This is a genomic window from Shewanella atlantica, assembly GCF_003966265.1.
GTDB classification, from domain to species: Bacteria; Pseudomonadota; Gammaproteobacteria; order Enterobacterales; family Shewanellaceae; genus Shewanella; species Shewanella atlantica.
Genome location: NZ_RXNV01000003.1, coordinates 519,042 through 576,712, shown reverse-complemented (window position 1 = coordinate 576,712; position 57,671 = coordinate 519,042). Strand labels below are relative to the sequence as shown.

Sequence of the window (57,671 nt, the reverse complement as noted above, 5' to 3'; positions counted from 1 at the left end):
ACTCGTCAACTTATTCATGGTTTTTATGCCGATACTGCGAATTTGGTGTTACTTGATGTGAACAAACGCACTGAGCGTGAAATTACCACGGACTGGGATCGCTCTGTTACTCGGTTCAATTGGACTCCAGATAGCAAAGGCTTCTACGCTGCTATAGATGATGCTGCAACCCGCCGCATTTATCATATCGATGCCAGAAGTAGCAAAATCAAGCCAATCACCAAACAAACCAACTTCGGTAAGCCTTCTATTGCACAAGATGGCACCTTAGTGGCGGCAAACGATAGCTTTTTATATCCGGCTCGCGTAGTCAAAATTAATCCAGCTAACGGTAAAACAACTCGTTTAGATAGTTTCAATGACGATATTCTTGCCGATGTCGATATGGGAACCTATGAGTCGGTAACCTATAAAGGTTATAACGATGAAGATGTACAGATGTGGGTGCATTACCCACCTGGGTTCGATAGCAACAAAAAGTACCCTTTAATGATGCTGATCCACGGTGGTCCCCACGGCGCGATATCTGACGGTTTCCATTACCGCTGGAATGCTCAGACATTTGCCTCCTGGGGTTATGTGACTGCGTGGCCTAATTTCCACGGCTCAAACAGCTTCGGTCAAGACTATACCGACAGTATTAATCCCGATTGGAAAAACAAGTCACTGGAAGATGTGTTTAAAGCCACCGATTGGTTTAAACAAAAAGAATGGATTGATAACGATCGTTTAGTGGCTGGTGGCGCAAGTTATGGGGGGTACCTAACCTCAATAATCTTAGGTCAGGAGCATCCGTTTAATGCCCTGTTTATTCATGCCGCGGTATATAACATGTACTCGCAGATGGCGGCGGATTTCTCGGTGCATAGCACTCGATTTGGCAGCTACTGGGAAAAGCCTGAAATTTATAAAGCTATCTCACCTCACTATGGTGCTAAGAACTTCAATACGCCAACCTTAGTGGTGCATGGACAGTTAGATTACCGTGTCCCAGTGGGTCAGGGCTTCGAGTTATTCCGCACCCTGCAAACCCGCGGTATTGAATCTCGCATGATCTACTTCCCCGATGAAAACCATTGGATCATGAAGCCGAATAACTCTATTTATTGGTATAACCAGGTGGAAGGCTGGATGAACAAATATGCCGAGCCTGGCGGGAAATAGCCTAAGCTGAGGTACATTGAGCACGGATCCATGATTGATGTTTGATAAATGCCGCACTAACCAGAGTGCGGCATTTTTATATTTGAAGCTAGAAGCTAGTGTGATTTAAAACTTGTTATCCGGCGAGTTGATCCACTTGTGGTGAAATTTACCAAGCCTTGGCGCAACTCGCTATCAAGTCTGATAACTTCCATAAATCTAACCCATTCAATTTAATTAATTCATTGAAATACAAGTGAAAAGCAAGTTTGGCTTGGCTTTTGCTTTATCTGTGTATATTCCAAGGGAATTCAATGACAGGATGGCACTAATGAACAAGTTAATAAAAAAATGTCTTACAGCGACCGTGAGTAGTTTATTGGTGATCTCAGCGGCTTTTTCTACATTAGCTATCACCGCAGTTCAGGCCGATACCGATAGAACATTAAGCCAACTATATAGCTATAACGGTCAGGAAGTGGTACTCGATATCGATGTCGGCTCGGCTGAGGTATTTGCGACCGATGAGCAGGAGATTAGAGTCGAAGTGGTGGTGAGCCCGACAGAGAGCAGCTGGTTTACATTCTGGGGGAGTGCCGATATCAGTGGTGTCGAATTGGATGTCGATCAGGGCGGTAAAAGGATCACCCTCAAACTGAACGAGCAGGATGATATTAAACAGGAATGGAAAATCTATCTTCCTCGCCAGGCGGCAGTGAACCTGAATGTCGGCGTAGGTAGCATTGAGGTGTCTAACATGGAAAACGACATCGATATCGATTTAGGTGTAGGTCATGCAGAAGTTAGACATGAAATCTTATATCACTCAGTATCATTAGAATCAGGCGTTGGAGAGGTTTCAGTTGATCTGCAGGGACAAGCTGTTGAAGTTAGCAGACACTTTGTAAGGCAGGCTTATCACAAAGAAGAGCAAACGGGGTTTGGCGAATTGAATGTTAATGTCGGTGTCGGTCAGATAGAGGTACATCATCAGCTATAGCTATTAACCAGAACTAAATCAGACAAAGTAAAAAGCCCACACAATGTGGGCTTTTTACTGTGGAAAGCTCGGTGCTTGCTTATATGGATTCACCTGAGGTGCGGACTTTACTGCGCAGCTTATTCAGGTGGGGCAGTAATTGCTGCAGGGCAAGCGCCGTTAAGATTAGGGTGAGTCCTATATAGGTCGACTTTGCTATCTCCTCTTGTAATATCCAGGCGATAAAGCCGATAGACATGACAGGAGACATAAACACCATAGTGCTGATGCTGGCGGTGCGATCGGCCTTTTTCAGAGCCACTAACCAGAGCACGAAGGTGACGCCCATTTCGAACAGACCCACATAGATGCCGGCGGCAAAGGCCTGAGCGTTCCAACTTGGCAGCTCTTGAGTGAATAACAAGGCGCACAAGATGAACGGGAAGCCCACGAGGAAGCTGAGAAGTAGACTGACCACGGGGTCGCCCTTGTCCTTAGTGTTGATTATCCAATAGAGCGACCAGAGTAAGGTACTGGTCAGTGCCAGCATGACTCCGGTACCACTCTCAAATGAAAACCCTGTCAGCTCACCATTGGTGGCAATGACGAATACACCTAAATACGCTATGACTGCAGCAGTCATATCACTTTTTCTCAGCTTCTGAGCTAATAAAGGCACCGAAAGCAGTGGCAATAAGATGGCCCAGGTGTAATTGAGCGAGAGTGCTTGTTGAGCAGGAAGAAGATCATAGGCTTTAAACAGTACAAGATAGTAAAGAAACGGGTTGAGTAATCCAGTCTGCAGATAAAACAGAGGGCGTTGAGAAAACTGTGTCTTTATCAGACTTAGTTTACGTTGGGCCGTAAGAATAATACCTAAGGCAAATATTGAGGTTAACACGGCGATAAACACCAACTGCAGTGGTGTTAAGTGGGCTAATGCCAGCTTAAAGGCGGTGGCGACAGTGGACCAAAGGCAGATAGCGCCGATGCCGTAGAGGTAAGCCTGATTGGATTGTTTCATTTTTTACTCTTACAAAAGCGAACATATAGAGACAACTCGGTGACGACTTTATGACTAGTTTTAAGCTAGCAAAATCGTCACTCTTCATTATTGTATCCATTATACGGTATCCCCTTTGCCAATTGTGAGTTAGCGATCAAATAATTTATCTATGTCACTATTTTTACTAATTCCCCCTTGTATTCGATATCAACGACCCAATATAGGGTGTTAAGGAAAGATATCGGGAAACGCAGGACACTCACTTTAAGCTAAAATTAAGGCTTGAAAATGGTTTGGCCCGTCCCCATATCTCCAATCAGATAACAAATTTAGCTTTTATATAGAAAAGATTTCAGGAGCACCACATGGGTAAAATTATTGGTATCGATTTAGGCACAACTAACTCTTGCGTAGCCGTATTAGATGGCGACACACCGCGCGTATTGGAGAATGCCGAAGGCGATCGTACTACCCCTTCCATCATTGCCTACACTGGTGAAGAGATCTTAGTAGGTCAACCTGCAAAGCGTCAGGCTGTTACAAACCCAACAAATACCTTCTTCGCAATTAAGCGTCTTATTGGTCGTCGTTTTAAAGATGACGAAGTTCAGCGTGATGTAGACATCATGCCGTTCAAGATCATCGGTGCCGACAATGGCGATGCATGGGTTGAAGCTCATGGTAAGAAGATGGCTCCGCCACAGGTTTCTGCTGAAACTCTGAAGAAGATGAAGAAAACTGCCGAAGATTTCTTAGGCGAAGAAGTAACTGAAGCCGTTATTACTGTTCCTGCATACTTCAACGATTCACAGCGTCAAGCAACTAAAGATGCTGGTCGCATCGCCGGTCTTGAAGTTAAGCGTATTATCAACGAGCCGACAGCGGCTGCACTTGCTTACGGTATCGACAAGAAGCAAGGTGACAACATCGTTGCTGTATACGACTTAGGTGGTGGTACTTTCGATATCTCTATCATCGAAATCGACAGCGTTGACGGCGAGCAGACTTTTGAAGTTCTAGCGACTAACGGTGACACTCACTTAGGTGGTGAAGATTTTGATAACCGTCTAATCAACTACCTGGCTGATGAGTTCAAGAAAGAGCAATCTCTTGACCTGCGTAACGATCCGCTAGCGATGCAGCGTCTGAAAGAAGCTGCAGAGAAAGCAAAAATTGAGCTTTCAAGCGCATCACAGACTGAAGTTAACCTGCCTTACATCACTGCCGATGCAACAGGTCCTAAGCACTTAGTGGTTAAGATCACTCGTGCTAAATTAGAGTCTTTAGTTGAAGACCTGATTACTCGTACTCTTGAGCCACTAAAAGTTGCTCTAGCCGATGCAGACCTTAGCGTTTCTGATGTCAACGAAGTGATTCTTGTTGGTGGTCAGACTCGTATGCCTAAGGTTCGCACCGAGGTTTCTGAGTTCTTCGGTAAAGAGCTACGTCAAGACGTTAACCCTGATGAAGCGGTTGCAATCGGTGCTGCGGTTCAAGCCGGTGTACTTTCTGGCGATGTTAAAGACGTACTGCTACTGGACGTTACTCCACTATCTCTTGGTATTGAGACTATGGGTAGCGTAATGACTAAGCTTATCGAGAAGAACACCACTATCCCGACTAAAGCTAGCCAGACATTCTCGACTGCTGACGATAACCAGAGTGCGGTAACGATTCACGTACTTCAAGGTGAGCGTAAGCAATCAAGCGGTAACAAGTCTCTGGGTCAATTTAACCTGGAAGGTATCGAAGCTGCTCCACGTGGCATGCCACAGATTGAAGTTGCTTTCGACATCGATGCCGATGGTATCTTGCATGTATCGGCTACAGACAAGAAAACCGGTAAAGCACAGAACATCACCATTAAAGCCTCTTCTGGTCTGAGTGACGAAGAAGTAGAAGCTATGGTTCGTGACGCTGAAGCACACGCTGACGAAGATGCTAAGTTCGAAGAGTTAGTAACGGCTCGTAACCAAGCCGACGGCATGGTTCACGCGACTAAGAAGCAGATTGAAGAAGCCGGTGAAGCATTACCAGCTGATGAAAAAGAGAAGATTGAAGCTGCGATGGCTGCGGTAGAAACTGCTGTTAAAGGTAGTGACAAAGAAGCTATCGAAAAATCAACTCAAGAGCTGATGGAAGCGTCTTCGAAGTTGATGGAAATTGCCCAAGCTAAAGCACAAGCTGAGCAGGGACAACAGGCTCCAGAAGGTGAAGCACAAGCGGCTAAGCCAGATGAAGATGTTGTTGATGCTGAGTTTGAAGAAGTGAAAGATGACAAGAAATAATATAGGCTAACCCCTAAATTATTTTATGCGGGCGTTATGAGTTTTACTCTAACGCCCGTTGTTTCAAGTTTAGTTGCAACTTTAGCTGGTACTTCAGCTACAACTTCAACACAGAAAGCGTGAGATTATGTCAAAGCGAGATTATTACGAAGTATTAAGCGTCAGCCGTGACGCCAGCGAACGTGAAATTAAAAAGGCTTACAAACGTTTAGCCATGAAATTTCACCCTGATCGTAACCCGGGAGATAAGCAGGCGGAAGCCAGTTTTAAAGAGGTGAAAGAAGCCTACGAGATCCTGACGGACGCGGATAAGAAAGCGGCCTATGATCAGTTTGGTCATGCTGGTGTCGATCCTAACCGCGGTGGCGGTGGCTTTGGTGGCAATGCCGATTTCGGTGATGTCTTTGGCGATGTCTTCGGTGATATCTTCGGTGGTGGACGCCGTGGCGGTGGTCAGCGTCAAGCTGCCCGTGGTAGCGACTTGCGTTATAACCTTGAGCTGTCTCTCGAAGAGGCGGTAAAAGGCTTAACTAAAGAGCTGCGTATTCCAACATTGGCTGCTTGTGATACATGTGATGGTAGTGGTGCTAAGAAAGGCACATCGCCAACGACATGTGGAACTTGTCATGGTCAAGGCCAGGTTCAGATGCGTCAGGGCTTCTTTGCTGTTCAGCAAGCCTGTCCTACCTGTCATGGTCGCGGTAAGATCATTAAAGATCCGTGTAACAAGTGTCATGGTGAAGGTCGAGTCGAGAAGAGTAAAACCTTATCGGTTAAGATCCCGGCCGGTGTCGACAATGGCGATCGTATTCGTCTTTCTGGTGAAGGTGAAGCGGGCGAGTTCGGTGCACCTGCTGGCGACCTTTATGTACAGGTCAGTGTGCGCGAGCATGCTATCTTCGTACGTGATGGTAATAACCTTTATTGCGAAGTGCCTATTTCGTTCGGTAAAGCTGCCCTTGGTGGTGAGATTGAAGTGCCTACCTTAGATGGTAAGGTTAACCTTAAGATCCCTGCCGAGACACAAACGGGTCGTATGTTCCGTATGCGTGGTAAGGGCGTTAAGTCTGTGCGTAGCCATGCGGTTGGTGACTTGCTGTGTAAGGTTGTGATGGAGACGCCTGTTAAGCTTAACGAGCGTCAAAAAGAGTTACTTCGCGAGTTCGATGAGACCCTAAGCGGTTCATCGTCTAAGAAACACAGCCCTAAGGCTGAAGGTTTCTTCGACGGCGTGAAGAAGTTCTTTCAGGACTTGAATAGCTAAAACTCACTTTGCTATTAAAAGAGGCCTCGCTAACGCGGGGCTTTTTTGTACATGGATGTACTTATCCCTGATCGCAGGGACAGCGATGGAAGGGATTTGTGTATGGATCTTTCAGATGTACTTATCCCTGATCGCAGGGACAGCGATGGAAGGGATTTGTGTATGGATCTTTCAGATATACTTATCCCTGATCGCAGGGTGCCAGATGTTCCCTACATCTGTTGCACATTTCCACAGTCCTTTGCGGTCAGAGCGATGGAAGGGATTTGTGTATGGTTTTAGTCAGATGTGCTTATCCCCGAACGCCATGGATGGCGTAAGAGGGGATTTGTATTTAATGCGGAGCTAGGAGCTAGGAGCTAGGAACTCGGGCATTCTCTATGTAGGAGCGGCTTGAGCCGCGAATGTTTAGCTGAAACGCTATCTTTTTTCTTGCATTTATCGTCTAATTTATATCTTAAGCTCGTAACTCGTTACTTTCTCTGCCTGGTCTTTAGCTACAAACTCTTATCTCATATAAAGGATTATTTTTCATGAAAACCTTAGTTATCCTATTCACTACTTTTCTGTTTTTGAGTGGCTGTGCTACACATCAATCGCCTACGGGACGAAGTCAGGTATTACTCTTCTCATCACAAGAGATCGACCAGATGGGCAGCAGCTCATTTGATCAAATAAAGAAACAGGAAAAAATAAGTCAGGATGCAGCGGTAAATCGCTATGTAGCCTGTGTAGCTAACCGAGTTACCGCTGTACTGCCAAATTCCGCAACACCTTGGGATGTTGTCGTGTTTGAGTCTGAGCAGGTTAATGCATTTGCTCTGCCCGGAGGACACATCGGCGTTTATACCGGCTTATTGAATGTTGCAGAGAATGAACATCAATTAGCGACTGTGATTGGTCATGAAGTGGCACATGTGCTGGCTAAGCACAGTAATGAACAGGTTTCCCGTGCACAGCTTTCCGGGATAGGAATGCAAATTGCCGATGCGGCCCTTGGGGCTGGTGGGATCAGCAACAAAGAGTTGTATATGGCAGCTTTAGGCTTAGGGGCGCAAGTTGGATTTATTTTGCCTTATGGAAGAGAGCAGGAGAGTGAAGCGGATATCATGGGGGTGGAATTAATGGCACGCGCTGGCTTCGATCCTGGTCAAAGTATTGCATTATGGTTAAATATGGCGAAACAAGGCGGAGAGCAGGGGCCTGAGTTGTTGTCTACGCACCCTTCACATGGACATAGAATCGATGATTTAACTAAGATGCAACCGCAAGTGATGCCTTTATATCGGGCCAGTAAACCTGCGGATAAAAACAGCTGTCAATTTACGAAATAATCTATTAGTTATAAAGAATCTTCGCAGGGAATATGGTAAAGTGTCGCGCGAAATTAATTGAATCATTGAGAGTAGAATTATTATGTCTGACAAGTTCACTACTATTGAAGAGCAAGCAAGTTACGGTGTAGGCCGTCAACTAGGCGAGCAATTAGCTGCTAACTCATTTGAAGGTATCAGTATCTCTGCTGTACAGCTAGGTCTATCGGATGCATTCGATGGCATAGAAAGCCAAGTTGCTATGCAGGATCTTCAAGTTGCTTTTACTGAGATCAGTCAGCGTATTCAGAAAGTACAAGAAGCGGCTGCAGAAGCAGCGTCAGCTGAAGGTGAAACTTTCCTTGCAGAAAATGCCAAGCGTGACGGTGTTCAGACTCTAGAGTCTGGCCTACAGTATGAAGTTATCAATGAAGGCGCTGGTGATAAGCCTGGTCTTGATTCAACAGTTCGTACTCACTACCATGGTACTTTCATCAGTGGCGATGTATTCGATAGCTCTGTTATACGTGATCAGCCTGCCGAGTTCCCTGTATCAGGTGTTATCGCTGGTTGGACCGAAGCGTTACAGCTTATGCCTGTAGGTGCTAAGTGGAAGCTATATGTTCCTCATCACTTAGCTTACGGCGAGCGTGGTGCTGGCGCATCTATCCCGCCATATTCGGCTCTCGTATTCGAAGTTGAATTGCTCGACATTCTGTAATATTAAAAGCCTAAGCCAATGCTTAGGCTTTTTTTTGAATTAAATATCAGCACTGTAGCTATTCGATCTTAGTAACAGTGTTGATCAAGATTGACTTACATAAGGAAACTGATGATGAGTGAACGAGTAAGAGTGGCTATTACGGGCGGTAGTGGCCGCATGGGACGAACTCTTATCGAAGCCGCCAGACTACAACCATGTATTTTGTTGGGAGCAGCCATAGAAAGGGCTGGCTCGACATTAATTGGTGTCGATGCTGGTGAACTTGCCGGTGTGGGTGCAATGAATGTAGCTATTACGGATTCACTCGATAAGGTTGCTGATGACTTCGATGTCCTGATTGACTTTACCTCTCCTGAAGCGAGCCTGGTTCATACCGATTGGTGTGCAAAGAATGGTAAAGCTATCGTCATTGGCACCACCGGTTTCAATCATGCTCAAAAAGAGCAGATTTCGGCTTATGCTGAATCAACACCCATTGTGATGGCTCCTAATATGGCTGTCGGTGTTAACCTTATGTGGAAGTTACTTGAGGTTGCGGCAAAGGTGATGGGTGACTATACCGATATCGAGATTATCGAAGGTCACCACAGATATAAGAAAGATGCACCATCGGGAACGGCGCTTAAGATGGGTGAAGTTATCGCAGAAACCTTAGGTCGTGATCTTGAAAAGTGTGCCGTATATGGCCGTGAAGGGATCACAGGTGAACGCGATCGTGAAACGATAGGTTTCTCGACTATACGTGCAGGCGACTTAGTTGGTGAACATACGGCTATGTTTGCCGATATCGGTGAGCGATTAGAGATCACCCATAAGGCCTCGAGTCGAATGACCTTTGCCAATGGTGCCATGCGTGCCGCATCCTGGTTAGCAGAGGAAGATCCTGGTCTTTATGATATGCAGCAGGTATTAGGACTCAATTAGAGTTAATGAAAAACCGTCTATATGGCGGTTTTTTTATACATGGACGTATTTATCCCTGATCGCATGGACTGCGAAGGAAGGGATTTATACATGGACGTATTTATCCCTGAACACCAGGACGGTGTAGGAAAGGGTTATGCACAGACGCGTTAGTCCCTTACATCAGCTGCTCATTGTCGCTGTTTCTGGCGCTCATAGCGTAGGTGAAAATTTTTCAAAGAAGAAAAAACAGAAAAAAATAGACGAAGCGGTTAAAAGCCTATATGCTTGTCCGAATTTGTCAAAATTTCGTATTTATGCGGAAGTTGGTATTTTAACTATAAACAAAACCATTATATTTCAGTGGCTTGGCTCTTTATGGAGGTCGCGTTGACAAAGTCTGCCTTACTCGTACTCGAAGATGGAACTGTATTCTCTGGCACAGCAATTGGTGCCGATGGACATGCTGTTGGTGAAGTGGTTTTTAACACTTCAATGACCGGATACCAGGAGATACTGACTGATCCGTCTTATTCTCGCCAAATTGTAACTCTAACCTATCCTCATATTGGTAACACGGGAACCAATGATGAAGATAAAGAATCTGACTCAGTACATGCTCGTGGTCTGATTATTAGAGATCTTCCTTTAATTGCTAGCAACTTTCGTAATAAGCAAAGCTTAAGCGATTATCTTAAAGCCAACAATATTGTTGGTATTGCAGATATCGATACGCGTAAGTTGACTCGTATTTTGCGGGAAAAAGGAGCACAGGCTGGATGTATTCTGGTCGGTGAACAGGATGTCGCTAAGGCTCTGGCCGAAGCAAAAGCATTTCCTGGCTTAAAAGGCATGGATTTAGCCAAAGAGGTGACGACTGAAAAAAGTTACCAATGGCGAAATGGAAGCTGGCGTTTAGTCGGTGGTCTGCCGGATGATACGCCTGAGTCTGAACTAAAATACAAAGTCGTTGCTTATGACTACGGTGTGAAACGTAACATTTTACGTATGCTTGTTGACCGTGGTTGTGATGTGACGGTTGTACCTGCTAAGACTCCAGCATCTGAAGTGTTAGCCATGAATCCTGATGGGATCTTCCTATCAAATGGCCCGGGAGATCCTGAGCCATGTGACTATGCGATTGCTGCAATTCAAGAGATCCTGACGACAGATATTCCTGTCTTTGGTATCTGTTTGGGTCATCAGTTATTGGCATTAGCCTCAGGAGCTAAAACTTCTAAGATGAAGTTTGGCCACCATGGAGCTAACCATCCAGTCAGTAACATCGAACAAGGTAATGTCATGATCACCAGCCAAAACCACGGTTTTGCGGCTGATGAAGATAGTTTACCTGAAAATATTAAGGTGACACATAAGTCGCTGTTTGATGGTTCGCTGCAAGGTATACATTTGACGGATAAGCCTGCATTCAGCTTCCAGGGACACCCTGAAGCGAGTCCGGGTCCCCACGATGCAGCTCCTTTGTTCAATCATTTTATTGAGCTGATCGAGTTATATCGTCAACACGCCAAATAGTCCGGGAGAAGGTTTAAGAGATGCCAAAACGTACAGATATAAAAAGTATTCTTATCCTGGGCGCAGGTCCGATTGTGATCGGTCAAGCGTGTGAGTTTGATTACTCAGGAGCCCAGGCTTGTAAAGCGCTGCGTGAAGAAGGTTACCGGGTCATTCTCGTTAACTCCAACCCTGCGACAATTATGACTGATCCAGAGATGGCCGATGCGACTTATATCGAGCCAATTCACTGGGAAGTTGTTCGTAACATTATTGCCAAAGAGCGCCCCGATGCGATTTTGCCTACCATGGGTGGTCAGACTGCACTTAACTGTGCGCTTGAACTAGAGAGCAAAGGCGTCCTCGAAGAGTTTAATGTCGAGATGATTGGCGCGACTGCCGATGCTATCGATAAGGCTGAAGATAGAAGCCGTTTCGATGTTGCGATGAAATCGATAGGTCTTGAATGTCCTCGTGCTGGTATTGCTCACTCTATGGATGAAGCTAATGCTGTCGTTGCAGAGCTTGGATTCCCTTGTATTATCCGTCCGTCGTTTACTATGGGTGGTAGTGGTGGTGGTATCGCCTATAACAAGGAGGAGTTCGAGGAGATCTGTTCTCAGGGTCTTGAACTTTCACCGACAAGTGAACTGCTTATCGATGAATCTTTGATCGGTTGGAAAGAGTATGAGATGGAAGTGGTACGTGATCGCAATGACAATTGCATCATCGTCTGTGCTATCGAAAACTTCGACCCTATGGGGGTTCATACCGGTGACTCGATTACGGTCGCACCTGCGCAAACCCTGACAGATAAAGAGTACCAGCTGATGCGTAATGCATCGCTTGCCGTCTTGCGTGAGATTGGTGTTGAGACTGGTGGATCGAACGTACAGTTTGGTATCAATCCGAAAGATGGCCGAATGGTTATCATCGAGATGAACCCGCGTGTATCTCGTTCATCTGCGTTAGCTTCAAAAGCAACGGGTTTCCCGATTGCAAAAATTGCGGCAAAACTTGCAGTAGGTTTCACCTTAGACGAGTTGAAGAATGATATCACCGGTGGTAATACTCCGGCATCATTCGAGCCCGCTATCGATTATGTTGTTACTAAGTTGCCTCGCTTTAATTTCGAGAAGTTTGCCGGTTCTAATGACCGTCTGACTACTCAGATGAAGTCAGTAGGTGAAGTGATGGCTATTGGCCGCACTTTCCAGGAATCACTTCAAAAAGCCCTTCGTGGTTTAGAAGTCGGTATGAATGGCTTAGACCCAATTGTCGATATCGAAGAGGGTGAAGCACTGGCGCGTATTCGTCATGAGCTTCAAGAGCCGGGTGCCGACCGTATCTGGTATATTGCCGATGCGCTACGCGCAGGACTCTCTGTCGATGATATTTTTGGCCTGACCAATATCGATCCATGGTTCCTTGTTCAGCTTGAAGAGCTGATAAACCTTGAGTCAGAAGTTAAAGACTCAGGTATGTCAGGTTTGAATGAAGCATTCCTGCGTAAGTTAAAGCGTAAAGGTTTCTCCGATATTCGTCTTTCACTTTTACTCGGTATTAGTGAGTCGGAGATGCGTAAACTGCGTCAAAGACATGAGATCTTCCCGGTTTATAAGCGTGTCGATACTTGTGCTGCAGAGTTCTCAACCGATACGGCTTACATGTACTCTACCTATGAAGAGGAGTGTGAAGCTGCACCATCAAATCGCGACAAGATCATGATTTTAGGCGGTGGGCCAAACAGAATCGGTCAAGGTATTGAGTTTGATTACTGTTGTGTGCACGCGGCGTTAGCCTTGCGTGAAGATGGTTATGAAACCATTATGGTTAACTGTAACCCTGAAACCGTATCGACAGATTACGACACGTCAGACAGACTCTATTTCGAGCCAGTTACCCTTGAAGATGTACTGGAGATTGTTCGTATTGAAAAGCCGAAAGGCGTTATCGTTCAGTACGGTGGTCAGACTCCGCTTAAGCTGGCTCGCTCTTTGGAAGCTGCGGGTGTGCCGATTATCGGTACCAGCCCTGATGCCATTGACCGCGCTGAAGATCGTGAGCGTTTCCAGCAGGCAATTCAACGTCTCGAGATGAAGCAACCTGAAAATGATACGGTTACAACCGTTGAAGGCGCGGTTATTTCTGCTGAGCGTATCGGTTACCCATTGGTTGTTCGCCCATCATATGTACTCGGTGGTCGCGCGATGGAGATTGTTTATGATGAGCAGGACTTGCGTCGTTACTTCAACGAAGCGGTCAGCGTATCTAATGCATCGCCTGTCCTACTGGACCGCTTCCTTGATAATGCCATTGAGATCGATATCGATGCCGTCTGTGACGGTGAAACTGTTGTTGTCGGTTCTATTATGGAGCATATCGAGCAAGCGGGTGTTCACTCGGGTGACTCAGGTTGTTCACTACCGCCTTATAGCTTAAGCGACGATATTCAAAATCGTATGCGCGAGCAGGTGGGTAAGCTGGCGATGGAACTTGGCGTTATCGGCTTGATGAATGTCCAATTTGCCGTGAAGGATGACGAGATCTATATGATTGAAGTCAACCCACGCGCAGCGCGAACAGTACCATTCGTCTCTAAAGCCACTGGTGTGCCTTTAGCTAAGATTGCTGCACGTGTGATGGCGGGTCAAAGCCTTAAGTCACAGAACTTTACCCAAGAGGTTATCCCGCCTTATTACTCTGTTAAAGAGGTGGTATTACCTTTCAACAAGTTCCCGGGTGTGGATCCTTTACTTGGCCCTGAGATGCGTTCAACCGGTGAAGTGATGGGAGTTGGTGAGACATTTGCTGAAGCCTATGCCAAAGCTCAACTCGGTGCCACCAGTGAAGTGCCTAAGTCAGGCCGTGCGCTACTCTCTGTTCGTAACAGCGACAAGGCACGAGTTGTAGATTTAGCGGCTAAGTTAATTGGCCTTGGGTATGAGATCGACGCAACGCACGGTACAGCGGTTGTACTTGGTGAAGCGGGTATCAATCCTCGTTTGGTTAACAAGGTACATGAAGGTCGTCCTCATATTCTTGACCGTATCAAGAACGATGAGTACACCTACATAGTTAACACAACTGAAGGTCGTCAGGCGATTGAGGACTCACGTCAGTTGCGTCGTGGTGCTCTGAGATACAAGGTAAATTACACAACCACGCTAAATGCTGCATTTGCGACCTGTATGGCGCATGCGGCGGATGATCGTAGCAATGTAAGCTCTGTGCAGGAGTTGCATAGTAAGATTAAGTGATATTAACTGCTTAATGATAAAAGGCCGCGTTTGCGGCCTTTTTTGTTCCTGTTGCTTGTCCGGTTCCCCAAAGTTTTGAATTGTTGATTCGGATTTAAGAAAGAATGATGAACTTGTGATTTAACTATTTTTTTGAACTAGTTTTAACTTGATTACATCGAGAATAGTGGAATCTGTTTAAAAGGTTAGGTACGCTGATAGGTTCACATATATAGATAGCCGATGGCATAGAAGGCGTTCAGCGTATAGAATGGCCTTATTACAAGTTTTTGACCTGGAGAACCATGAGTCTGCAGGGCTGCTTTTGTTTTAAAGGAGACGAAAGAGGATTATGAACAAGGTTCCAATGACAATTGTTGGTGCAGATCAGCTGCGTAAAGAGTTAGATCATTTAAAGTTTGAGAAGCGTCCTGTGATCGCTCAGGCAATCGGTGAAGCGAGAGAGCTTGGCGATCTGAAGGAAAATGCCGAATATCACGCCGCACGTGAAGAACAAGGTTTATGTGAAGCTCGCGTACGTGATATTGAGGGGAAACTCTCTAATGCGCAGATCATCGATGTGACTAAAATGCCAAACACCGGCCGCATCATTTTCGGTACTACGGTAACCATTGTAAACATTGATACCGATGCTGAAATGACTTACCGCATCGTTGGTGAAGATGAAGCTAATATCAAAGAGAACCTTATTTCGGTAAGTTCACCCATTGCCCGTGGCTTGATTGGTAAAAACCTTGATGATGAGGTGAGCATCAATACTCCCGGTGGCCTGACCGATTACGAGATCACCGCTGTCGAGTACATTTAATTCGTAAGGTGTTATTTTAAAAACCGCTTTTATAGCGGTTTTTTTTTCGCTGTCGATCAGTGCCTCTGTTTTGTTATACCGATTGGATTAGATGATGAAAAATTAATTTGTTTCTGATTGCAACACGCTATAACATGCATCGCTTATGTAAACCTTTTTCAGGGGCGAGAGTGCTGGCTTTTTTACGTTTTGGATTAATCATCTTATTCATAGGGGGAATTTTTCTCACTCCTGTGTCTGCTGATTTTTCTGATGGCATAAGGTTGAGCCAAGAGGTCGAACAAAATAATCTTCACAATCAAACATATAAGAGCTTTACAGATAAGGTTGTCACGGCTAAATCCCTGTCGGATAGTTCACACCTTGAATACCCAAAACACCCCCACAAGCACGTTCACGGGCATGAGCAAGGTGATTCAAGCTTTGTTCCACTCATTTCATCACGTTTAATTAGTTTCGCTCAGCATGATCCTCGAGAGAGTAAGCCAGATTATTTACTCGCTTTTGAATTTGTATCACCGCCAATCCCCTCCTTTAGTATTGGCTACCGTATCGATCTGCCAGCAAATTTAGATTGGCCCCTCCATATAGGGACTGCGCCATCCAGAGTTTCGGGATGGAAAGAGTCCAATCTCTTGTATCGTTTCTCACAAACTCCCTCATTTAGTTAACGCACGCAAATAAGCCACTCTTTGATGGCTTGATTTTATTCTCTTTTTTGCCAGCTCTGCATTCGACTTCGGAATGTCATTTTCCATGTCTGTATTACGGCGAGAAGAGAGTTTTTATAGCGCTTAGCAAATATTAAATGAGCGAAAAATATGAGAAAACCTAGCAATAACAAAATAATGAATCACTACTCAGCGTGGAAGTATATAGTGTTGGTGATAACCTTCATCATCATGCTTTTCAGTGCGTTACCAACCTGGTATGGGGAGGATGCGGCGATTCAAGTTGGTGCGAAAGCTGGCTTAAACCTAACACCACAGGCCCTCTGTAGAGTATTGACGGATGAAGGAATCCAAGTAAAAAGAATCACCCAGGCTGAAGGTGAAACGGTCATCGTACTGGAGCAAGAATCGCAACAGAGCAAGGCAAAATCCTTCTTAAGCGATAGGGTTGAAGACGATTCACAGCTGACACTCGCCTTGGCTCCGGCGGCGCCCGAGTGGCTACTTTCCATGGGGTTTACACCGATTAAACTCGGGCTTGATCTTCGTGGAGGAGTGCAGTTCTTGCTGGATGTAGAGGTTGAGCCTGTTTACCAGCTTCATTATGACGCCTTCGTCGACTCTGTCAGACAGTTTACCCGTACTCAGGGCATTGCAGGGGTCAGTGTCCGCCTGGGCAGTGAGACCGGGGTTGTCATCACAATGCCGGATACCAGTGGCAGAGGAGATATCAGACAGTTCATTAAAACCAACTATCCGATTTGGCAGGTAACGAACTTAGAAAACAGTTCATTGAGGGCTGATTTTAAGCCGGACGAAAAGATTAAAATCCGTGACCTGACGGTAAAACAAAACCTTCAAATTATGCGTAGCCGTATTGAGCAGCTTGGGATCACCGAAGCCTTGGTTCAGCGTCAGGGTGAGCACAGGATCAGAATCGAGTTACCGGGTGTTCAGGATCCGGCTGCAGCAAAAAATGTCATAGGAGCAACGGCGAGTCTGGCTTTTTATGAAGTGAAAAATGCCGGGTCGGTGAATGCTAAGATCTTAAAAGATAAATCAGCGCTGCCTGTTTATGTTGCCAGAAAGCCGGTGCTCGGAGGCGAGCATATTGTTGATGCCAGGGCGAGTCTGGGGGAGATGGGGATGCCGGAGGTAGTGATCCATCTGGATCGAGCCGGTGGCAAAGTGATGTCGGACTTCTCTCGTGACAATATAGGAAAGCCGATGGCGACATCCTACAGCGAATACAGCCGTGATGCTCAAGGTAAGGTTAAGCAAAGTACGGAGGTTATCAGCGTTGCAACGATTCAATCTCAACTCGGTGATCGCTTTAGCATAACCGGGGCTGGCGACTATTCTCAGGCGCAGCAGCTAGCGCTATTACTACGGGCTGGCTCTATGACTGCACCGGTTACCATAGTCGAAGAGCGTACTATTGGGCCGAGTCTCGGCGCGGAAAATATTACCAATGGATTTTCTGCCTTGGCACTGGGAATGGCAATGACCTTGCTCTTTATGGGGCTCTGGTATCGCCGTTTAGGTTGGGTGGCTAATGTGGCTCTGATCACCAATATGGTGATTCTATTTGGCTTATTGGCGCTAATTCCCGGCGCTGTGTTAACCCTGCCTGGTATCGCTGGTTTGGTGTTAACCGTTGGAATGGCCGTCGATACCAATGTGCTCATCTTCGAGCGAATAAAGGATAAATTGAAGGAGGGAAGAGGCTTTGCCCACGCGATAGACAGAGGTTTTGATAGCGCAGTTTCAACAATTTTTGATGCCAACTTTACCACTATGATCACCGCCGTAGTGCTCTACTCCATAGGGAACGGTCCAATTCAAGGTTTTGCCTTAACACTAGGCCTTGGGCTGTTAACCAGTATGTTTACCGGAATTTTTGCTTCCCGGGCATTGATTAATTGGGTGTATGGACGTGACTTTAGCCGCGATGTGAAGGTGTAATATGAATATTAATACTAATACTAATACTAATACTAATACTAAGAAAGTGAACAGACTTACAAAGTGGCGCTACGTTTCAAGCTGTCTCTCTCTGATCCTGATGATACTTTCCTTGTCGGTTATTACTGTTAAAGGCTTTAATTGGGGATTGGACTTTACCGGTGGCGTAGTGACCGAGATCCGTATTGACGGTGACATTAAGGCTAATCAGATTGAGCGCTTATTGGGGGGAGTGTCTGAGCAGGAGGTGAGTGTGATCTCGGCGGGCGAGCCCGGACGTTGGGTGCTGCGCTATAGTCAGGCGGAAACTTCGGGTGATGTCAGTGCTAATGCCTTGGATGTTGTTCAGTTATTAACTCCGCTACACAGTGGTGTTGAGGTACTGAATTCGAGCATTGTTGGCCCACAAATCGGTCAGGAGTTAGCGGAGCAGGGTGGATTAGCCCTGTTGGTTGCTATGTTATGTATCTTAGGCTACCTGAGTTTTCGCTTCGAGTGGCGCCTCGCCAGCGGAGCACTATTTGCGCTGTTTCATGACGTCATTTTCGTACTGGCCTTTTTCTCACTGACACAGCTGGAGTTTAATCTGACGGTCCTCGCCGCTGTGCTGGCTATTTTAGGCTACTCACTTAACGATTCTATTATTATCGCCGACAGGATCAGGGAGTTGTTAACGTCAAAACCTAAGATGGTGATAGCCGATGTGTGCACCAGTGCGGTGAAGGCAACCTTCTCGCGGACTATGGTAACCAGTGGTACGACACTGATGACGGTGAGTGCGCTGTGGGTGATGGGAGGTGGACCGCTGGAAAGCTTCTCTATTGCGATGTTTATCGGCATCCTGACCGGAACCTGGTCATCGATATCGGTGGGCACCTGTTTACCTGAACTCTTTAGGGTTAACTCGGAACATTATAAGCTCACACCAATTCCTGAAACACCGTAAAACGTAAGTGCTACAGACAAAAAAAGAGCCACTGAAATTCAGTGGCTCTTTTTTATCTTCTACTCTGACTGTTTACTTCTCAGGAAGGAGTGAAATAAACGATTAGACAGGAGTAGTACAGTCTTTTACAAGTCAGATATTAATGCAGAGAAATTCCCTGCATTAATCTTGTGACTGTGCTCAAAAAAGATTACTTTGCTTTTGGAATAGCAATTTTCATCTCTTCTGATTGACGAAATAGTACTAACACGTGACCGATAAGCTGTATTTTTACAGCTTGAGTTTCACGAAGAATGGCATCAACGATTGCATTTTTTAGCTCTCTGTCACCAGAAGCTACTTTCACTTTGATCAACTCGTGATGAGTGAGTGCATTATCAATTTCCGCCAGTACACCTTCAGTCAGACCATTGGAACCAAGCATCACTACTGGCTTTAAATTGTGCGCTAAGCCTTTTAAGTGCTGTTTTTGTTTGGTTGTTAAGTTCATTTCTACCAACTTTATGCTGAGTTACTGTTGAAAAGACGCTATTCTACCCTTATATAGTCTTTATGTAACTCTCATTTGTTGCGGATTTTGAATGTCAGGTAAAAAACGAACAGCGAGTTCCTCCCGTTGGATGCAGGAACATTTTGATGATCACTATGTCAAATTAGCTCAAAAACGAGGGTTTCGTTCGCGAGCCGCGTTTAAAATTGAAGAAATTCAGGAGAAAGATAAGTTAATTCGACCTGGGATGACTGTGGTCGATTTAGGAGCTGCCCCTGGTGGTTGGTCGCAAGTTGCAGTTAAACTAGCTGGAGACAATGGTAAAGTTATCGCTTGTGATATCTTGCCCATGGATCCAATTGTTGGCGTAGACTTTCTTCAGGGTGATTTTAGAGAGGAAAAGGTACTCGATGCTTTGCTTTCCCGAGTGGGTGATGCCAAAGTCGATGTTGTCTTATCTGATATGGCACCTAATATGAGTGGTTCAGGCGGGGTCGATCAGCCTCGTGCTATGTATTTAGTCGAATTAGCATTAGATATGTGTCATCAAGTTTTGGCACCTAACGGTTGCTTTGCTGTAAAAGTCTTTCAGGGGGAGGGCTTTGAAGAGTACATGAAGTCAGTTAGAGAGGCGTTTAAAACCGTCAAAACACGTAAGCCAGACTCTTCGCGACCTCGTTCGCGCGAAGTCTATCTTGTGGCGACAGGGTATAAGTTGTAGTACCCTGACGTCAGTAATCGCAAGACTGTATGAGGTCTAGTAATTTTGAGTGATATGGCAAAAAATTTAATTCTCTGGGTAGTCATCGCTGTAGTGTTGATGTCTGTGTTTCAGGGTTACTCCCCCTCTTCATCCACAGCGTTGAAGATGGATTATTCCGCTTTTTTAGATGATGTTCGTAGTGGGCAGATTAATGCTGTCGAAATAAAAAGCGACCAACGTACGATCGAAGGGACTAAACGTACCGGAGAGAAGTTCACCACTATCATGCCTATGGAAGATAAAGATCTGATTAATGATCTCGATCGTAAAGGCATAACAATGAAGGGGCAGGAAGCAGAAGAGTCAGGGTTCTTAACTCAGATCTTTATCTCCTGGTTCCCTATGCTACTGCTTATTGGTGTATGGATATTCTTCATGCGTCAGATGCAGGGCGGTGGTGGAAAAGGCGCCATGTCTTTTGGTAAGAGTAAAGCCAAGTTAATGAGTGAAGATCAGATTAAAACGACTTTCACTGACGTTGCCGGTTGTGACGAAGCTAAGGAAGACGTTAAAGAGCTGGTTGATTACCTGAAAGAGCCGACTAAATTCCAAAAGTTGGGTGGTCGAATTCCTACTGGTGTGCTTTTGGTTGGTCCTCCTGGTACGGGTAAAACCTTGCTGGCTAAAGCCATTGCCGGTGAAGCTAAGGTGCCATTTTTTACCATTTCAGGTTCTGACTTTGTAGAGATGTTTGTTGGTGTCGGTGCCTCTCGTGTACGTGACATGTTTGAGCAAGCTAAAAAGTCAGCTCCATGTATTATCTTTATCGATGAGATCGATGCCGTGGGTCGCCAGCGTGGTGCGGGTGTCGGTGGTGGTCACGATGAGCGTGAACAGACATTGAACCAGTTATTGGTTGAGATGGATGGTTTCGAAGGTAATGAAGGCGTCATCGTTATTGCTGCGACTAACCGTCCGGATGTACTGGATGCTGCACTGCTTCGTCCAGGTCGTTTCGACCGTCAAGTGGTCGTCGGTCTTCCCGATGTTCGCGGTCGTGAGCAGATCCTGAAAGTTCATATGCGTAAAGTACCTCTTGCCGATGATGTTAAAGCGAGTGTTATTGCTCGTGGTACGCCAGGCTTCTCTGGTGCCGATCTGGCTAACCTGGTGAACGAAGCCGCACTGTTTGCAGCACGTGGTAGCCGTCGTATTGTTGGTATGGAAGAGTTTGAGAGCGCGAAAGATAAAATCATGATGGGTGCAGAGCGCCGCACTATGGTGATGTCTGAAGAAGATAAAGAGATGACTGCTTATCATGAAGCGGGCCATGCCATTGTTGGCTGCCTCGTTCCTGAGCATGATCCTGTACACAAGGTGACGATTATTCCACGCGGACGCGCCTTAGGTGTGACCTTCTTCTTGCCAGAAGCCGACGCAATAAGTCAGAGCCGACGTAAGTTAGAGAGTCAAATTTCGGTAGCTTATGGTGGCCGTTTGGCTGAAGAGATCATCTATGGTAGCGAAAGAGTCTCTACAGGTGCGTCTCAGGATATTAAGTATGCGACCTCTATTGCCCGTAATATGGTTACTCAGTGGGGCTTCTCTGAGAAACTCGGTCCGGTACTTTATGCCGAAGATGAAAATGAAGTATTCCTGGGTCGTAGCATGGGTAAGACTCAGCATATGTCTGATGAAACTGCCAGCATCATAGATGCGGAAGTCAAAACGCTTATCGATACTAACTATGAGCGTGCACAGAGCTTCCTTAACGACAATATGGATATTCTTCATGCGATGAAAGATGCGTTGATGAAGTATGAAACCATAGATTCAACTATGATCGACGATCTTATGGGACGCCGAGAGGTTAGTGCACCAGCAGATTGGAACATGGATGATAACGGCTCAAGCAATGATGATACTGGTGGAAAGCCTGCTGCAACTGATAAGAAGGATTCATCTGAAGATGAAGTTAAACCTGAGTCAGAGCAGTGCGCAGCTCCCGATGTAAAAGATATTGATGAATCAACGGCTAAATAATTAATCGTTAGCTGAATAAAGAAAACCCCGTCATGGGGTTTTCTTGTTTCCGGGATTTAACAACTTGGAGTATGTGTGTCTCAAATTAGCTATGGTGAAAAGAGCCTCTCTTTGAAAAAGCCTGTTGTAATGGGGATCCTCAATGTCACCCCCGATTCGTTTTCCGATGGTGGTGAATATTCAAGTTTCGAACTAGCATGCAAACATGCCGATGAGATGGTCGAACAAGGTGCGAGCATCATAGATATAGGTGGTGAGTCGACAAGACCTGGCGCCGCCGATGTCAACTTATGCGAAGAACTTAGTAGAGTGATCCCTCTGGTTGAGTATATTGCCCGGCATCATGATGTCTGGATATCTATCGACACCAGCAAAGCTGAGGTAATGAAACAGGCTGTAGAAGCGGGCGCACATCTCATCAACGATGTACGCGCTCTGCAAGAACCTGGAGCGTTAGAGATGGCGACAAGGTTACAAGTCCCTGTCTGTTTGATGCATATGCAAGGGCAACCCAGAAGTATGCAGGATGCTCCCGAATATAGTGATGTTGTGGATGAAATAAAGCAGTTTTTCAAGCAGCGTATTCAGGCCTGTTGTGATGCGGGGTTAAAGCGAGAGCACCTGCTTATTGACCCGGGGTTTGGTTTCGGGAAATCTTTAGCTCATAATTATGAGTTGCTCAACAGGCTCGAGGAGTTCAAGTCATTAGGTACACCAATACTTGCCGGTCTATCCCGTAAGAGTATGATGGGGAATCTGCTTAGCCGTGATGTACCTCAGCGGCTTGCCGGAAGTTTAGCGGGTGCTATGCTCTCGGCTCAACGTGGTGCAGATATTATCAGGGTACATGATGTCGCCGAGACGGTCGATGTGTTGAAGGTACTGGATGCGACACATCATTTCGGTCAGCTGTGATAGTTGATTTGTACCACTAACTGTTTACCTACGCGAACGTGGTGTGGGCAATAAAGATTGAAAAAATATTATTCAGCTTCAGTTATGAATGAAGCGGTAGAGTAAGAGATATTAATATTTTCATATTCCGGATCCAGCTTTGAGGCCGGAATACTTGATGGGGTTATCTACGTGAGAAAATTTTTTGGAACTGACGGCATTCGAGGTAAGGTCGGTGCGGGTAAAATGACGCCGGAATTGGCGCTAAAACTTGGATGGGCTGCAGGACGAGTTTTATCCAGATCCGGTACTAAGAAGGTTATTATCGGTAAAGATACTCGAATTTCAGGTTATCTTTTCGAGTCTGCGATGGAAGCCGGTTTATCGGCTGCCGGACTTAACGTGATGTTGATGGGGCCGATGCCCACACCTGCGGTTGCCTACTTAACGCGTACTTTCAGAGCCGAGGCTGGAGTGGTGATCAGTGCATCACATAACCCTTACTATGATAACGGTATTAAGTTTTTCTCAAATGACGGTAGTAAGCTCGATGATGAGGTTGAGCTCGAGATCGAACGTGAACTCGATAAGCCCCTGACCTGTGTCGAGTCGCACTTGTTGGGGAAGGTATCCCGTATAGATGATGCACCTGGACGCTATATCGAATACTGTAAGGGAAATTTCCCTGCCGAGCATACTCTACATGGTTTGAAGATTGTTGTTGATTGTGCCCACGGTGCAACCTATCACATCGCTCCTAGCGTATTTAGGGAATTGGGCGCTGAGGTTATTGCCATAGGTGATAAACCCGATGGGCTGAATATCAACCATGAAGTGGGCGCCACTTCTATGGGCAAAATCCGCGAAACGGTTATAGCCGAAGGTGCCGATCTGGGTATCGCGCTGGACGGTGACGGCGATCGAATCATGATGGTTAACCGCCATGGTAAGGTTATCGATGGTGATGAAATTCTCTATATTCTGGCTTGTGACGCTCAGTCGCGAGGTGTGTTGCGCGGCGGTGTGGTTGGAACACTGATGTCAAACTTAGGTCTGGACCTTGCTCTACAGGAGCTGGATATTCCGTTTGCCCGCTCTAATGTGGGCGATCGTTATGTGATGACCATGATGAAGGAGAAGGGCTGGCGTATAGGCGGTGAGAACTCGGGTCATATCTTGAATCTTGATCATGGTACCACCGGCGATGGCATCGTTGCCGGGATTCTGGTATTAGCTGCGATGCGTCGACGTAACGCAACGTTAGAGGAGTTGACCGAGAAGATTAAGATGTTACCTCAGGTACTGGTCAATGTTCGGTTCGAAGGGACACACAACCCCCTCGAGTCAGAACAAGTCCTGTCAGCAAAGAGTGAAGTTGAAGCTCTACTGGGGGAACGTGGACGGGTATTGCTGCGTAAGTCGGGAACCGAGCCCTTGATTCGGGTGATGGTAGAGGGCGATATCGAAGCCGATGTGATAAAGCATGCTAATTATATTGCCGATGCGGTAAGAAACTTAGTTTAATTCACATAAGGCAACATGTGATTGTTAAGGCTAAACATATTCAGTTTTTCCATGTTTAGCCTGTTTTTGAATCACACTTGATTAATAAATGGGTCGTAGCGCGTAAAAAAACATCGTTCCGACCAGAGAATCAAAATATTACCACTTTTGCTATTGTAACTTCATGAGTGGTTCGCTATTATTCTCGCCGCTTTCAGAGGAGACAGAGATGGCACTCAGACGTCCAATGGTCGCTGGTAACTGGAAAATGAATGGCAGTGCACAATTAGCACAAGAGCTATTCAATAAATTCGCTACTAAGCTTCAAAATGATTCAGCGGAAGTGGTCTTATGTCCGCCTAGCATATATCTAGAAAGTGTACGTCAGCAGTTAGACGCTAATAAAGACGCCTTAAACGGTTGTCTAGTCAGAATGGGCGCACAAAACCTAAGTCAACATGACTTCGGTGCTTATACTGGTGAAGTGTCAGGGCAGATGTTAAAGGATTCAGGATGTCGATATGTTATTATCGGACACTCCGAACGTCGCCGTATGTACGGAGAGACGAGTGATATCGTTGCTGAGAAGTTTGCAGCAGCACAAAAACATGGTTTGACCCCGATACTTTGTGTTGGTGAGTCTGGTCCGGCTAGAGAAGCGAGAAGAACTTTTGAAGTTATCGCCGAAGAGTTAGATGTCGTCATTGAGAAAAATGGCACCATGGCTTTTGATAACGCGATTATCGCCTACGAGCCTTTATGGGCAGTGGGAACAGGTAAGAGTGCTACGCCAGAGCAGGCACAGGAAGTTCATGCGTTTATACGCAAACGCCTCTCTGAAGTATCTCCATATATTGGAGAAAATATCAGGATTTTGTACGGTGGTAGCGTAACACCGAGTAATGCAGCAGATCTATTTGCGCAACCTGATGTCGATGGTGGTTTGATTGGCGGTGTGAGCTTAAACTCTACCGAGTTTCTAAGTTTATGTTCCATAGCGATGAGCGCATAATAATATGTACGAAGTATTGATGGTTGTTTACTTGGTGGTTGCAATTGGTCTAGTAGGACTGATTTTACTCCAGCAAGGTAAAGGTGCTGACATGGGAGCCTCTTTTGGCGCCGGTGCATCAGCCACTCTGTTCGGTTCATCAGGTGCTGGTAACTTCCTGACCCGTTCAACTGCAGTTTTAGCGATTGGTTTTTTTGCTCTTAGCCTGATTATTGGCAACCTGAGTGCAAACCATACTAAGTCTGAAGATGCATGGAATGATTTGAGCTCAGAAGCTGCTCAGGTTACCGAACAGGTAACAGAGCAAGTTCAGCAAGAGAGCGAAAAGTCGGAAGAGAAAATTCCAGACTAAGCCAAATTCTCAGGAATTGGCCGGGGCTAATTAATTAGTTAGTTCCTTTTATTAAGGTTGTGACCACCTCAATGTCACTAGAAAGACCTGATAATAAAGTGTAAAAGTCACATGCGGATGTGGTGGAATTGGTAGACACGCCAGCTTGAGGGGCTGGTGAGCGCAAGCTCGTGGGGGTTCAAGTCCCCCCATCCGCACCAAATTTTTGGTTTCTTATTTAGAAATCAAAGATAATAAAGCAAATTTCAGTTTTGCTTTATTATTGCAAGTAGAGTGAATTCTCAATATACTTGCACCAGTTGACGCGGGGTGGAGCAGTTTGGTAGCTCGTCGGGCTCATAACCCGAAGGTCGTCGGTTCAAATCCGGCCCCCGCAACCAGCTTCTCAGTAACAGGCTATAATAGTCTCTTATTGTTTACAGGTTCTAAACTCAACGACCTCGTTATTACGGGGTTTTTTGTTATCTGGAACTTATAAAATGTCGTTTTTTACGGCGTTGTACTGGGGCTATTAAGCCCTTTTTTGTTTTTCGGGGGGTAACCTTGGCTACTATAGAAAACAGACTGGAAGAGATGCTTAAATCTCCAGTTGAAGCACTTGGCCACACGCTGTGGGGCTTGGAATATATTCAGGCTGGTAAACACTCAACATTAAGGGTGTATATCGACAATGAAAAAGGCATCTTCATCGAAGATTGTGCCGAAACCAGTCGTCAGGTCAGTGCTGTGCTCGACGTTGAGGATCCCATTTCAACCGAATACACATTAGAAGTTTCTTCTCCCGGTGTAGATAGGCCGCTATTTAAGGCTGAGCAATACGCTGCTTACATCGATGAGACTGTAAAGATTCAACTGACTATGCCTGTTGCGGGTAGTCGTAATTTAAAGGGGACCGTTACAGGCATTGAGGGGCAGATGCTCACATTGACTGTCGATGGTAACGAACTGATTATTGCTTTGGATAATATCCGTAAAGGCAACCTAATCGCTAAGTTTTGATGGATTCAAGAATCAACGAGGCAAGAGGATGAATAAAGAGATTCTGCTAGTCGCTGAGGCGGTTTCAAATGAGAAGGGTGTTCCTCGCGAGAAGATTTTCGAAGCGCTGGAAATAGCCTTAGCTACAGCAACTAAGAAAAAATATGAAGGCGACATCGAAGTTCGTGTCGAGATCGATCGTAAGACTGGTGCTTACGATACTTTCCGTCGTTGGATGGTTGTTGAAGACACGGGTGAGCCTTTAGAGAACCCTTTCAGTGAAATCACACTGGAAGCTGCTCAATTTGAAGACCCAGAAATCCAGCTTGGCGAGTATATCGAAGACGATATCGAATCAGTGGTATTCGACCGTATTACGACTCAAACTGCGAAACAAGTGATCGTACAGAAAGTACGTGAAGCCGAACGAGCTCAAATAGTCGATCAGTTTAAAGACAAAGAAGGTGAGTTAATCACTGGTGTTGTTAAGAAGAGTAACCGCGAAAGTGTCGTGGTCGATTTGGGCAGCAATGCGGATGCAGTGTTGTTTAAAGAAGATCTGATCTCTCGTGAAAGCTTCCGTCCAGGTGACCGCGTTCGTGCATTACTATTTGCCGTACGCCCGGAAGCTCGTGGCGCTCAACTGTTCCTGACACGTACTAAGCCTGACATGCTGATTGAGCTGTTCCGTGTAGAAGTACCAGAAATTCAAGACGAGATGATCGAAATCATGGGCGCTGCTCGTGATCCAGGTTCTCGTGCAAAGATTGCCGTGAAATCCAATGACCGTCGTATCGATCCTATCGGTGCCTGTGTTGGTATGCGCGGTGCTCGTGTCCAAGCCGTTTCAAATGAACTTAATGGTGAGCGCGTCGATATCGTGCTTTGGGATGATAACCCAGCCCAGTATGTGATCAATGCAATGGCTCCAGCTGATGTTGCTTCTATCATCGTTGATGAAGATAACCATTCTATGGATATCGCCGTTGAAGCCGATAGCTTAGCTCAGGCAATTGGTCGCAATGGTCAGAACGTTCGTTTAGCGACTCAACTTTCTGGTTGGGAACTCAACGTGATGACGGTTGCCGATATGCAGGCTAAGCATCAAGCTGAAAGTGCTAAAGTCGTGAATTTGTTCGTATCTTCTTTAGAAGTTGATGAAGATTTCGCACAAGTGCTTGCTGATGAAGGCTTTACCTCGCTGGAAGAGGTTGCTTACGTGCCAGCATCTGAACTTATGGACATTGATGGTTTCGATGAAGATATTGTTGAAACCTTAAGAGAGCGCGCAAAAGCTGCGATCTCTACTCGCGCACTTGCTTCAGAAGAAGCTCTTGATGGTGCCGAGCCAAGTGAGGACCTACTTGCACTCGAAGGTCTAGAGAGACATCTAGCGTTTGTATTCGCGAGTAAAGGCGTTATTACACTAGAAGATTTAGCCGAACAAGGCATTGATGACTTGATCGACATTGAAGAATTGACAGAAGAAAAGGCTGGTGAGCTCATCATGGCAGCCCGTAATATCTGTTGGTTTGGCGACGAAGAATAACTCGCTCAACAGAGGGGATTTTACAGATGGCAGATACAACAGTAGAAAAGCTGGCCAGCGAAGTAGGAAAAAGTGCAGACAGATTAGTTGAGCAGTTTTCCGAGGCCGGTATTAAGAAATCTAAAGCTGACACGGTTTCCGAGTCAGAAAAACAGCAGTTGCTGGACTTTTTGAAGAAGCAGCATGGTGGCGAATCGGCTCCAACTAAAATGACACTGCAGCGCAAATCAGTGTCTACGTTGAGCGTAGGTTCAGGTAGTGCTTCAAAAGACGTAAAAGTTGAAGTTCGTAAGAAGCGTACTTTCGTTAAGCGTGATCCTGCGGCTGAAGCAGAAGCAGCAGCGGCTGCGAAAGTGGAAGCAGAAGCTAAAGCGGCTGAAGAAGCGGCTGCAAAAGCTAAAGCCGATGCAGAAGCGAAAGCGAAAGCAGAAGCTAAGGCTACAGCCGATGCGGAAGCGAAAGAGAAGGCTAAAGCCAGCGCAGCAGCTAAAGCTAAGCCTGTAGCGACTACCGCCGAAGAGAAAGCGGCGCAAGATGAAGCCGATCAGCTTCAAGCAGCAAAAGATTTAGCTGCTAAAGCTAAAGCTGATGAAGAGGCTAAAGCGGCAGCAGAAGTAGCGAGAAAACTTGCTGAAGAAAACTCTGCTCGTTGGGCTGAAGAAGAGAAGCAACGTAAAGAATCAGAGAAGAGTGGTGACCACCACGTAACGACTTCTACTGAGGCGCGTGCAGCAGAAGATACTGCCGATGCTAATGCTGAGAAGCGTGGTCGTCGTCCTCGTAAGGCTACTCCTCCCCCAGCTGCAGCAACACCTGCAAACACTGGTAAAGGCAAGCGTCGTGGCGGCAAAGATAACCGTCGTGATAACCGCAATGCTCGCGGTGGACGTAATGCCCGCAACAACCGTAGTGTAGCACCTGAGTCTATGGACCATGCATTCACTAAGCCTGTTGCCGCAGTTAAAACCGATGTCAGCATTGGTGAAACTGTTTCAGTTTCTGAACTGGCATCTAAGATGTCAATCAAGGCGACAGAAATCATTAAGCAGATGATGAAGATGGGCTCTATGGTTACTATTAACCAGGTGCTTGATCAAGAGACTGCTCAACTTGTTGCTGAAGAGATGGGACATAAAGTTGTTCTGACTCGTGAAAACGAACTAGAGCATCAAGTGCTTTCGGACCGTGATGGTAATATTCAAGCCGAATCACGCGCTCCGGTAGTGACTATCATGGGTCACGTTGACCACGGTAAGACATCGCTGCTCGATCATATCCGTCGTGCAAAGGTAGCTTCTGGCGAAGCCGGTGGTATTACCCAACATATCGGTGCATACCACGTTGAAACTGACAATGGCATGATCACTTTCCTCGATACGCCTGGTCACGCGGCATTTACAGCCATGCGTGCTCGTGGTGCACAGGCAACTGATATCGTTATCTTGGTTGTTGCAGCCGATGATGGTGTTATGCCACAGACAATTGAAGCTATTCAACACGCGAAAGCGGGTGGCGTACCTCTGATTGTTGCAGTGAACAAGATTGATAAGCCGGAAGCCGATCCTGAGCGTGTGAAGAGTGAGCTTTCACAGCACGGTGTCATGTCTGAAGATTGGGGCGGAAACAACATGTTTGTTCACGTTTCAGCGAAGAGCGGTGAAGGTATTGATGAGCTGCTTGAAGGTATTCTTCTTGAAGCTGAAGTACTCGAGCTTAAAGCTATCAAGGAAGGTATGGCTGCTGGTGTGGTTGTTGAGTCTAAGTTGGATAAGGGCCGTGGTCCGGTTGCAACTGTATTGGTTCAGGAAGGTACACTTAAGCAAGGCGATATCGTTCTTTGTGGTCTGGAATACGGTAAAGTTCGTGCTATGCGCGATGAAAATGGCAGAGCTATCAAAGAAGCCGGCCCATCAATTCCTGTAGAGATTTTAGGTCTTTCAGGTGTACCGTCTGCAGGTGATGAAGCGACTGTTGTACGTGATGAGCGTAAAGCACGTGAAGTTGCACTCTATCGTCAAGGCAAGTTCCGTGATGTTAAGCTTGCACGTCAGCAGAAGTCTAAGCTTGAAAACATGTTTGCTAACATGGTTGAAGGTGAAGTTCAGGAGCTAAACATCATCCTTAAGGCTGATGTACAAGGTTCACTCGAAGCGATTGCAGATTCATTGAACAAGCTTTCAACTGAAGAAGTTAAAGTTAATATCATCGCTCGTGGTGTTGGTGGTTTGACTGAGACTGACGCTTCACTAGCTGCGGCTTCAAATGCCATCATGATCGGTTTCAACATTCGTGCCGATGCACAGGCACGTAAAGTTATCGAAGCTGAAAGTGTAGATCTACGCTACTACAGCGTTATCTATAACTTGATCGATGAAGTCAGAAACGCGATGAGCGGTCTACTTGCTCCTGAATTTAAGCAAGTGATTATTGGTCTTGCTGAAGTTCGTGATGTATTTAAGTCTCCTAAGATTGGGGCTATCGCTGGTTGTATGGTTACAGAAGGTACTATTAAGCGCAGCGCACCAATTCGCGTACTTCGTGAAAACGTTGTTATCTATGAAGGTGAGCTGGAATCACTTCGTCGATTTAAAGATGACGTTAACGATGTTCGTAACGGAATGGAATGTGGTATCGGTGTGAAGAACTATAATGATGTCAGAGTTGGCGATCAGATAGAGGTCTTCGAAACAATCGAAATAGCACGCTCCTTAGAAGAGTAAAGCGTTAAGAGGGCGGCGTTAGCCGCCCTTTTTATTTAGGTAGCTTTCATGGGAAAACTACCTATTAATACCCACACGGCCTCGAAATGCAGGATTAAGCATTTTTAAGTGGCTTGGGTATACAACAGAATGGCAAAATATTATGGCAAGAGAATTTAGTCGTACCCGACGTATTGCGCAGCAGCTACAGCAAGAGCTTGCTCAAGTACTACAGCGTGACATAAAAGACCCTCGTATCGGGTTTGTTACAGTCAATGACGTTGATGTATCACGTGATTTAAGTTACGCCAAAGTCTTTGTTACCTTCTTCGAAGAAGATGAAAAGCTTGTTCAAGAGAAGGTTGAGGCATTAGATGCTGCTGCTGGTTACATCCGTTCATTAGTCGCAGGGCGCATGAAATTGCGCGTCATGCCTGAACTTAGGTTTGTTTACGATGCCTCACTGGTTGAAGGTATGCGTATGTCTAACCTGGTTTCTCGTGTTATTAGCGATGATGAAGCAAAACAAAAGCACCATGGCGAACAGCAAGAAACATCGCAAAGCACAGATGACAAGTCGGAAGGTGAAGACTAATGGCTCGTCGTCCTCGCGGTCGCTTTATCGATGGAATAGTGCTCCTGGATAAAGATACCGGCATGAGTTCGAACTTTGCTCTGCAGAGAGTCAAGCGAATTTTTAATGCGGCTAAAGCGGGCCATACCGGTGCGCTGGACCCATTAGCAACAGGTATGCTCCCTATCTGTCTGGGAGAGGCGACAAAGTTCTCTCAACATTTACTGGACGCCGATAAGCGATATACAGTAACTGCAAAACTTGGACAGCGGACCGATACCAGTGATTCTGACGGTGAAGTGGTGCAGACCCGTCCCGTTAATTTTAGCCAAGAGCTATTGATGGAATCATTGGATTACTTTCGTGGCGAGACCATGCAAGTTCCTTCTATGTACTCGGCGCTCAAATATCAGGGACAACCTCTCTATAAGTATGCCCGCGAGGGGATAGAGGTTCCTAGAGAGGCCCGTCCAATCAATGTATTTGAGCTTAACTTTATCGGCCTGGAAGGTGATGAGTTGACGCTGGATATCCATTGTTCTAAAGGGACTTATATTCGCACCATAACCGATGATCTGGGTGAAATGCTAGGTTGTGGCGCTCATGTGATCATGTTGCGCAGAACTCAGGTAGCCGGATACCCTTACGAACGTATGGTTAGCCTTGAGCAGCTTAACGAGATGGTGGCTAAAGCTGAGGCGGAAGGGATTGAGTCTAAAACAGTTCTTGACCCTTTGTTATTGCCTATGGACACCGCTGTCAGCAAGTTTAAAGAGATAAACTTATCTGACAGCGTAGCGCCCTATTTAATGAACGGAAACCCAGTTCAAGCGCCTGTGACCGAAGGGCTTGAAGATGGCGAATTAGTTCGGATCACTATTGGTGATGAACAAAAATTTGTTGGTATTGGTTCTATCAATGAAGATGGCTTATTAGCACCTAAGCGCCTGATCGTGGTGCGTGAGTCATCTCCTGAGTCTGACTAATTACAACGAACCCTATCTATATCAGGCTTTATTAAGCTAGGTTACAGATAGTTATTGCGTATTTTTCCTGGAATAGGTAAAATGCCGCGCTCACTTTAGCTGAGTTAGTGATTGGCTAAAGCTTATTAATGCATTATTTGGAGAGACAAAATGTCACTAAATGCTGAACAAACTGCAAAAATCCTGGCTGAATTCGGTCGTTGTGAAGGCGATACTGGTTCTACTGAAGTTCAGGTAGCTCTTTTAACTGCACAGATTAACCATCTGCAAGGTCACTTTAAAGAGCACAAGCATGATCATCACTCACGTCGTGGTCTTTTACGTATGGTAAACACCCGTCGTAAACTTCTTGCATACCTGAAGCGTACTGAAAACGTTCGTTACCAGGAACTAATCAAGAAGCTAGGTCTACGTCGTTAATATCGACTAGATTTAGATAAAGGAGGCTTAGGCCTCCTTTTTTATTGCCTGGAAAATGGGAAGGCGAAGTTGCTAGGTGCTAGGTGCTAGGTGCTAGGTGCTAGGTGCTAAGTGGGTTCGACGACATTCTTTGTTTAGGAGCGGCTTTAGCCGCGAATGCTTCAAGTCAAATAGTCGTAAGTGGTAAGTGGTAAGTGGTAAGCGGTAAGCTATAAGCTATAAGTGGTAAATAATGCTACCTTGCTGGGCTAGAGATAGTGCGGGAGGGGTTGTACGGGCTAGGAGGTGTGCATAAAAGATATAGATTCTGAAGCAAGTTCAGAATGACAGTGAAGCCACAAGCCTGAGAGGAATTCTTTAAGTTAGCTGAAGGTGGCAAATATTTAAGAGCCCATGAAACTATTTTGCTCGACCCTCGACCCTCGACCCTCGACCCTCGACCCTCGACCCTCGACCCTCGACCCTCGACCCTCGACCCTCGACCCTCGACCCTCGACCCTCGACCCTAGATATGAGTGATACTCGCGGTCTGAGACTTTATATAAGCATCTTCAAACTCTTTTTGTGTCACAGGTTTACTGAAATAAAACCCTTGGCCTATCTGACAATTATTGGTATTTAACCAATCAAGTTGCTCCCGAGTTTCAATGCCTTCGGCAACGATATTTAAGTTGAGCTGTTTACCCAGCATTAAAATGGTCGATGCGATCGCACTCTCATGAGGAAGGTCGGTGACGAAGCAGCGGTCAATTTTCATTGTAGTAATAGGCAGGTGTCTTAAATAGGAGAGGGAGGAGTAGCCCGTTCCAAAATCATCCACTGCGATACCAAACCCTGTGGATTTAAGCTGTTGAAGTTTCGATATGGCAAGCTCAATATCATTCATCAGTGAGGTTTCGGTTATCTCAATTTCAAGCAGTTCAGGACTAATTTGGTACCTCAGTGCTAACTGTTTGATATCAGGGACTAAGCTAGCATCTGCAAATTGCTGAGAGGCAACGTTAACCGCAATGGGTAAAGCGAAATTATATTCTTTTTGCCATTTTCTGATCGTTTTACAGGCCTCTTCAATGACCCAGCGCCCGATAGGAATAATAATTCCGGTCTCTTCTGCCACGGGAATAAAGGACATAGGGCTAATTAAGCGACCATCTTTTTGCCATCTGATGAGGGCCTCACAGGCCACTACCTTTCCGGTTTTAATATCGAACTTAGGCTGATAGTGGAGTATAAACTCTTCATTTTTCAGTGCGTCATGTAGTGAGGCTTCGGTACGTAGTCTTACCGCCGCACGTTCAGTCATCTGCTGTTTGAAAAAGGCCCATTGATTGGAACCTGCAGCCTTAGCGCTGTACATTGCGATATCGGCATGACGGATAAGATCTTCTGCGCTCATCCCGTCATCGGGGTAGATTGATATACCCACAGAAGCCGCAGGATGAATAGTATGCTCATTGAGCTGCATGGGAGTATTTAGGTGCAACAGAAGCTTGTCTACGAAGTCAGCGGCCTGATCAGGAGTGCGGATCTCATCGGCCAAGATAACAAATTCATCTCCGCCTAATCTGGCAACGGTCCCGTTATCCCCGACTACGCGTTCGAGCACACGGGCAATTCGTGCCAAAAACTGGTCTCCAATCGCATGTCCGAGGGAATCATTAATATTTTTGAATCTATCCAAGTCGATAAACAACATACAAAATTGATGTTTATGAACACGAGCTCTTTGAATGGTAACTGCAATCGTTTCCAGCAATAGAGTTCGATTTGGCAGACCGGTTAATGGATCTCGGGTCGCCATTTTTCTGAGCTTACTTTGTGTCTGGCCAAATTGAATAAGGATCTGATTAAACTTAGATGTCACCAGACCTAATTCATCATCTGTATGTGCTTTGTCCATAGGAAGTAAGTTTTCATCGGGCGATTCAGGATCAATTTTGTCGATCGCTTCACTTATCTCTGCAATGGGTTTAGTTAAAAAACGATGAAAGACGATGGAGAGTACTAATGTGATCAGTAGTGCCCGAGCTAAAGTGGCGATTAAGCTGAATTTGAGTTGAGAGAAAAGTGAATCTGTCAGCCCTTGGGTATCATATAGAACCGTTAATGTGCCAATCAGCTGCTGTTTCTCTGTGCCTTCAAAATAAAAAGGCCGATAAAGAGAACGAGAGATCTCTTTGAGGTCTCCAAAGAGTTTGTTGCTGAAGTCTTCAAAAATATTAGGGTAAGATTTGTTACTCGAGACAGAGACAAACATAGAACCATCATCTAGCTCTATTACCGCCGAACCTACGTGTTCAACTTTTAGCACGCCCTCTAATGTTTGCTTAGCCAGGTTATCATCGAGTGCCCATACGGCATTGGCCGAAGGCTGCTCCACAGAATCGAGTAACTCAGTTTGTGAGTCCTTCAAGCCATCTCTAGCAGACACTCCTACCAGTGCAATTTCGACAATAAAAATCGCAACCGCAAAGAATAGGGCAGAAAATACGACAAGACTCGTCTGTTTCCATGTTAGAGATTTAAAGCCTGCATTCATTTGACCATCCTTTATACCAGAGAACTGATACCAAAAATTCAGGTTTTATGGCGATTCCGTGAGGAATTATCTTCGATACTACTCACTTTAGAGAAAAGTTTCCGCTTTGTCATCACTATGTGCCCTTTATCTCTTGAATAGAGATGAAGTATACTTGTCGCCGAAATTAAGGTAATTAAATTTAAGGAATGGTTCACGTGAATCCAATCGTAAAGAGTTTTGAATATGGTCAGCACACAGTCACGTTAGAGACTGGGGTTATTGCACGTCAAGCAGACGCCGCTGTTTTGGCAAGTATGGGTGATACCACAGTATTAGTTACTGTTGTTGGAAAGAAAGCTGAAGAGCCAGGTCGTGACTTTTTCCCACTAACGGTTAATTACCAGGAAAAGACATATGCTGCTGGTAAGATCCCTGGTGGATTTTTCAAACGTGAAGGCCGTCCATCTGAAAACGAAACATTGATTGCCCGCCTTATTGACCGCCCAATCCGTCCACTATTCCCAAATGGCTTCAAGAATGAAGTTCAGGTAATTATCACAGTAGTTTCTGTCGATCCTGAAATCAATCCTGATGTTATTTCGATGATAGGTACTTCGGCTGCATTGGCTATCTCTGGTCTGCCTTTCAATGGCCCACTAGGTGTGGCACGCGTTGGTTATACCGACGGCGAATATGTGCTTAACCCTAATGTAAGTCAACTTGTTGATAGTGAACTTGATCTGGTAGTTGCCGGTACTCAAGGTGCTGTATTGATGGTTGAGTCTGAAGCGGCTTCTCTTCCTGAAGAAGTAATGCTTGGTGGTGTGGTATATGGCCATGACCAGCAGCAAGTCGTTATCAATGCTATTAACGAACTAAAAGCTGAAGCTAGCAAGCCTGCATGGGACTGGACAGCTCCAGTTCAAGACGCAGACCTTGTTGCTAAAATTAAAGATTTAGCCGAGGCCGAGATGGCCGCTGCTTACCAAATTGAAGTTAAGCAAGATCGTTACACTCAAGTTGGCGTTGTAAAATCTGCTGCTAAAGAAGCATTATTGGCTGAAAACCCAGAAGCTGATTTGCGCGAAATCGACGGCCTTCTTGGTAGCTTAGAGAAGAAAGTCGTTCGTAGCCGCATCATTGCTGGTAACCCACGTATCGATGGCCGTGAGCCAGACATGGTTCGTGCATTAAACGTGATGGCTGGTGTACTTCCACGTACACACGGTAGCTCACTGTTTACTCGTGGTGAAACTCAAGCACTTGTTACTTGTACTCTTGGTACAGAACGTGATGCACAGAAAGTTGACAGCATCATGGGCGAATACACAAACCGCTTTATGCTTCACTACAACTTCCCTCCATATTCTGTTGGTGAAACAGGTTTTGTTGGTTCACCAAAGCGCCGCGAAATCGGTCACGGTAAGCTAGCATGGCGTGGTATTAACGCTGTTATGCCTTCTGCAGAAGAGTTCCCATACAGCGTTCGTGTTGTATCTGAAATCACTGAATCAAATGGTTCAAGCTCAATGGCTTCTGTATGTGGTACTTCACTTGCGCTTATGGATGCTGGTGTACCAATTAAGACATCAGTTGCTGGTATCGCAATGGGTCTGGTTAAAGAAGGTGACGATTTCGTTGTTCTTTCTGACATCCTGGGTGATGAAGATCATCTTGGTGACATGGACTTTAAAGTAGCGGGTACTCGTGACGGTATCACTGCACTGCAGATGGATATCAAGATTGAAGGTATCACTAAAGACATCATGCAGATTGCACTGCAACAAGCTTATGGCGCTCGTGTACATATCCTGAACGTAATGGACCAGGCGATTGGTTCACATCGTGATGATATTTCTGATCATGCTCCACGTATCACAACGCTTAAGATTAACCCTGAGAAGATCCGTGACGTGATTGGTAAAGGTGGTGCAACTATCCGTGCGCTTACCGAAGAGACTGGTACAACTATCGAACTTGAAGATGACGGTACGGTTAAGATCGCATCGGCAAACGGCGAAGCAACGAAAGAAGCTATCCGTCGTATCGAAGAGATCACTGCGGAAGTTGAAGTCGGTACTATCTACAATGGTAAAGTTGTTCGTATCGTTGATTTCGGTGCGTTCGTTACTATTCTTCCAGGTAAAGATGGTCTGGTTCACATCTCTCAGATTGCTGAAGAGCGTGTAGCTAACGTTTCTGATTACCTAAAAGAAGGTCAGGAAGTGAAAGTTAAGGTGATGGAAGTCGATCGCCAGGGCCGTGTGCGTCTTTCTATGAAAGAAGCTGCGCCTAAAGCTGAAGCTGCTCCAGCCGAGTAAATCTACCTAAAATAGATATGCTTTAGATGAAAGGAGACCTTAGGGTCTCCTTTTTTGTGCCTGAATTAAAATAATTAAATCCTTGATAGCCGTAGTGATAGGGGATTGCTATGATTACAAGCATCGGTGAACTCAAAGGGTTAAATGGATGATTCAAAAAATGCGGACAGTCGCAGTAGTGGTTTTGGCTGGTATGAGTATTTTGCTAACAGGATGTGTCTCAACTCAATCTGGCGCGAATGAGCAGGGGAAGGTGATGGTAGAACCTGTGATGCCTGATTATAAGCTTGAAATCACCTTAGCCAAATTAAATGAAATTTTGTCATCGGCCGAGTTAACCGATGAACAAAGAGCCAGGTTTCATTATGACCGTGGTGTCATCTATGACAGTGTCGGACTTCGTATCTTGAGTCGAATTGATTTTCATCAGGCACTGAAATTACAACCTAACCTTGCCGATGCCTATAACTTTATCGGGATCTATTATACTCAGGAAGGTGAGTTTGAAAGCGCTTATGAAGCATTCGATGCCGTTTTAGAGCTTTCTCCCGACTATGATTATGCCTTTCTTAACCGTGGTATCGCCCTGTACTATGGTGAGCGCAATCGCTTAGCCGTTGAAGATATGGAGTCTTTCTACTCTCTGGATCAAAAAGATGGCTATCGTGCACTCTGGCTCTACCTGACCGAAAGTGAAGTCGATGTAGAACAGGCCAAAATCAGACTCGAGTATAACCGAACTCAACTGACGCCAAATGCCTGGTCTAATGAATTGGTTGACTTCTATTTGGGTAAAAAAAGTCGTGATCAGGTATTTGCCGCAGCCAAAGAGGGGCTCTCTCATCCGAATGAGTACGCCGAACGCCTATGTGAAGCCTATTTCTATATTGCCAAGATTGCCCAGCAGCAGGGCGATAACAGTGATGCGGCAAATTACTTCAGGCTCGCATTAGCGACCAATATCTATGACTTTGTTGAACACAGATACGCGAGAATAGAGCTGGCTAAAATTAATGCCAAACTTTATGCCGAAGAGTCGGCTAACAAGAGTCATTAATTTTTATCTCAGTGTAACCATGCAATCTGTTATTCGGGTTGCATGGTAATAACTCCTTCCATCAATTGTCACATCTTTGAATTGCCGCTAACTCTGTTCTCTTTTTATGCCTTTCTATGTCTACTTTCCTTCTTTATCGGGGATTAGTATGGAATATTTTTTGTATTCGCCTACTCTGCAGGTTTAATCTAGCTACCACTTCTAGCCAAGTCTTGGTCTAACCGCTATAATTGCCGGCTTTTAGAACACCAGAATCTGCAGGTAAACATGTCAGGCAATAAAGTTGAGGTCGACAAGCGTCGTACTTTCGCCATTATCTCTCACCCCGATGCGGGTAAGACCACCATTACCGAGAAGGTACTTTTATTTGGCAACGCGCTGCAGAAGGCTGGTACTGTAAAAGGTAAGAAGTCCGGGCAACATGCGAAGTCTGACTGGATGGAGATGGAGAAAGATCGTGGTATTTCTATCACAACCTCTGTGATGCAGTTTCCCTATAACGATGCGCTCGTTAACCTTCTCGATACCCCGGGTCACGAAGATTTCTCTGAGGATACTTACCGTACTCTAACTGCCGTTGACTCGTGCCTGATGGTGATTGACTCTGCTAAAGGTGTTGAGCAACGTACGATTAAGTTGATGGAGGTGACACGACTCCGTGATACGCCTATCGTCACTTTCATGAACAAACTCGACCGTGATATACGTGATCCATTAGAGTTGATGGATGAGGTTGAACAGGTACTGAATATTGCTTGTGCCCCAATTACCTGGCCAATTGGTTGTGGTAAAGAGTTCAAGGGTGTTTACCATCTTCTACGTGATGAAGTGATCCTCTACCAGAGTGGCCAGGGACACACTATTCAGGATTCGAAAATCATCAAGGGATTAGATAACCCTGAACTGGATGATGCTATCGGTACCTACGCAGCAGAGGTGCGAGAGGAGCTGGAGTTAGTTCTTGGCGCATCGAATGAGTTCGATCTTGAGCTGTTTCTCGCGGGTGAGTTGACTCCTGTTTTCTTCGGTACCGCCTTAGGTAACTTTGGTGTGGATCATATTCTAGATGGTATCGTCCAATGGGCACCTAAGCCTCAGGCTCGTGAGACTGAAGTTAGAGATGTGCAGCCGGAAGATGAAAAGTTCAGTGGTTTCGTCTTTAAGATCCAAGCAAACATGGATCCTAAACACAGAGACAGGGTAGCATTCATGCGTATCTGTTCTGGCCGTTATGAACAAGGCATGAAGATGCATCACGTGCGTTTGGGCAAAGATGTGAACGTCAGTGATGCGTTGACCTTTATGGCGGGAGATCGAAACCGTGCCGAAGTGGCCTATCCGGGTGACATCATAGGTCTGCACAACCACGGTACTATGCGTATCGGTGATACCTTTACGCAAGGTGAAAAACTTCGTTTCACAGGTATCCCTAACTTCGCGCCAGAAATGTTCCGTCGTATTCGTTTGAAAGATCCTTTGAAGCAGAAGCAGTTGCTGAAAGGACTGGTTCAGCTTTCTGAAGAGGGAGCGGTTCAGGTCTTCCGACCTATCGATTCAAACGACTTGATTGTTGGTGCGGTAGGTGTACTTCAGTTTGAGGTGGTTGTTGGTCGTTTAAAGTCTGAGTACAAGGTTGAAGCTATCTACGAAGCCATCAGCGTTTCGACCGCTCGTTGGGTGTATTGTGATGACGAAAGAAAACTTGAAGAGTTCAGACGTAAGTGCAGCACCAACTTGGCACTCGATGGTGGTGACAACTTGACTTATATTGCACCGACTATGGTTAATCTGAACCTCTCAATGGAGCGTTACCCGGATATCAAGTTCGCTAAGACTCGTGAGAACTAAAGTTAATATTCAGACTCTGTTTTTCAAAGACAACTTTGAAAATTAGTTTTTCTGTTTAGCGTTTTTAAAACCCCATACAAAAGTTTGGGGTTTTTTTATGCCTTATACCAGTTTCATCAAATATGTTATCAATTCAGAGTCACTCAGACTTTCGAATTCAAGATGCATTGATGAAAGAATGGTTACTCCCTTGTAAGTCAATGCAACGCAGAAGTAGGAAGTCTGAGAGTCTCCCTGCGGGCGGCTGATGTTAAAAGCCAAGGGCAAAGCCCTGCATGCTACGTTCGATGATTTTGATATAGAATAACTATTAGCTTCAACCATCCGCCTTGCCTTCAGCGCTTTGAACTCCCGCTGAATGAACAGATATTTAATGAAATTGGTATGATATATGATAAATAGGTGCCGACTGGTGTGAGTAAGCGTTCAGGAGATCAGATGAACTGGATTGTCAGATTGTGGAATCGCTATATTGATTGGTGTGACCGAATGGGGCTCACGCCTGAGAACCGACGTAGTTGTGCTCCCAGGCTAAAAGAACCTGAACTAAAGGGCCGGGGAGGCGGGCGAAACAACGCAGCTGTACGGCGTTGTGACGAAACCACGATAAATAAGCCTAAGGGGGGAGTCTAGCATGCCAACTCTAATTTCAAATCTAGAGAATGCCAGGGCTCAATGTAATGGTTTATCACCTACCAAGCTGAGAATGATCGATAGCCATGCTCATCTGGACTTTCCAGAGTTCGATGATGACCGTCAACACTTGTTTGATGAAATGAAGCATGCCGGCATTGAAACCGCCATCATTCCCGGCGTATCACCTGAGCATTGGGACAAACAGATCGCCGTCGCCAGGCAGTTTTCCTGTCCATATGCCTTAGGTATTCACCCCTGGTATTGTCAATCTGATTCGATAACCTTATTCAATGATCTAAAAGGTACCATCTCAAGGTGCAGTCATGATGAAAACCTGGTTGCCATCGGTGAGTGTGGTTTAGATAAGTTACGAAAAAGTAATTGGCAGGCACAGTTAGTACAGTTCGAACGTCAATTGGAACTGGCAAAAGAGCTGGAATTGCCTATTATTTTACATGTTGTTAAAGCTCACAACGAAATGCTCACGCTATTGAAGCACTATGGACTGCCCAAAGGCGGAGTTATCCATGGTTTTTACGGTGGAGTCGAACTTGCTAATGAATATATCCGACTGGGTTATAAGTTGGGTATTGGAGGGTTAATTTTGAACGATAGGGCCGTAAAACTTAAAAAGTGCATTGCAAGCATTTCTTTAAATTCCATCCTTATCGAGACCGATTCCCCCTCTATGGCACCTGCTAATTCGGCTGAAACACGCAATACACCGCTTGTTTTGCACTCAATCGTGAAAGAAATAGCAAATTTACAGAAAAAAACTAGTGTTCTAATATCAGAACATGCTTTTCTCAATACCATGCAACTCTTTGACCTTTAGTTTATTTTTAAATAAACAGGTGTAAATCGCATCGGAACTTGTGAGTAAATCGCTGAAATTAAAGTTCAAAAATTTGATCGGAACGACCCTTTTCGCTACTTGGTCGGGTATAATCAGTCTCGAAAAAGGTTGGTTAACAACATAATTAAAAAGTATTAACAAATAGGGTGATGGTTAATGGATATTTTAATGAGTTTGGTAGGGGTGGTCACCCTACTTGCGATAGCGTTCGGGTTATCGAATAATAAAAAAGCAATTAACAAGCGTACCGTTTTTGGTGCATTAGCAATTCAGGCCGCTTTCGGTGGTTTCGTTTTGTATGTTCCAGTCGGTAAAGATATTCTAAAGGGTGTTTCAGATGGCGTGTCTAGCGTTATCAGTTATGCTCAAAACGGTATCGGTTTCTTGTTCGGTGATTTGGCTAACTTTAAAGTTGGTTTCATTTTCGCCATCAACGTTCTACCAGTCATTGTTTTCTTCTCTTCTCTTATTGCTGTTCTTTATTACATGGGTGTTATGCAGTGGATTATCCGTATTATCGGTGGTGCACTACAGAAAGCTCTTGGTACCAGCCGTACAGAGTCTATGTCAGCAACGGCAAACATCTTCGTTGGTCAAACTGAAGCTCCACTAGTTGTACGTCCGTTTATCGCGACTATGACTAACTCTGAGCTATTTGCCATCATGGTAGGTGGTTTAGCGTCTATTGCTGGTTCAGTAATGGCCGGTTATGCGCAGATGGGTGTTCCAATCGAATATCTAGTTGCCGCTTCATTCATGGCAGCACCAGGTGGTCTATTAATGGCTAAGCTGATGCACCCTGAAACTGAAGAAGCTAAGAACGATATGGAAGATCTTCCAGAAGACCCTGATAAGCCAGCTAACGTTATCGACGCTGCTGCTGCAGGTGCTTCATCTGGTATGCATCTAGCCCTTAACGTTGGTGCAATGCTTCTAGCTTTCGTTGGTTTGATTGCTATGATGAACGGCATCATCGGTGGTGTTGGCGGATGGTTCGGTATGGAAGGTCTAACTCTTGAATTGATTCTTGGTTACATCTTTATGCCACTAGCATTCCTAATCGGTGTACCTTGGAGCGAAGCATTAGTTGCTGGTTCTTTCATCGGTCAGAAGATTGTTGTTAACGAATTCGTTGCATACCTTAACTTCGCACCATACATGAAAGACATCGCTGATGGCGGTATGGTAGTTGCTGAAACAGGTCTTGCTATGACAGATAGAACAAAAGCGATTATCTCTTTTGCTCTTTGTGGCTTCGCTAACCTATCTTCAATCGCGATTCTTCTTGGTGGTCTAGGTGCTATGGCGCCAACTCGTCGTCACGACTTAGCTAAGCTAGGTATGCGTGCAGTAGTTGCAGGTTCTCTTGCTAACTTGATGAGTGCGACACTAGCGGGTCTATTCCTGGCTCTATAACTCAACAGTTATAAACGTTAGGTAATCCAGGGGGGTGCCCCTGAACTATGACTCTGCTCAAACAGAGCAGAGTCTAAGTTAACACAGCCATTTTTCAGATTTAAATTTGTAAAACATATAGCTAATCTTTAACAGATTAAAGATTAGCTGTGTGAGGACAAACACAATTTCAATTTCAGTTTTTGTCTAAAATGCGATACGAAATTGTGTGATAGAAATTTAGTAATAGTAGTAATAGTTAGTTATTTGATTCAATGTTAAAACTTAGTGTTCGCAATTTTACATTAATACAGTTGTGCTTTGGCACAAAGTGAGTAAAATGCGGCACGATAAAAACAAACGCTGACTCTTTTTGAAAAGAGCGGCACACCATAAAATAAATGGGGTTGATGATGAAAAACGTTAAAACTTTAGCACTAGCAGCAGCAGCTGTAGCAGTAATGTCTGCACCAACTTTCGCAGCCGATCGTGGTGATGATATCCGCGCAGGCGATTACGGCTGGATGCAGTTCAACGCTATGTACGCGTTCAACGAGCTTCCACGCTCTGATTCTGACGACGGCGGACACGATTACCTTGAAATGGAATTCGGCGGCCGCGCTGGTGTTGTTGACCTATATGGCTATGTAGATGTATTCAACTTAGCTAACCAAACCACTGGTGACAAACAAGGCGGCAAGAGCAAGATGTTCATGAAACTTGCTCCTCGTTTCTCTATCGATGCGATCACTGGTTTAGACCTTTCAGCTGGTCCTATCCAGGAAGTTTACTTCTCTACTCTATTCAACTGGGGTGGCGGTGCTATTCAAGGCCAAAGCATTTCTTGGGATGTTGAAGGCGCTGATGGGCCATCGACAATCAACAACCCTGGTGATGTGAACATGTCATTCTGGGGTGTTGGTGCAGACGTTATGGTTCCATGGTTAGGTAAAACTGGCATGAACCTTTACGGTACTTATGACTTAAATGCTAAAGAGTGGAACGGTTACCAATTCTCTATGAACTGGTTCAAGCCTTTCTACTTCCTGGAGAACGGTTCATTCGTTTCTTTCCAGGGTTACATCGATTGGCAGTTCGGTGCTGATGAAGTTGTATCTGAATTTGATGGCAGCACTACATTTACTTCTAACGGTGGCGCAACATACTGGGGTCTTCACTGGCATTCAGACAACTATGCACTGGGTTATGGTCTAAAAGCATACAAAGACGTCTACCTGCTTAAAGATGGCGGTACTTTTGGTCTAGAAACTACTGGTTTCGCACACTACCTGACTGCTACTTACAAGTTCTAAGAGTTATTTTTAGAAGTTAGTAAGCATCTGTTAGAGCCGTGCAATGCACGGCTCTAAATTTAATTTTTACTTAAGCATGAGCTATATTTACTTAGTCTGTTTTATTAAAAGTTAATCTGTAAAAGATAAAGTTTTACGCGCTAAAATGGATTTTTCGCGGAAAGGCAGAAACAAAGCATTTCAGTTTCCCCTTCCCGGTCTTCAAGGATTCAAGTCGTGACCTAGTGTCAGGATTGTAGTCATTGATCATTCAATTTCATTAACTACACTGAATACCTGAATAAACAGATATCGCCTATGGTGATATCTAAGGCGACGCCCGAAGGCCCGGCCATAACAATAATCAAAAAATGCCACTTCCAGGCGCTGCCTTACGTAGATTTCTATTTCATTTTATTATTTGAATTACGTTTCGGAGAGCTATTATGAGCGATTTAAAAAAAGCAGCACAAAAAGCCATTGAATTGATGGATCTGACCACACTGAACGATGATGATACCGATCAGAAGGTGATTGAACTTTGTCATAAGGCTAAGACGGCTGCCGGCAACACTGCTGCAATCTGTATTTACCCTCGCTTCATTCCTATTGCACGCAAGACACTGAACGAAATGGGTTGTGAAAGCATCCGCATCGCGACAGTAACAAACTTCCCTCACGGTAACGATGATATCGCTATTGCAGTGTTAGAGACTCGTGCAGCTGTCGCCTACGGCGCAGATGAAGTCGATGTTGTTTTCCCATACCGTGCATTGATGGCTGGTAACGAGTCTGTTGGTTTCGAGCTGGTTAAGGCGTGTAAAGAAGCATGTGGCGAAGATGTACTGCTTAAGGTGATCATCGAGTCAGGTGTACTGCAAGACCCAGCACTTATCCGTAAGGCTTCTGAATTATGTATCGATGCCGGTGCAGACTTCATTAAAACTTCTACCGGTAAAGTACCTGTCAATGCAACTATCGAAGCTGCTGAGATCATGATGACAGTGATCAGCGAAAAGAACACTAAAGTAGGCTTCAAGCCTGCTGGCGGCGTTCGTGATGCTGCTGCTGCCGGTGAGTTCTTAGGACTTGCTGCACGCCTTTTAGGTGATGAGTGGGCTACGCCACGTACTTTCCGTTTTGGTGCGTCTAGCTTGCTTGTGAACCTTCTGCATACCTTGGAACTAGGTGATGCACCTAAGGGCCCTCAAGGTTACTAAATAGTGTTGCCCTATTTTACTATTGGAAAATAGGGCCATCTTTTTTAGTTAAGTGTGATCTAAATCTATTTGGAAGCACCAAAACTTGGTTAATATGTTTTGTAATTAAATTACGTTTTTTGGTGTTTCATTAAAGAGAATGTAACTATTTACTGAAAACTAGTTACACTCTGGAGGCAGTACCATGTTTCTAGCTCAAGAGATTATTCGTAAGAAGCGCAATGCTGAGGCGTTGTCAAAAGAAGAGATTCAATTTTTCGTTAAAGGCATTACCGATAATACGGTTTCAGAAGGTCAGATAGCAGCGCTGGGTATGGCGGTCTATTTTAATGACATGAACATGGATGAACGTATTGCGTTAACCACGTCCATGCGTGACTCGGGTACCGTACTAGACTGGAAGACGCTGGATCTTGACGGTCCTATCATCGATAAGCACAGCACTGGTGGTGTTGGTGATGTTATCAGCTTAATGCTTGGCCCAATGGCTGCGGCATGTGGCGGATATGTTCCGATGATCTCCGGCCGTGGCCTTGGTCATACCGGTGGAACGTTAGATAAGTTTGACGCTATTCCCGGTTACCAAACCGAGCCGGATAGTGAACTGTTCAGAAAAGTTGTTAAAGAAGCCGGTGTAGCCATTATTGGCCAAACGGGCGATCTGGTTCCTGCCGATAAGCGTTTCTACTCAATTCGCGACAACACCGCGACCGTTGAGTCTATCTCACTCATTACCGCTTCAATTCTCTCAAAGAAACTGGCTGCTGGCCTCGATGCTCTTGCTATGGACGTAAAAGTCGGTAGTGGTGCGTTTATGCCTACTTATGAGGCATCAGAAGAGTTGGCGCGTAGTATTACTGCAGTTGCGAACGGAGCGGGTACTAAGACTACGGCTCTGCTTACCGATATGAACCAGGTTCTGGCTTCATGTGCGGGTAATGCTGTCGAAGTTAAAGAAGCGGTCGACTTCTTAACTGGTGCATACCGTAACCCTCGTCTCTATGAAGTGACCATGGGCTTGTGTGCAGAGATGCTACAGTTAGGTGGTATAGCTTCAAGTGAAGCTGACGCAAGAGAGAAGCTAAATCGCGTTCTCGATAATGGTAAGGCTGCTGAGATTTTCGGTCGTATGATCTCTGGTCTTGGCGGACCTGCTGACTTCATCGAGAACACAGGTCTGTATCTGCCAGAATCTAAGATCATCCGTCCTGTCTATGCTGACCAAACCGGTTTTGCTTCAGCGATGGATACTCGTGAGCTAGGTCTTGCGGTTGTTACCTTAGGTGGTGGCCGTCGTAAACCAGGTGACGCACTAGATTACAGTGTTGGTCTGACTAAAGTTTGTGCTTTAGGTGATGAGATTTCAGCTGATAAGCCAATCGCCTTCATTCATGCGCAAACTGAGAATGCGTTTGCTGAAGCTGAAGCTGCAGTTAAGAAAGCCATACACATAGGCGAGACGAAACCAGAGAAGACTCCAGAAATATATCGCTATATTCGTGAGTCAGATCTGTAACGGAGCATTTAAGATGAAACGTACATTTATTATGATGTTAGACTCATTTGGTATCGGAGCGGCGGCAGATGCTGAAGCGTTCGGTGATACCGGGTCTGACACCTTTGGTAATATCGCAAAAGCGTGTGCCGAAGGAAAAGCAAACGAAGGTCGTGAAGGCCCGTTGAAACTACCGAATCTTGCACGTCTTGGCCTTGCCCAAGCGTCGAAAGAGAGTACTGGGCAGCTGCCAGCTGGTTTCAGTGACGATGTTGAGATCATTGGCGCCTATGGCCATGCTGATGAGCTTAGTACCGGTAAAGATACGCCTAGTGGACACTGGGAGTTAGCGGGTGTACCTGTTCTGTACGAATGGGGATACTTCAGCGACCATACCAACTCTTTCCCGAAAGAGCTGACTGATAAAATTCTAGCCAGAGCCGGCTTGTCAGATTACCTCGGTAACTGCCACGCATCGGGTACTGCGATTTTGGAAGAGCTCGGTAACGAGCACATGACCAGTGGTTTGCCAATTTTCTACACATCGGCAGATTCAGTATTCCAGGTGGCGTGTCACGAAGAGACTTTCGGACTCGAGAACCTCTATACCTTGTGTCAGATCGTTCGTGAAGAACTTGAGCCATATAACATTGGTCGTGTTATTGCCCGTCCTTTCGTTGGCACAGGTCCGAGCGACTTTGCCCGTACGGGTAACAGACGCGATTACGCGGTTGAGCCGCCAGCAAAGACAGTGCTTGAAAAACTCTCTGACGCCGGTGGTGAAGTGGTGAGTGTCGGTAAGATTGCCGATATTTATGCACATTGCGGTATCACTAAGAAAATCAAGGCATCGGGCTTAGAAGCCCTGTTTGATGCGACGCTGGAAGAGCTGAAAGTCGCTGGTGATAACACGATAGTGTTTACTAACTTCGTTGACTTCGACTCTCATTTTGGTCACAGACGTGATGTTGCCGGTTACGCGAGAAGCCTCGAGTATTTCGATTCTCGTTTGCCTGAACTGATGGCACTGATGGGCGAAGACGACCTATTACTGCTAACTGCTGACCATGGTTGTGATCCGACTTGGCCAGGTACAGACCATACTCGTGAACGTGTGCCTGTATTGGCATACGGAGCAGGACTGGAAGCTGGTTCATTAGGCCGCCGTAAGAGTTTTGCCGACATGGGTCAATCCATAGCAAGTTACTTTAAACTTGAGCCTATGGAATATGGCGAGTCGTTTATTAAGTAAAGATTAATAGCGATAAGATAAAATCTTATCGCTGGTTTTATTTTGCTAATTACAAGTTTTTGGCGGTTAGATGATGGCCGCCACATACAAAGGCTTAGGTCTGCTTACTTTTAGTAACGCTTAAGTTTCATTATATAAGGGGTTATATAGATGGCTACACCGCATATTAACGCACCAGAAGGCGCATTCGCTGATACAGTGCTATTTCCAGGCGATCCACTACGTGCTAAGTACATTGCAGAGACTTTCCTGGAGAACGTTGAGCTAGTTACTGATGTTCGTAACATGTTCGGCTACACCGGTACTTACAAAGGGACTCGTATCTCTGTTATGGGTTCAGGCATGGGTATTCCTTCATGCTCTATCTACGCGACTGAGTTGGTTAAAGACTACGGCGTTAAGAACCTGATCCGTGTCGGTACTTGTGGTGCAGTTAGCACTGACGTTAAAGTTCGTGACGTTCTAATCGGAATGGGTGCTTGTACCGATTCTCAAGTGAACCGTTTACGTTTTAAAGGTCAAGATTTCGCTGCTATCGCTGACTACGGCCTACTAAGCGCTGTTGTTAAAGCTGCTGAAGCTAAAGGTACTAAGTTCCGTGTTGGTAACGTTTTCTCTGCTGATCTTTTCTACACTCCAGATCCAGAAATGTTTGACGTTATGGAAAAGATGGACATCTTAGGTGTCGAAATGGAAGCAGCCGGTCTATACGGTGTTGCTGCTGAGTTCGGTGCTAAAGCATTGTGTGTTTGTACTGTATCTGATCATATCCGTACAGGTGAAAAGACCTCTTCTGATGAGCGTCAAACTACCTTCAACGAAATGATCGAAATGACACTGGAAGCTGCAATTACACTTTAATGATTAACTCACTATTCTTTTAGTGATTTAAAGGTGTAACAGCTAAGTGTTTGTAAAATCCCCTCCATCGCTATCCGTGCGAGCTGGGATAAGTACATCCATATACAAAAGGGCTCTTGTGAGCCCTTTTTTGTTGCTTGTTGTTTTGATACTTAACGAAAAAAATACCGACCTATTCTGCTTTTGCAGTGTCTTCGCTTGTTTCGATGTTCTCGCGACTAACCTTATCTTTATCCGCTTGCTTCTTCTGGCTTTTGGCTAGCGCCTTCTTGAGTTTTTCCTGCTCTTTCTTCCTTAACTTTCCAGGCTTCTGTCTCAATTTTACCCGTGTCTTACGGCGATCGAAATCGGCCCTCTTGAAGGAGAGTGAACGGGAGAGCAGCATACCGATTAAGCCAGCGATGATTAACATCATCTGCTGCTGCTCCATATTGATCTGGTGAGCCTCTTTGATCTCATTAAAGAATAATCTGGGCTCTAACCTGACCTCTATAAAGCCTAAGTTAATGTCATCTTGGGTTACCGCCTCAACATAGGGAGGGTAACGCTCCAGCAGTTTATTGAGTTCATCAGAGTCAGGCTCAAGCTCCTCATCTGTGACACTTTGGGCGAATGACAGCCTCTGCCCATCTTCACTGAAAATACTGGCCGACATTACTTTTGGGTCTTCCACTAAGGCGCTGGCGAGCCATTGCAACTGTTCATCATTTTGCAATTGCAGAGCCGGTGCCGCTCCGTAGGCCGTTTGCTGAACAAGTAATCTTGCCATCTTTTGCGTTTGGGACTTTAGAAGCTGCTGCCCTTGTAGTAGGCTGGTTTCCCATAACTGAATCAGACCCACGGCAAGCGTCAGCGCTATGGCTATCTGCAGTAGTCTGCTAATTCTATGGCTCTTTTTCAGTCCTTTAAGAAAAAACACTTTATACCTGAATTTATTTGGGTTTACCTAATCATAATTGATTATGGCCTTACCCGGTAGTTGGAGATGCGTTACTAATGGAAAGTCTGAGCCACACTTCACTGTTTTCATGGTTAATTAATGAGGATACAGCCCGTTATCAATTCCATAGCCAGACCCTGACCCAAACCCTGTCACGCCATGTCGAGTGTCAGGCTCCACAAGGAGGGGCCAGACTCAGACTCATCTATGTAACGCGAGATGTTGAGGCTGAGATAGCCAGGGCGATTTCTCAGTCAGATCTATCCTTGAGTTTAGCGCTAATCGACAGGAATAGCGGGCTTTACTGCATCGAACTATGCAGTGATGAGCCATTTAGCCTGACTCATCTGCAGTTGTTCTCTTCTCTGGATAAGGTTGAAGCTTTCTCAATGGCTGCAGAGCCGCCAATGCTCAATAGTCCGGGGTTATTGGTGATGGATATGGACTCAACCGCTATCGAAATTGAGTGTATCGACGAACTGGCCGCCATGGCTGGGGTCGGCGAAGCTGTTGCCGAAGTCACTGAGCGTGCGATGCAAGGGGAGCTCGATTTTGAGGAAAGCTTGAGGGGCAGAGTATCTCAGCTAACCGGCGCCGACGAATCCATTATTCAAACCTTGTGCGATAAACTGCCTTTAATGCCCGGGTTAACTGAGATGGTGGATGAGTTACAGTCACATGACTGGCGTGTGGTAGTCGCATCGGGTGGTTTTACTCCTTTTGTGGGCCATCTTAAGCAGCTCTTAAATCTCGATGCCGCCTATGCTAATAAGCTTGATATCGAAGAGGGGAAACTGGTCGGTACGGTTTCCGGGCAAGTAGTCGATGCGCAGTTTAAAGCCGATACCGTGCAACGATGCGCGCAGCTGTGGGGTATCCCTCAAGGACAGAGATTAGCCATAGGAGATGGTGCTAACGATATTCCTATGATAGAAGCGGCCGATTATGGCATCGCCTATCATGCTAAGCCTAAGCTGAAACAGTCTGCCGATGTATCTATCAGTCAATTGGATTTGAGAGTGTTGCCATATTTGTTACTGCTAGGCTCAATCTCTTCCTAGAATAGCAATCTCTATATGCTAATCGGTATAAGTCCATAAAGCTGCTTGGTACAGCTTTATGGCCCATGGCTACAGCGTTATTTGTTATGTTTAAAATGACCGCTTATCTTTCTGAACTTAATCCTGTTAATTAACCCCTTGTGTTTAACCTTATGAAAGCTGAGTAATTACTCTTGTTTTTCCTACGCAGAGTCAGTAAGTTGATCGCTAAATTAGAAAAAGTGATTCATTAGTGGCTATAAAACAAGATTCTCATTTCATCCCTTATCTCGACGGCAGACTCCATTTGAGGCAAATTCGCTCGAGTGATACTGCCATCACAGATATGTCAAAACCACCGATCCTGATGCTTCATGGCGCCATGTCTAATGGTCGTGTTTTCTACAGTGAAACCGGAAGGGGTTTGGCTTGTTTTTTGGCCGAGGCCGGATTTGTTGTCTATGCGCTCGATACGCAGGGGCGAGGGCAGAGTACACCAAGACTGCAGCGTGGATTCAAAGGCGGACAGGGGGAGGTGATTCGTGACCAGTTGCCCCTGATCCATCACTATATTCTCGGGCTACACCCAAAAGTATCTAAGGTACACTGGTGCGGGCATTCCTGGGGAGGCGTGCTTATGGCTAGCGCAATTAGTCGATATCCCCTGTTTCAGGACAGTGTCGCCTCACTCCTTACCTTTGGAAGTAAGCGCAGGATTAAAATTAAATCACTGAAGAAGTGGATGATGGTCGATCTGGGTTGGAACAAGCTTGCGCAGGCGATAGCATGGAGTCATGGCTATCTGGCCGCCGACAAGTGGCGAATGGGTATGGATAACGAGAGTCGTCAGTCACTCGCTCAAAGCATCGACTGGGTGAGAGGGGATTGGATAGATCACGATGACGGTTTCGATTACGCAAGCGCCGCCAGAGATGTCGCCAAGCAGGGAAAGTGGCCCAAGTCCTGGTTTATTGCAGGCTCAGGGGATCATGTATTGGGTAACCCCGCCGATGTGCGACGTATGGTTGAGGAGTGTCAGCTTAAGGATGTGAATTACACCCTGTTATCAAAATCAAAGGGGTTTAAACACGATTATGGCCATGCCGATATGTTGACCCATAAAGATGCCGTGGATGATCACTTCATTCAGGTCAGGCAGTGGTATCTGAGCAGCCACACCTCTACCAGACATCGTTGATTTGCTAGGCTGGATTCTTGAAATTCGCGGCTGAAGCCGCTCCTACACAAAGTATTCGCGGCTGAAGCCGCTCCTACACTGCTCTCAAGCCGCATTTTACTTTTTCCAATAATTTTTTACCAAGAAGAGTAGTTTACTGGTTCAGGCCGAGACCTTAAGTTGCTTCTCTGGGGCTCCATAAAGCTCTGGGTACCTCAGCTGAACCTCTTCGGTAATATCCAGTAGTTCACCAACACCGATTATCTTCCATAACAGCTCCTCTAATTTCTTAGATTTATGTGGAGCATGTGCGTTGATATATTCGAGCTCCCGACGTATGTAATTCAGGTCCGGTTTTCCCGAAGCTCCCCGATAGACTCTAAGCGCCATAAAACGCCCCAGATTATTACTCTGGTTGATAAAGTGCTGTCTGGCGGTGATATCACCAATCTCCTCCGGAGGAAGACACTTAACTCTGACCTGGCCCTGAGATTGTCTCGATACCTGAAGATAGACTTCGAAATACTCTAATCCATGTTGAGGCTTCATGGCCCTGATGGGATCGATAAACTGTTTTTTCAAACGACCATCTTTAAGCAGAGATTCTAAATTGTACTCTAAATGTTCAGAGGCTGTTGCGGCGAAAAGATCCATGATGACATTTTTATGAGTGCCTATCCCCAGCGTTGTAAGTTGTGCCGATTTGGCCGTTTTTTCAATAAAGAAAGGAACCGAGTCTAAATGGCGCATCAACAAGTTTTTTAACCCATCGGCCAGCTCTTTGGTCTCACTGTGCGCTTCTGTGACCTTTTCCAGCTTCTCCTCATTATGGATGATGAGTTTATTTAAAAACTCAACCCCTGCATGGGGGGTATGTCCCATAACGGCAGCCAGATGAATGGTGACGCTATTCTTTCTGGTTCTTATCAATCGATAAGCGAGATGATTGAGTTTAGTCTTACCTGCAAGCGGCTGTAATTTAGGGAAGCTCAACAATAGCGGTGCAGTCTTATCAAATTGAATCGGGTGCTCTAAGGTGAGCTGCAGCCCTTTACTCGATATGTCGTGGGTAAAACCTGTCGCGGTTACTTTTCCCTGGTTTATATTTACCTGAGTTTTAAAGGCGAAGCGTGCCTCATTTCTTCTCTCGCTGAATTGAAGTGACAGTAGCTTTATTGGGTTGGTGGTGACTTTCTGTTGGCCAAATATCTTCAGTTCGTTAACTTTTCTATCACTCTTACAATCCCAGGCTTGATAATCGACCTGAGCGTGTTCGGCTGTGAGGTTTATCAGTTGTAATACATGAGTGAATCGTTTTAGCTGTGCCTCGGTCAGTGCCGAGTAGCCGCTATCATCACCGGGGATTATGCTGGCTTTGTAGCATTGGCTGTGATCTATCTCATGATGCGCTAACTTAAAGACCTTCCAGGAAGCTTTAGTTGCCCCAAAGCTGAGAAACAGCGCCAATAGGTTTTTACTTTTTAGTTCGGCTAATGTTGCCGAGTAAAAAAAGAGGCGGCCCTGGGCCTGAAAGGTGAAGCAGAAGAACAGGCTATGATCTTTGTTGTCCGGCTCCCTGAGCAGCGCGTCTAACCTTTGACTCGATAACATGCCCGGTAGTTGACTGATATCCTGCTCATCCCTAAAGAAAAATTGCAACTGCTGATTATCGCGACTGAGGAGCTTATGAGTGACCTTATACTGGCCATCATCGGATTCGACAAATAACGGCAGGTGAGGAAGATGAGGGAGATAGTGACGCTCAAAGCCCAGCCCTGTTGCCGCTACTAAAACGTCATTGATATCGACCTTATAGCGATACTTATAGCCTTTAATCAGGTTCGACAGCATGGTTGCCAGCTCTTCGGTGCCGCCGATACGTTTGAGACGCATCCAGCAATACTCAGAGCTGGTCTGTGTGTCGACTATCTCATAATCCACACCTTTTTGAAGGTCTTCATAATAATACTCTTCGCTCAGCTCCAGCAATTTGACTCTTATCGGTTTATCCAGGTCGAAATTATGTGTCAGCGGTAGTCTTATCCGGGCACCGCCAACCGATAGATCGACCGTGATGCCGGGGACTTCAACTCTTCCCGATTGCAGTGTCGAGATCCGAATGCTGTAATTCATCCTCTCTTCACTGCGATTGAAGTAATTACCTAATACGACACCCTTTGCGATAAAGGGGGTGAGCTGGCCGTTGTTTTGGTTATTTTCACCACTACGTAGCTTTAGCTTACGCTGTTTATGTGTTTCTATGACCTGTTCATACACCCCTAAAGTATATTGGTCGCGATAGAGCGCCATAGACTGCATAAAGCTCTCTTTAGCGGGCCCATCAAGATAGTGATGCTGATTGTTGTGGGTCACCTCTTCACAGGGGAGTTCAGACTTATCTCTGAGATCTATGATACGACTGCAAGGCGAAGATATTCGATTGAGTTCCATTTTCAGCAAGAAGCGGGTGGAATTTGATTCATCTGCTGTCAGTTGCTGAAATAGCTCCTGAAAATCGGGCTCCATTAATAGGGGCTTAAGTTGTTCAATTAGGGCGCTATGTTCGTCTAAACTCATCTACTCGCTTCTTCTTATGGACGTATTCTAGCTAAGGTTAATGCTATGTCGATGATAGCATTGTATTGCTGATAGTATTATGTCGGCAGCTAACGGCACTTCTTGATGGCTAATTACCGCGACCATCATATTATAACTCCTTATTATTAGTCACTATCATTTAGCTTTCGGCTTGTTGATTCCCACTTGAGTCCTGAGGAAATGGGCTGCAATGGAAAAGTCGCTTTCTCAAGCTGATATCTTAGGTCATAATCGGCCCTCGGTAATCGCTGATAATCTATCTTCCTAATAAAAGAGCTATGGCTAAAAATAAAACAGCATATGTGTGTAATGAATGTGGTCAGGACTTTCCCAGATGGCAAGGCCAGTGCAGTGCATGTCATGAATGGAATACCATCACCGAAGTTCGATTAGGTGCGGTTAAGTCTGCCGGCGCCTCAGTGTCGGGTTATGCCGGTGCCGTTGGTGGAGGCTCTAAGAAGCTAAATGAAGTTAAGGAAGTTGAAGCCGAAAAGATGCTAACAGGCATAGGCGAACTTGACCGGGTTCTGTGTGGCGGTTTAACTACCGGCTCGGTGAATATTATCTCCGGTGACCCTGGGGCGGGTAAGACCACCATATTATCCGATCTCGTCTCTCGCATGTCGCAGTTGATGCCTTCACTCTACTGTACTGCTGAGGAGTCGTTGTCACAGTTTAAAAACCGTGTGAATCGTCTTAAGTTAAACTGCAATGAAGATAACCTGTATCTGATGGCGGAAACGAGCGTCGAAGCCATTATTGCCGAACTCGAGGCGAAGCAGGTTAAGTTTGCTGTGATTGACTCGATTCAGGCGGTGGTGACCGACTTAGCCAATGGTAGCCCGGGCTCCCCCTCGCAAGTTAAAAGCAGCGCTCAGGCACTGACGCAATACTGCAAGCAGAATAACGTCACCATGTTCCTCGTGGCACATGTGAATAAAAATAATGAAACCGCCGGCCCACAGACCTTGATTCATATCGTCGACTGTCTTACCCACCTGGAGTGCAACGACGGTCAGGTGCGTACCCTCAGAGCCAATAAAAACCGTTTCGGAGATGTCGACACCGTCGGGATCTTCAAGATGACCGAACGCGGCATGCTCAGTGTCGATAACCCCAGTGAAATATTCCTCTCCGGCTCGACCACCCAGTCTCCGGGGGCGGCCATTACCTGTATTCGTAAAGGCAATCGTAACCTGCTGCTGGAAATCCAGTGCTTAACCACAGAAACTGAGGGTGAGTTCCCCCAGCGAGTCTGTGTCGGGTTAAATATGAACCGCATCAAGATGCTGACGGGGATCTTGCGTAAACACACCAAAACGAAGATTTTTCACGATACCTATTTCAACTTAGTCGGTGGCTTAAAAATCGATGAGTCAGAAACCTGTATTGATCTGGCGTTGGTCACCGCCCTGCTAAGCAGCCTAAATGATTTCGTTGTCCCAAGAACCACCTGCATCATGGGGGAGCTAAGCCTGAATGGCGATGTCCGCCCGATAGATAGCGGCGTGCCGCGGGTGAAAGAGGCGGTTCAACATGGATTTACCGAAGTATTTATTCCTTTCCGCAACTACCACAAGTCGATGGAAGGGTTAGGGGCTAAGATCAATCCGGTAAAGACTATCCATGAGTTGCTTGAGTTAATAAATTAACTCTATTAATTTTTTCAGGTTTCATTTGGCTGATTTGATGTTTGATCGCTTTGTGCAAACCATAGGCTCGTTTGACTCTATAGCCTGCGGCTCGCCGAATGTGCAAACACTTCTGTGACACGCCGCAAGCACAATCCCTGTGGGCTCTGCCGTGACATCCCTGTCACGGAAGGTCACAGCCGCGTTCGCACCTGAATGTTCTTCTCTTCGATTTAGGTTCTTAGTTACAGATTACGAGAAAATTCTACTTATGAACACCGTGGTTTTTCGGGGGGATTACCATGTCTACTAAGTGTGGGTAACTTGGAGCTTTTACACCTTCGTTAATGGGCAAAATATTGTTGGGTAAAATTTTGAGAAACGAAATACAACTAACAGTGCTTTATTCTTTATTAAACAGTTTGTTAAGTTGTATTATAAAGCATAGAAAAAACAAACTAACATTATACTGAATGGTATAGCTGTTAGTAGTTTGAATTTGAGTTTTACAGTGTTGCGTGCTTTAAATAATACATATAAGTA

General features: G+C 45.5%; 45 protein-coding genes and 2 tRNA genes (1 of these 47 only partly in view). 42 read left to right on the top strand and 5 right to left on the bottom strand.

Translation table 11 applies throughout. The annotated features are described in order from the left end of the window. Both EKG39_RS11020 and EKG39_RS11015 read left to right on the top strand, forming a co-directional pair. Window positions 1-1,164, top strand: partial view of a S9 family peptidase gene (locus tag EKG39_RS11020; RefSeq protein WP_126505785.1) — the 3' portion only. 894 nt of this gene lie to the left of the window's left edge; only the last 1,164 of its 2,058 coding nucleotides appear in the window; its start codon lies off the left edge, out of view; its stop codon occupies window positions 1,162-1,164. A gap of 310 nt (window positions 1,165-1,474) precedes the next feature. Further along, window positions 1,475-2,143 carry a hypothetical protein gene (locus EKG39_RS11015; RefSeq protein ID WP_126505784.1) on the top strand — a complete coding sequence of 223 codons (669 nt, stop codon included), beginning with the start codon at window positions 1,475-1,477 and terminating at the stop codon, window positions 2,141-2,143. A gap of 79 nt (window positions 2,144-2,222) precedes the next feature. Here the strand turns inward: EKG39_RS11015 and EKG39_RS11010 are convergent, their stop codons facing one another. Then, window positions 2,223-3,146 (bottom strand): DMT family transporter, encoded by a 924-nt coding sequence (locus tag EKG39_RS11010; protein ID WP_126505783.1) that lies wholly within the window; start codon window positions 3,144-3,146, stop codon window positions 2,223-2,225. Between the two features lie 347 nt (window positions 3,147-3,493). On the opposite strand from EKG39_RS11010, the gene dnaK reads away from it, so the two are divergent. From dnaK to secF, 12 genes are all read left to right on the top strand, one after another. Next, window positions 3,494-5,416, top strand: a complete 1,923-nt coding sequence (gene dnaK, locus EKG39_RS11005; RefSeq protein ID WP_126505782.1) for a molecular chaperone DnaK — start codon at window positions 3,494-3,496, stop codon at window positions 5,414-5,416. A gap of 127 nt (window positions 5,417-5,543) precedes the next feature. After that, window positions 5,544-6,680 (top strand): molecular chaperone DnaJ, encoded by a 1,137-nt coding sequence (dnaJ, locus tag EKG39_RS11000; protein ID WP_126505781.1) that lies wholly within the window; start codon window positions 5,544-5,546, stop codon window positions 6,678-6,680. Window positions 6,681-7,213: 533 nt separating this feature from the next. After that, window positions 7,214-8,014: a M48 family metallopeptidase gene (locus EKG39_RS10995; RefSeq protein ID WP_126505780.1), complete on the top strand. Its 801-nt coding sequence runs from the start codon at window positions 7,214-7,216 to the stop codon at window positions 8,012-8,014. Window positions 8,015-8,096: 82 nt separating this feature from the next. After that, window positions 8,097-8,714 carry a BamJ family beta-barrel-assembly machinery protein gene (bamJ, locus tag EKG39_RS10990; protein WP_126505779.1) on the top strand — a complete coding sequence of 206 codons (618 nt, stop codon included), beginning with the start codon at window positions 8,097-8,099 and terminating at the stop codon, window positions 8,712-8,714. Between the two features lie 114 nt (window positions 8,715-8,828). Next, window positions 8,829-9,641 carry a 4-hydroxy-tetrahydrodipicolinate reductase gene (dapB, locus tag EKG39_RS10985; RefSeq protein ID WP_126505778.1) on the top strand — a complete coding sequence of 271 codons (813 nt, stop codon included), beginning with the start codon at window positions 8,829-8,831 and terminating at the stop codon, window positions 9,639-9,641. Between the two features lie 136 nt (window positions 9,642-9,777). Beyond that, window positions 9,778-10,014 carry a hypothetical protein gene (locus tag EKG39_RS10980; RefSeq protein WP_126505777.1) on the top strand — a complete coding sequence of 79 codons (237 nt, stop codon included), beginning with the start codon at window positions 9,778-9,780 and terminating at the stop codon, window positions 10,012-10,014. Continuing rightward, window positions 9,999-11,156 (top strand): glutamine-hydrolyzing carbamoyl-phosphate synthase small subunit, encoded by a 1,158-nt coding sequence (carA, locus tag EKG39_RS10975; protein WP_126505776.1) that lies wholly within the window; start codon window positions 9,999-10,001, stop codon window positions 11,154-11,156. The genes EKG39_RS10980 and carA overlap by 16 nt, the downstream gene beginning before the upstream one ends. 20 nt (window positions 11,157-11,176) lie before the next feature. Then, the gene (carB, locus tag EKG39_RS10970) at window positions 11,177-14,395 is read left to right on the top strand and encodes a carbamoyl-phosphate synthase large subunit (RefSeq protein ID WP_126505775.1); all 3,219 of its coding nucleotides are present in this window, start codon (window positions 11,177-11,179) and stop codon (window positions 14,393-14,395) included. 331 nt (window positions 14,396-14,726) lie between these two features. After that, complete coding sequence (gene greA, locus EKG39_RS10965; protein ID WP_126505774.1) at window positions 14,727-15,203, top strand: transcription elongation factor GreA; 477 nt, start codon at window positions 14,727-14,729, stop codon at window positions 15,201-15,203. A 170-nt stretch (window positions 15,204-15,373) separates the two neighbouring features. After that, window positions 15,374-15,874 carry a hypothetical protein gene (locus tag EKG39_RS10960; RefSeq protein WP_148103056.1) on the top strand — a complete coding sequence of 167 codons (501 nt, stop codon included), beginning with the start codon at window positions 15,374-15,376 and terminating at the stop codon, window positions 15,872-15,874. Between the two features lie 150 nt (window positions 15,875-16,024). Beyond that, window positions 16,025-17,839, top strand: coding sequence for a protein translocase subunit SecD (gene secD / locus EKG39_RS10955; RefSeq protein ID WP_126505772.1), 1,815 nt, complete (start codon window positions 16,025-16,027; stop codon window positions 17,837-17,839). Window position 17,840: 1 nt separating this feature from the next. Further along, complete coding sequence (gene secF / locus EKG39_RS10950; protein WP_126505771.1) at window positions 17,841-18,785, top strand: protein translocase subunit SecF; 945 nt, start codon at window positions 17,841-17,843, stop codon at window positions 18,783-18,785. A 190-nt stretch (window positions 18,786-18,975) separates the two neighbouring features. Here secF and yhbY read toward each other — a convergent pair whose 3' ends face one another. Continuing rightward, window positions 18,976-19,275: a ribosome assembly RNA-binding protein YhbY gene (yhbY, locus tag EKG39_RS10945; RefSeq protein ID WP_126505841.1), complete on the bottom strand. Its 300-nt coding sequence runs from the start codon at window positions 19,273-19,275 to the stop codon at window positions 18,976-18,978. 91 nt (window positions 19,276-19,366) lie between these two features. On the opposite strand from yhbY, the gene rlmE reads away from it, so the two are divergent. From rlmE to rpsO, 14 genes are all read left to right on the top strand, one after another. Next, window positions 19,367-19,996, top strand: coding sequence for a 23S rRNA (uridine(2552)-2'-O)-methyltransferase RlmE (gene rlmE, locus EKG39_RS10940; protein ID WP_126505770.1), 630 nt, complete (start codon window positions 19,367-19,369; stop codon window positions 19,994-19,996). Window positions 19,997-20,041: 45 nt separating this feature from the next. Beyond that, window positions 20,042-22,021, top strand: coding sequence for an ATP-dependent zinc metalloprotease FtsH (gene ftsH, locus EKG39_RS10935; RefSeq protein WP_126505769.1), 1,980 nt, complete (start codon window positions 20,042-20,044; stop codon window positions 22,019-22,021). Between the two features lie 129 nt (window positions 22,022-22,150). After that, window positions 22,151-22,936, top strand: a complete 786-nt coding sequence (gene folP / locus EKG39_RS10930; RefSeq protein ID WP_126505840.1) for a dihydropteroate synthase — start codon at window positions 22,151-22,153, stop codon at window positions 22,934-22,936. Window positions 22,937-23,101: 165 nt separating this feature from the next. Beyond that, window positions 23,102-24,439 carry a phosphoglucosamine mutase gene (gene glmM / locus EKG39_RS10925; RefSeq protein WP_126505768.1) on the top strand — a complete coding sequence of 446 codons (1,338 nt, stop codon included), beginning with the start codon at window positions 23,102-23,104 and terminating at the stop codon, window positions 24,437-24,439. 208 nt (window positions 24,440-24,647) lie between these two features. Then, window positions 24,648-25,430 (top strand): triose-phosphate isomerase, encoded by a 783-nt coding sequence (tpiA, locus tag EKG39_RS10920; RefSeq protein ID WP_126505767.1) that lies wholly within the window; start codon window positions 24,648-24,650, stop codon window positions 25,428-25,430. Between the two features lie 4 nt (window positions 25,431-25,434). After that, window positions 25,435-25,782, top strand: coding sequence for a preprotein translocase subunit SecG (gene secG, locus EKG39_RS10915; protein WP_126505766.1), 348 nt, complete (start codon window positions 25,435-25,437; stop codon window positions 25,780-25,782). A gap of 113 nt (window positions 25,783-25,895) precedes the next feature. Next, a tRNA-Leu gene (locus EKG39_RS10910) sits at window positions 25,896-25,982 on the top strand. A 103-nt stretch (window positions 25,983-26,085) separates the two neighbouring features. Then, window positions 26,086-26,162 (top strand) — tRNA-Met (locus EKG39_RS10905). Between the two features lie 163 nt (window positions 26,163-26,325). After that, window positions 26,326-26,781: a ribosome maturation factor RimP gene (gene rimP, locus EKG39_RS10900; RefSeq protein WP_126505765.1), complete on the top strand. Its 456-nt coding sequence runs from the start codon at window positions 26,326-26,328 to the stop codon at window positions 26,779-26,781. A gap of 28 nt (window positions 26,782-26,809) precedes the next feature. Continuing rightward, the gene (gene nusA / locus EKG39_RS10895) at window positions 26,810-28,309 is read left to right on the top strand and encodes a transcription termination factor NusA (RefSeq protein WP_126505764.1); all 1,500 of its coding nucleotides are present in this window, start codon (window positions 26,810-26,812) and stop codon (window positions 28,307-28,309) included. Window positions 28,310-28,335: 26 nt separating this feature from the next. After that, a complete protein-coding gene (gene infB / locus EKG39_RS10890) occupies window positions 28,336-31,029 on the top strand; it encodes a translation initiation factor IF-2 (RefSeq protein WP_126505763.1) in 2,694 nt (897 codons plus the stop codon). Window positions 31,030-31,171: 142 nt separating this feature from the next. Then, window positions 31,172-31,603 (top strand): 30S ribosome-binding factor RbfA, encoded by a 432-nt coding sequence (gene rbfA / locus EKG39_RS10885; RefSeq protein ID WP_126505762.1) that lies wholly within the window; start codon window positions 31,172-31,174, stop codon window positions 31,601-31,603. Continuing rightward, a complete protein-coding gene (gene truB, locus EKG39_RS10880) occupies window positions 31,603-32,568 on the top strand; it encodes a tRNA pseudouridine(55) synthase TruB (RefSeq protein ID WP_126505761.1) in 966 nt (321 codons plus the stop codon). Before rbfA ends, truB begins: the two co-directional genes overlap by 1 nt. 150 nt (window positions 32,569-32,718) lie before the next feature. Beyond that, entirely contained in the window at window positions 32,719-32,988 is a 270-nt protein-coding gene (rpsO, locus tag EKG39_RS10875; RefSeq protein ID WP_126505760.1) for a 30S ribosomal protein S15, read from the top strand. A gap of 505 nt (window positions 32,989-33,493) precedes the next feature. Here the strand turns inward: rpsO and EKG39_RS10870 are convergent. Then, a complete protein-coding gene (locus EKG39_RS10870; RefSeq protein ID WP_126505759.1) occupies window positions 33,494-35,527 on the bottom strand; it encodes a putative bifunctional diguanylate cyclase/phosphodiesterase in 2,034 nt (677 codons plus the stop codon). Between the two features lie 197 nt (window positions 35,528-35,724). Between EKG39_RS10870 and pnp the strand changes: the two genes are divergently transcribed. The 11 genes from pnp (at window position 35,725) to deoD (ending at window position 49,742) form a co-directional block, all read left to right on the top strand. Next, a complete protein-coding gene (gene pnp, locus EKG39_RS10865) occupies window positions 35,725-37,830 on the top strand; it encodes a polyribonucleotide nucleotidyltransferase (protein ID WP_126505758.1) in 2,106 nt (701 codons plus the stop codon). Between the two features lie 148 nt (window positions 37,831-37,978). Then, complete coding sequence (gene nlpI, locus EKG39_RS10860; protein ID WP_126505757.1) at window positions 37,979-38,887, top strand: lipoprotein NlpI; 909 nt, start codon at window positions 37,979-37,981, stop codon at window positions 38,885-38,887. Window positions 38,888-39,154: 267 nt separating this feature from the next. Then, complete coding sequence (gene prfC, locus EKG39_RS10855) at window positions 39,155-40,735, top strand: peptide chain release factor 3 (protein ID WP_126505756.1); 1,581 nt, start codon at window positions 39,155-39,157, stop codon at window positions 40,733-40,735. Between the two features lie 438 nt (window positions 40,736-41,173). Continuing rightward, a complete protein-coding gene (locus EKG39_RS10850; protein WP_342775525.1) occupies window positions 41,174-41,368 on the top strand; it encodes a hypothetical protein in 195 nt (64 codons plus the stop codon). A gap of 73 nt (window positions 41,369-41,441) precedes the next feature. After that, window positions 41,442-42,206 (top strand): TatD family hydrolase, encoded by a 765-nt coding sequence (locus tag EKG39_RS10845; protein ID WP_246028481.1) that lies wholly within the window; start codon window positions 41,442-41,444, stop codon window positions 42,204-42,206. A gap of 177 nt (window positions 42,207-42,383) precedes the next feature. Beyond that, the gene (locus EKG39_RS10840) at window positions 42,384-43,643 is read left to right on the top strand and encodes a NupC/NupG family nucleoside CNT transporter (protein WP_126505753.1); all 1,260 of its coding nucleotides are present in this window, start codon (window positions 42,384-42,386) and stop codon (window positions 43,641-43,643) included. Between the two features lie 392 nt (window positions 43,644-44,035). After that, window positions 44,036-44,935 carry a nucleoside-specific channel-forming Tsx family protein gene (locus tag EKG39_RS10835; protein ID WP_126505752.1) on the top strand — a complete coding sequence of 300 codons (900 nt, stop codon included), beginning with the start codon at window positions 44,036-44,038 and terminating at the stop codon, window positions 44,933-44,935. Between the two features lie 425 nt (window positions 44,936-45,360). Then, window positions 45,361-46,134 carry a deoxyribose-phosphate aldolase gene (deoC, locus tag EKG39_RS10830; protein ID WP_126505751.1) on the top strand — a complete coding sequence of 258 codons (774 nt, stop codon included), beginning with the start codon at window positions 45,361-45,363 and terminating at the stop codon, window positions 46,132-46,134. Window positions 46,135-46,318: 184 nt separating this feature from the next. Further along, complete coding sequence (deoA, locus tag EKG39_RS10825) at window positions 46,319-47,650, top strand: thymidine phosphorylase (protein ID WP_126505750.1); 1,332 nt, start codon at window positions 46,319-46,321, stop codon at window positions 47,648-47,650. A 13-nt stretch (window positions 47,651-47,663) separates the two neighbouring features. Then, window positions 47,664-48,881, top strand: coding sequence for a phosphopentomutase (locus tag EKG39_RS10820; RefSeq protein ID WP_126505749.1), 1,218 nt, complete (start codon window positions 47,664-47,666; stop codon window positions 48,879-48,881). Window positions 48,882-49,031: 150 nt separating this feature from the next. Beyond that, on the top strand, window positions 49,032-49,742 hold the full coding sequence (deoD, locus tag EKG39_RS10815; RefSeq protein WP_126505748.1) for a purine-nucleoside phosphorylase: 711 nt from the start codon (window positions 49,032-49,034) through the stop codon (window positions 49,740-49,742). Window positions 49,743-49,914: 172 nt separating this feature from the next. Here the strand turns inward: deoD and EKG39_RS10810 are convergent, their stop codons facing one another. Further along, window positions 49,915-50,661, bottom strand: coding sequence for a YtjB family periplasmic protein (locus EKG39_RS10810; protein ID WP_126505747.1), 747 nt, complete (start codon window positions 50,659-50,661; stop codon window positions 49,915-49,917). 77 nt (window positions 50,662-50,738) lie between these two features. Between EKG39_RS10810 and serB the strand changes: the two genes are divergently transcribed. Both serB and EKG39_RS10800 read left to right on the top strand, forming a co-directional pair. Further along, on the top strand, window positions 50,739-51,743 hold the full coding sequence (serB, locus tag EKG39_RS10805; RefSeq protein ID WP_126505746.1) for a phosphoserine phosphatase SerB: 1,005 nt from the start codon (window positions 50,739-50,741) through the stop codon (window positions 51,741-51,743). A 232-nt stretch (window positions 51,744-51,975) separates the two neighbouring features. After that, window positions 51,976-52,920 (top strand): alpha/beta fold hydrolase, encoded by a 945-nt coding sequence (locus EKG39_RS10800; RefSeq protein ID WP_126505745.1) that lies wholly within the window; start codon window positions 51,976-51,978, stop codon window positions 52,918-52,920. Between the two features lie 141 nt (window positions 52,921-53,061). Here EKG39_RS10800 and EKG39_RS10795 read toward each other — a convergent pair whose 3' ends face one another. After that, window positions 53,062-55,476 (bottom strand): PilZ domain-containing protein, encoded by a 2,415-nt coding sequence (locus tag EKG39_RS10795; RefSeq protein WP_126505744.1) that lies wholly within the window; start codon window positions 55,474-55,476, stop codon window positions 53,062-53,064. Between the two features lie 299 nt (window positions 55,477-55,775). On the opposite strand from EKG39_RS10795, the gene radA reads away from it, so the two are divergent. Then, entirely contained in the window at window positions 55,776-57,149 is a 1,374-nt protein-coding gene (gene radA, locus EKG39_RS10790; RefSeq protein WP_126505743.1) for a DNA repair protein RadA, read from the top strand. The last annotated feature ends 522 nt before the right edge of the window (window positions 57,150-57,671 follow it).

Bases quoted from the DNA above. Each gene is read 5' to 3' on its own strand.
- EKG39_RS11015 (WP_126505784.1), top strand. From the start codon at position 1,475: ATGAACAAGTTAATAAAAAAATGTCTTACAGCGACCGTGAGTAGTTTA.
- EKG39_RS11010 (WP_126505783.1), bottom strand. From the start codon at position 3,146: ATGAAACAATCCAATCAGGCTTACCTCTACGGCATCGGCGCTATCTGC.
- dnaK (WP_126505782.1), top strand. From the start codon at position 3,494: ATGGGTAAAATTATTGGTATCGATTTAGGCACAACTAACTCTTGCGTA.
- dnaJ (WP_126505781.1), top strand. From the start codon at position 5,544: ATGTCAAAGCGAGATTATTACGAAGTATTAAGCGTCAGCCGTGACGCC.
- EKG39_RS10995 (WP_126505780.1), top strand. From the start codon at position 7,214: ATGAAAACCTTAGTTATCCTATTCACTACTTTTCTGTTTTTGAGTGGC.
- bamJ (WP_126505779.1), top strand. From the start codon at position 8,097: ATGTCTGACAAGTTCACTACTATTGAAGAGCAAGCAAGTTACGGTGTA.
- dapB (WP_126505778.1), top strand. From the start codon at position 8,829: ATGAGTGAACGAGTAAGAGTGGCTATTACGGGCGGTAGTGGCCGCATG.
- EKG39_RS10980 (WP_126505777.1), top strand. From the start codon at position 9,778: ATGCACAGACGCGTTAGTCCCTTACATCAGCTGCTCATTGTCGCTGTT.
- carA (WP_126505776.1), top strand. From the start codon at position 9,999: ATGGAGGTCGCGTTGACAAAGTCTGCCTTACTCGTACTCGAAGATGGA.
- carB (WP_126505775.1), top strand. From the start codon at position 11,177: ATGCCAAAACGTACAGATATAAAAAGTATTCTTATCCTGGGCGCAGGT.
- greA (WP_126505774.1), top strand. From the start codon at position 14,727: ATGAACAAGGTTCCAATGACAATTGTTGGTGCAGATCAGCTGCGTAAA.
- secD (WP_126505772.1), top strand. From the start codon at position 16,025: ATGAGAAAACCTAGCAATAACAAAATAATGAATCACTACTCAGCGTGG.
- secF (WP_126505771.1), top strand. From the start codon at position 17,841: ATGAATATTAATACTAATACTAATACTAATACTAATACTAAGAAAGTG.
- yhbY (WP_126505841.1), bottom strand. From the start codon at position 19,275: ATGAACTTAACAACCAAACAAAAACAGCACTTAAAAGGCTTAGCGCAC.
- rlmE (WP_126505770.1), top strand. From the start codon at position 19,367: ATGTCAGGTAAAAAACGAACAGCGAGTTCCTCCCGTTGGATGCAGGAA.
- folP (WP_126505840.1), top strand. From the start codon at position 22,151: ATGGGGATCCTCAATGTCACCCCCGATTCGTTTTCCGATGGTGGTGAA.
- tpiA (WP_126505767.1), top strand. From the start codon at position 24,648: ATGGCACTCAGACGTCCAATGGTCGCTGGTAACTGGAAAATGAATGGC.
- secG (WP_126505766.1), top strand. From the start codon at position 25,435: ATGTACGAAGTATTGATGGTTGTTTACTTGGTGGTTGCAATTGGTCTA.
- nusA (WP_126505764.1), top strand. From the start codon at position 26,810: ATGAATAAAGAGATTCTGCTAGTCGCTGAGGCGGTTTCAAATGAGAAG.
- infB (WP_126505763.1), top strand. From the start codon at position 28,336: ATGGCAGATACAACAGTAGAAAAGCTGGCCAGCGAAGTAGGAAAAAGT.
- rbfA (WP_126505762.1), top strand. From the start codon at position 31,172: ATGGCAAGAGAATTTAGTCGTACCCGACGTATTGCGCAGCAGCTACAG.
- truB (WP_126505761.1), top strand. From the start codon at position 31,603: ATGGCTCGTCGTCCTCGCGGTCGCTTTATCGATGGAATAGTGCTCCTG.
- rpsO (WP_126505760.1), top strand. From the start codon at position 32,719: ATGTCACTAAATGCTGAACAAACTGCAAAAATCCTGGCTGAATTCGGT.
- EKG39_RS10870 (WP_126505759.1), bottom strand. From the start codon at position 35,527: ATGAATGCAGGCTTTAAATCTCTAACATGGAAACAGACGAGTCTTGTC.
- nlpI (WP_126505757.1), top strand. From the start codon at position 37,979: ATGATTCAAAAAATGCGGACAGTCGCAGTAGTGGTTTTGGCTGGTATG.
- prfC (WP_126505756.1), top strand. From the start codon at position 39,155: ATGTCAGGCAATAAAGTTGAGGTCGACAAGCGTCGTACTTTCGCCATT.
- EKG39_RS10850 (WP_342775525.1), top strand. From the start codon at position 41,174: ATGAACTGGATTGTCAGATTGTGGAATCGCTATATTGATTGGTGTGAC.
- EKG39_RS10845 (WP_246028481.1), top strand. From the start codon at position 41,442: ATGATCGATAGCCATGCTCATCTGGACTTTCCAGAGTTCGATGATGAC.
- EKG39_RS10840 (WP_126505753.1), top strand. From the start codon at position 42,384: ATGGATATTTTAATGAGTTTGGTAGGGGTGGTCACCCTACTTGCGATA.
- EKG39_RS10835 (WP_126505752.1), top strand. From the start codon at position 44,036: ATGAAAAACGTTAAAACTTTAGCACTAGCAGCAGCAGCTGTAGCAGTA.
- deoC (WP_126505751.1), top strand. From the start codon at position 45,361: ATGAGCGATTTAAAAAAAGCAGCACAAAAAGCCATTGAATTGATGGAT.
- deoA (WP_126505750.1), top strand. From the start codon at position 46,319: ATGTTTCTAGCTCAAGAGATTATTCGTAAGAAGCGCAATGCTGAGGCG.
- EKG39_RS10820 (WP_126505749.1), top strand. From the start codon at position 47,664: ATGAAACGTACATTTATTATGATGTTAGACTCATTTGGTATCGGAGCG.
- deoD (WP_126505748.1), top strand. From the start codon at position 49,032: ATGGCTACACCGCATATTAACGCACCAGAAGGCGCATTCGCTGATACA.
- serB (WP_126505746.1), top strand. From the start codon at position 50,739: ATGGAAAGTCTGAGCCACACTTCACTGTTTTCATGGTTAATTAATGAG.
- EKG39_RS10795 (WP_126505744.1), bottom strand. From the start codon at position 55,476: ATGAGTTTAGACGAACATAGCGCCCTAATTGAACAACTTAAGCCCCTA.
- radA (WP_126505743.1), top strand. From the start codon at position 55,776: ATGGCTAAAAATAAAACAGCATATGTGTGTAATGAATGTGGTCAGGAC.